The 57671-nt window shown below is 59.7% G+C and carries 47 protein-coding genes and 2 pseudogenes (2 of these 49 running past the window's edge); 42 read left to right on the forward strand and 7 right to left on the reverse strand.

Annotated features, from left to right (window positions below):
- From rpsT to IE061_RS13850, 12 genes are all read left to right on the forward strand, one after another.
- Positions 1 to 120 carry the end of a 30S ribosomal protein S20 gene (gene rpsT, locus IE061_RS13795; RefSeq protein WP_016916025.1) on the forward strand. It extends 147 nt beyond the left edge of the window, so the window shows 120 of its 267 coding nt (coding positions 148-267); its start codon lies off the left edge, out of view; the stop codon is at positions 118 to 120.
- A 99-nt stretch (positions 121 to 219) separates the two neighbouring features.
- Positions 220 to 1797 carry a murein biosynthesis integral membrane protein MurJ gene (gene murJ / locus IE061_RS13800; RefSeq protein ID WP_193461851.1) on the forward strand — a complete coding sequence of 526 codons (1578 nt, stop codon included), beginning with the start codon at positions 220 to 222 and terminating at the stop codon, positions 1795 to 1797.
- Positions 1798 to 1899: 102 nt separating this feature from the next.
- Complete coding sequence (ribF, locus tag IE061_RS13805) at positions 1900 to 2937, forward strand: bifunctional riboflavin kinase/FAD synthetase (RefSeq protein ID WP_026001968.1); 1038 nt, start codon at positions 1900 to 1902, stop codon at positions 2935 to 2937.
- Positions 2938 to 2945: 8 nt separating this feature from the next.
- On the forward strand, positions 2946 to 5777 hold the full coding sequence (gene ileS, locus IE061_RS13810; protein WP_193461852.1) for an isoleucine--tRNA ligase: 2832 nt from the start codon (positions 2946 to 2948) through the stop codon (positions 5775 to 5777).
- Complete coding sequence (gene lspA, locus IE061_RS13815; RefSeq protein WP_016916030.1) at positions 5770 to 6306, forward strand: signal peptidase II; 537 nt, start codon at positions 5770 to 5772, stop codon at positions 6304 to 6306. Before ileS ends, lspA begins: the two co-directional genes overlap by 8 nt.
- A 28-nt stretch (positions 6307 to 6334) precedes the next feature.
- Positions 6335 to 6778 (forward strand): FKBP-type peptidyl-prolyl cis-trans isomerase, encoded by a 444-nt coding sequence (gene fkpB / locus IE061_RS13820; protein ID WP_081138848.1) that lies wholly within the window; start codon positions 6335 to 6337, stop codon positions 6776 to 6778.
- A gap of 36 nt (positions 6779 to 6814) precedes the next feature.
- The gene (gene ispH / locus IE061_RS13825; RefSeq protein ID WP_016916032.1) at positions 6815 to 7795 is read left to right on the forward strand and encodes a 4-hydroxy-3-methylbut-2-enyl diphosphate reductase; all 981 of its coding nucleotides are present in this window, start codon (positions 6815 to 6817) and stop codon (positions 7793 to 7795) included.
- Between the two features lie 105 nt (positions 7796 to 7900).
- Positions 7901 to 8299 carry a type IV pilin protein gene (locus IE061_RS13830; protein WP_308429551.1) on the forward strand — a complete coding sequence of 133 codons (399 nt, stop codon included), beginning with the start codon at positions 7901 to 7903 and terminating at the stop codon, positions 8297 to 8299.
- Positions 8268 to 8705, forward strand: coding sequence for a type IV pilus modification PilV family protein (locus IE061_RS13835; RefSeq protein ID WP_268992389.1), 438 nt, complete (start codon positions 8268 to 8270; stop codon positions 8703 to 8705). Before IE061_RS13830 ends, IE061_RS13835 begins: the two co-directional genes overlap by 32 nt.
- 17 nt (positions 8706 to 8722) lie before the next feature.
- Positions 8723 to 9190, forward strand: coding sequence for a PilW family protein (locus IE061_RS13840; protein ID WP_193461854.1), 468 nt, complete (start codon positions 8723 to 8725; stop codon positions 9188 to 9190).
- Between the two features lie 18 nt (positions 9191 to 9208).
- Positions 9209 to 9664 (forward strand): pilus assembly PilX family protein, encoded by a 456-nt coding sequence (locus IE061_RS13845; RefSeq protein ID WP_193461855.1) that lies wholly within the window; start codon positions 9209 to 9211, stop codon positions 9662 to 9664.
- A 49-nt stretch (positions 9665 to 9713) separates the two neighbouring features.
- The gene (locus IE061_RS13850) at positions 9714 to 10736 is read left to right on the forward strand and encodes a tryptophan--tRNA ligase (protein WP_039182344.1); all 1023 of its coding nucleotides are present in this window, start codon (positions 9714 to 9716) and stop codon (positions 10734 to 10736) included.
- A 76-nt stretch (positions 10737 to 10812) separates the two neighbouring features.
- Here the strand turns inward: IE061_RS13850 and IE061_RS13855 are convergent, their stop codons facing one another.
- The gene (locus IE061_RS13855) at positions 10813 to 11331 is read right to left on the reverse strand and encodes an Hcp family type VI secretion system effector (RefSeq protein ID WP_039182347.1); all 519 of its coding nucleotides are present in this window, start codon (positions 11329 to 11331) and stop codon (positions 10813 to 10815) included.
- A 605-nt stretch (positions 11332 to 11936) separates the two neighbouring features.
- Between IE061_RS13855 and tssB the strand changes: the two genes are divergently transcribed.
- The 26 genes and pseudogenes from tssB to IE061_RS13980 all read left to right on the forward strand — a co-directional run bounded on the left by tssB (position 11937) and on the right by IE061_RS13980 (position 44214).
- Complete coding sequence (tssB, locus tag IE061_RS13860) at positions 11937 to 12443, forward strand: type VI secretion system contractile sheath small subunit (protein ID WP_039182350.1); 507 nt, start codon at positions 11937 to 11939, stop codon at positions 12441 to 12443.
- 54 nt (positions 12444 to 12497) lie between these two features.
- Entirely contained in the window at positions 12498 to 13982 is a 1485-nt protein-coding gene (gene tssC, locus IE061_RS13865; protein ID WP_039182353.1) for a type VI secretion system contractile sheath large subunit, read from the forward strand.
- Positions 13983 to 14003: 21 nt separating this feature from the next.
- A complete protein-coding gene (gene tssE / locus IE061_RS13870) occupies positions 14004 to 14429 on the forward strand; it encodes a type VI secretion system baseplate subunit TssE (protein ID WP_230478473.1) in 426 nt (141 codons plus the stop codon).
- Between the two features lie 18 nt (positions 14430 to 14447).
- Positions 14448 to 16212 (forward strand): annotated as a pseudogene (gene tssF / locus IE061_RS13875) (type VI secretion system baseplate subunit TssF).
- Positions 16176 to 17198, forward strand: coding sequence for a type VI secretion system baseplate subunit TssG (gene tssG / locus IE061_RS13880; protein WP_039182449.1), 1023 nt, complete (start codon positions 16176 to 16178; stop codon positions 17196 to 17198). Before tssF ends, tssG begins: the two are co-directional and overlap by 37 nt.
- Positions 17199 to 17201: 3 nt before the next feature.
- Positions 17202 to 18572: a type VI secretion system-associated FHA domain protein TagH gene (gene tagH / locus IE061_RS13885; RefSeq protein ID WP_193461856.1), complete on the forward strand. Its 1371-nt coding sequence runs from the start codon at positions 17202 to 17204 to the stop codon at positions 18570 to 18572.
- Complete coding sequence (gene tssJ / locus IE061_RS13890; protein WP_039182362.1) at positions 18569 to 19108, forward strand: type VI secretion system lipoprotein TssJ; 540 nt, start codon at positions 18569 to 18571, stop codon at positions 19106 to 19108. The genes tagH and tssJ overlap by 4 nt, the downstream gene beginning before the upstream one ends.
- Positions 19108 to 20442, forward strand: a complete 1335-nt coding sequence (tssK, locus tag IE061_RS13895) for a type VI secretion system baseplate subunit TssK (RefSeq protein ID WP_039182365.1) — start codon at positions 19108 to 19110, stop codon at positions 20440 to 20442. The genes tssJ and tssK overlap by 1 nt, the downstream gene beginning before the upstream one ends.
- Positions 20443 to 20445: 3 nt before the next feature.
- Positions 20446 to 21288, forward strand: a complete 843-nt coding sequence (gene icmH / locus IE061_RS13900; protein WP_084123817.1) for a type IVB secretion system protein IcmH/DotU — start codon at positions 20446 to 20448, stop codon at positions 21286 to 21288.
- Positions 21289 to 21296: 8 nt separating this feature from the next.
- On the forward strand, positions 21297 to 23909 hold the full coding sequence (gene tssH, locus IE061_RS13905) for a type VI secretion system ATPase TssH (protein WP_193461857.1): 2613 nt from the start codon (positions 21297 to 21299) through the stop codon (positions 23907 to 23909).
- 4 nt (positions 23910 to 23913) lie between these two features.
- Positions 23914 to 25500 (forward strand): sigma-54 interaction domain-containing protein, encoded by a 1587-nt coding sequence (locus tag IE061_RS13910; protein WP_052196474.1) that lies wholly within the window; start codon positions 23914 to 23916, stop codon positions 25498 to 25500.
- Complete coding sequence (gene vasI, locus IE061_RS13915) at positions 25497 to 26150, forward strand: type VI secretion system-associated protein VasI (RefSeq protein WP_084123818.1); 654 nt, start codon at positions 25497 to 25499, stop codon at positions 26148 to 26150. Before IE061_RS13910 ends, vasI begins: the two co-directional genes overlap by 4 nt.
- Before the next feature lie 12 nt (positions 26151 to 26162).
- Positions 26163 to 27632, forward strand: coding sequence for a type VI secretion system protein TssA (gene tssA, locus IE061_RS13920; RefSeq protein WP_193461858.1), 1470 nt, complete (start codon positions 26163 to 26165; stop codon positions 27630 to 27632).
- Between the two features lie 38 nt (positions 27633 to 27670).
- Entirely contained in the window at positions 27671 to 31321 is a 3651-nt protein-coding gene (tssM, locus tag IE061_RS13925) for a type VI secretion system membrane subunit TssM (protein ID WP_193461859.1), read from the forward strand.
- Positions 31305 to 31892: a GNAT family N-acetyltransferase gene (locus IE061_RS13930; protein WP_193461860.1), complete on the forward strand. Its 588-nt coding sequence runs from the start codon at positions 31305 to 31307 to the stop codon at positions 31890 to 31892. Before tssM ends, IE061_RS13930 begins: the two co-directional genes overlap by 17 nt.
- Positions 31893 to 31937: 45 nt before the next feature.
- Positions 31938 to 32225: a type VI secretion system PAAR protein gene (locus IE061_RS13935; protein WP_039182381.1), complete on the forward strand. Its 288-nt coding sequence runs from the start codon at positions 31938 to 31940 to the stop codon at positions 32223 to 32225.
- A gap of 1 nt (position 32226) precedes the next feature.
- Positions 32227 to 34154 (forward strand): annotated as a pseudogene (locus tag IE061_RS13940) (type VI secretion system Vgr family protein).
- Positions 34155 to 35081 (forward strand): DUF4123 domain-containing protein, encoded by a 927-nt coding sequence (locus IE061_RS13945; RefSeq protein WP_193461861.1) that lies wholly within the window; start codon positions 34155 to 34157, stop codon positions 35079 to 35081.
- Positions 35074 to 38442, forward strand: a complete 3369-nt coding sequence (locus IE061_RS13950; protein WP_193461862.1) for a T6SS effector BTH_I2691 family protein — start codon at positions 35074 to 35076, stop codon at positions 38440 to 38442. The genes IE061_RS13945 and IE061_RS13950 overlap by 8 nt, the downstream gene beginning before the upstream one ends.
- Positions 38443 to 38452: 10 nt before the next feature.
- Positions 38453 to 39190 carry a hypothetical protein gene (locus tag IE061_RS13955; RefSeq protein ID WP_193461863.1) on the forward strand — a complete coding sequence of 246 codons (738 nt, stop codon included), beginning with the start codon at positions 38453 to 38455 and terminating at the stop codon, positions 39188 to 39190.
- Between the two features lie 267 nt (positions 39191 to 39457).
- On the forward strand, positions 39458 to 39733 hold the full coding sequence (locus IE061_RS13960; RefSeq protein ID WP_193461864.1) for a hypothetical protein: 276 nt from the start codon (positions 39458 to 39460) through the stop codon (positions 39731 to 39733).
- Positions 39734 to 39743: 10 nt separating this feature from the next.
- The gene (locus IE061_RS18120; RefSeq protein ID WP_230478474.1) at positions 39744 to 39956 is read left to right on the forward strand and encodes a hypothetical protein; all 213 of its coding nucleotides are present in this window, start codon (positions 39744 to 39746) and stop codon (positions 39954 to 39956) included.
- A 35-nt stretch (positions 39957 to 39991) separates the two neighbouring features.
- Positions 39992 to 40477: a hypothetical protein gene (locus tag IE061_RS13965; protein ID WP_230478475.1), complete on the forward strand. Its 486-nt coding sequence runs from the start codon at positions 39992 to 39994 to the stop codon at positions 40475 to 40477.
- Between the two features lie 312 nt (positions 40478 to 40789).
- The gene (locus IE061_RS13970; RefSeq protein ID WP_193461865.1) at positions 40790 to 41029 is read left to right on the forward strand and encodes a hypothetical protein; all 240 of its coding nucleotides are present in this window, start codon (positions 40790 to 40792) and stop codon (positions 41027 to 41029) included.
- A 117-nt stretch (positions 41030 to 41146) separates the two neighbouring features.
- Positions 41147 to 42358 (forward strand): YeeE/YedE family protein, encoded by a 1212-nt coding sequence (locus tag IE061_RS13975; protein WP_193461866.1) that lies wholly within the window; start codon positions 41147 to 41149, stop codon positions 42356 to 42358.
- Between the two features lie 176 nt (positions 42359 to 42534).
- Positions 42535 to 44214 (forward strand): NAD-dependent malic enzyme, encoded by a 1680-nt coding sequence (locus IE061_RS13980; RefSeq protein WP_308429553.1) that lies wholly within the window; start codon positions 42535 to 42537, stop codon positions 44212 to 44214.
- Positions 44215 to 44278: 64 nt separating this feature from the next.
- On the opposite strand, the gene acnA is transcribed toward IE061_RS13980, so the two are convergent.
- A complete protein-coding gene (acnA, locus tag IE061_RS13985; RefSeq protein ID WP_193461868.1) occupies positions 44279 to 47026 on the reverse strand; it encodes an aconitate hydratase AcnA in 2748 nt (915 codons plus the stop codon).
- Positions 47027 to 47276: 250 nt separating this feature from the next.
- Between acnA and trxB the strand changes: the two genes are divergently transcribed.
- Positions 47277 to 48227, forward strand: a complete 951-nt coding sequence (gene trxB / locus IE061_RS13990; protein ID WP_193461869.1) for a thioredoxin-disulfide reductase — start codon at positions 47277 to 47279, stop codon at positions 48225 to 48227.
- Positions 48228 to 48238: 11 nt separating this feature from the next.
- Here the strand turns inward: trxB and IE061_RS13995 are convergent, their stop codons facing one another.
- Complete coding sequence (locus tag IE061_RS13995; RefSeq protein ID WP_193461870.1) at positions 48239 to 48772, reverse strand: GspH/FimT family pseudopilin; 534 nt, start codon at positions 48770 to 48772, stop codon at positions 48239 to 48241.
- A gap of 80 nt (positions 48773 to 48852) precedes the next feature.
- Between IE061_RS13995 and thiO the strand changes: the two genes are divergently transcribed.
- Positions 48853 to 49950 (forward strand): glycine oxidase ThiO, encoded by a 1098-nt coding sequence (thiO, locus tag IE061_RS14000; protein WP_039182409.1) that lies wholly within the window; start codon positions 48853 to 48855, stop codon positions 49948 to 49950.
- A gap of 4 nt (positions 49951 to 49954) precedes the next feature.
- Here thiO and IE061_RS14005 read toward each other — a convergent pair whose 3' ends face one another.
- Positions 49955 to 50224 carry a PP0621 family protein gene (locus IE061_RS14005; RefSeq protein ID WP_081138865.1) on the reverse strand — a complete coding sequence of 90 codons (270 nt, stop codon included), beginning with the start codon at positions 50222 to 50224 and terminating at the stop codon, positions 49955 to 49957.
- Positions 50225 to 50359: 135 nt separating this feature from the next.
- Here IE061_RS14005 and IE061_RS14010 point away from each other — a divergent pair, with 135 nt between their 5' ends.
- Positions 50360 to 51994 carry an NAD+ synthase gene (locus IE061_RS14010; RefSeq protein ID WP_189463755.1) on the forward strand — a complete coding sequence of 545 codons (1635 nt, stop codon included), beginning with the start codon at positions 50360 to 50362 and terminating at the stop codon, positions 51992 to 51994.
- A gap of 25 nt (positions 51995 to 52019) precedes the next feature.
- Here IE061_RS14010 and IE061_RS14015 read toward each other — a convergent pair whose 3' ends face one another.
- The 3 genes from IE061_RS14015 to IE061_RS14025 form a co-directional block, all read right to left on the reverse strand.
- Entirely contained in the window at positions 52020 to 54176 is a 2157-nt protein-coding gene (locus tag IE061_RS14015; protein WP_193461871.1) for a putative bifunctional diguanylate cyclase/phosphodiesterase, read from the reverse strand.
- Between the two features lie 83 nt (positions 54177 to 54259).
- Positions 54260 to 55966, reverse strand: a complete 1707-nt coding sequence (locus IE061_RS14020; protein ID WP_193461872.1) for a methyl-accepting chemotaxis protein — start codon at positions 55964 to 55966, stop codon at positions 54260 to 54262.
- A gap of 235 nt (positions 55967 to 56201) precedes the next feature.
- Complete coding sequence (locus tag IE061_RS14025) at positions 56202 to 57017, reverse strand: outer membrane protein assembly factor BamD (protein WP_039182422.1); 816 nt, start codon at positions 57015 to 57017, stop codon at positions 56202 to 56204.
- A gap of 197 nt (positions 57018 to 57214) precedes the next feature.
- Between IE061_RS14025 and rluD the strand changes: the two genes are divergently transcribed.
- Positions 57215 to 57671, forward strand: the beginning of a protein-coding gene (gene rluD, locus IE061_RS14030; RefSeq protein WP_039182424.1) for a 23S rRNA pseudouridine(1911/1915/1917) synthase RluD. Its footprint extends 503 nt past the window's final position; 457 of the gene's 960 nt are visible here — the first part of the coding sequence; its start codon is at positions 57215 to 57217; its stop codon lies off the right edge, out of view.

Here is a 57671-nt window from a genome sequence, read left to right on the forward strand (position 1 = left end):
GAGTTCAAGGTCATGCAGCCGGTCGTTGACCGCATTGCTGACAAGGACGTGCTTTCCAAGAAGAAAGCAGCGCGCCTGAAAAGCCGCTTGAACAAGCGCATCAAGGCTCTGGCGGCGTAAGCCGGCAGTCGCCCTAAAAAACCGGCTGCGGCCGGTTTTTTTGTGTCCAAACGTTGCCCGTGCTGCTTGAGCCCCCCTTTTCTCAGTATGGAACCAGTGATGAGTGCGAAGACACCGCCGCAAGCCAATATGTCGCCGCCGCGCCGAGGGCTGATGCGCTCTGGACTGGTGGTGAGCGCCATGACCATGATCTCGCGGGTCATGGGGCTGGTGCGGGATGTGGTGGTTGCCACCTTCCTGGGGGCGGGCAACGGGTCCGATGCCTTCTTCGTGGCGTTCAAGATTCCCAATTTCATGCGCCGACTGTTCGCCGAAGGGGCCTTCAATCAGGCCTTTGTGCCGGTGTTGTCGGAGTACTCGACCCAGCGCAGCAAGCAGGAAATTCGTGAGCTGCTCAATGCGGTGGCGGGCAGCCTGACCACCATCCTGGCGCTGATCACGGCGTTTGCCATGCTCGGTGCGCCCTGGCTGGTATGGCTGTTTGCGCCAGGCTTTGGGCGTGACCCCGACAAGCTGGCCATGACCGCCGACATGCTGCGCTTGACCTTCCCCTACCTGCTGCTGATTTCCTTGACGGCCTTTTCCGGCAGTGTTCTGAATACCTGGAACCGCTTTGCCGTTCCTGCGTTTACGCCAGTGTTGCTCAATCTTTCGTTGATCGGGGCGGCGCTGTTTTTAATGCCTCTGATGGAAGAGCCTGCCATGGCGCTGGCCTGGGGGGTGCTGATTGCCGGTGCTGCCCAGCTCGCCTTTCAGGTGCCGTTTTTGCTGCGCTTGGGGCTATTGCCAACGCCATGGCCCAACTTCGCCCATGATGGCGTCAAGCGTATTCTCAAGCTGATGGCTCCGGCGCTGTTTGGCGTATCGGTGTCGCAGATCAACCTGTTGCTGGATACGGTGTTGGCGTCGCTGCTGGTGGCCGGTAGCGTCTCCTGGCTCTACTACTCGGACCGTTTGGTGGAGCTGCCGCTGGGCGTGTTTGGGGTAGCCATTGGTACCATCATCCTGCCCGCGCTTTCCAAGCGCCACGCAGAGCAGTCCAGCGAACATTTCGCTGCCATGCTGGACTGGGCCATTCGCGTGGTGCTGTTGCTGGGCGTGCCTGCGGCGCTGGCGCTGGCGGTGCTGGCCGAGCCTTTCCTGATCACGCTGTTCCACTATGGGGCGATGACCGAGGTAGACATTCAGATGGCGGCCATGAGTCTGCGCGCCTATGCGTTCGGTCTGGTAGCCTTCATGCTGATCAAGGTGCTGGCCCCGGGGTTCTTTGCCCGCCAGGACACCAAAACCCCCGTGAAGGTCGGGATCGTCGCCATGGTCGCCAACATGCTGCTCAATTTGCTGCTGATCTGGCCGCTGGCGCACGCAGGGCTGGCGCTGGCCACGGCGCTGTCGGCGTTCCTGAACGCGGGGTTGCTGGGCTACCTGTTGTATCGTCAGGGCGTGCTGGTGTTTCAGCCTGGCTGGGGGCGGTACGCGGTGCAGCTGGGTGGGGGCAGCCTGCTGATGGGGGTGGCACTCTATCTCGTGTCGCCCCACTGGCAGGCGTGGCTGGAGTTCGGCATGTGGCAGCGGATTCGCTGGGTGTCCGGACTGGTCGTACTTGGCGGTGGACTCTATTTTCTGTGGCTGACGGCGCTGGGGCTGCGCCCACGGCATTTCAGGATGAATAGCTAGGCTGAGGCGGGGCGTTGGTCAAGATGGCCCGATGGCAATCTTGACCTGCACCAGGCCAGCACGTTCGTTATAATCAAACGCTTTCAAGACGGCAGAGGTGCCATGCACGTCATTCGAGGTCTGCACAATCTGACACCCTCTCAGCGTGGCTGCGTGGCGACCATCGGTAATTTTGATGGCGTGCATCGCGGCCATCAGGCGATCCTGCAGCAGTGCCGAGAGCACGCGGCCCGCCTGGGAGTGCCCTTGACCGTGGTGGTCTTCGAGCCGCAGCCACGGGAGTTCTTTGCGGGTGACCAGGCGCCGCCTCGTCTGACGCGGCTGCGGGAAAAAGTGCGCTTGCTGCACGACCACGGTGCGGAACAGGTGCTTTGCCTGCCGTTCAACGACGCCTTGCGCAGCCTGACCGGCCGCCAGTTCATCGACCAGGTGTTGATCCAGGGGTTGAACGTCCGCCATCTGGTGGTAGGGGATGACTTCCGTTTTGGCTGTGATCGCCAGGGCGATTTCGAGCTGCTGGAAGCCGTGGGCAGTCACCATGGGTTTGGCGTCGAAAATACCCACACCTTCACGGTGGCAGGGGAGCGTGTATCGAGCACCCGGGTGCGTACCTTGCTGGCCAGCGGCAATTTCGAGGTGGCGGCGCGCCTGCTGGGCAGGGCCTATTCGCTGCATGGCCGCGTGGTGCGCGATCAGCAGTTGGGGCGCACCATCGGTGTGCCCACGGCCAATTTGCCGCTACTGCCCCAGCCGCTGACGCTGCGCGGCGTGTTTGCCGTGGTGGCCGAGCTGCCGAACGGTGCTCGCCTGCCCGCCGTGGCCAACGTCGGTTTTCGGCCCACCGTGGGGGCCAAACGGCCCACCCTCGAAGTGCATCTGCTGGACTTTTCCGGCGACCTGTATGGTCAGCGGCTGACGGTTTACCCTTGCGCACGGTTGCGCGGGGAAGTGAAGTTCGACGATTTCGACGCGCTGAAGGCGCAGATTCAACACGACCAGGCCAGGGCGCGCCGCTATTTTGCGGCGGCTGAGGCTGGCGTAGCACGTACTCTTCCGCTGGCCTCGGCCCCGCTTGGGCGTGAGACCGCTTCTTCTGATTTCACTTCGGCGGATAACGACGCCGATGCTAACGACGGCTGACCGGAACTATGGATTACAAGCACACGCTAAACCTGCCAGAAACCGACTTTCCCATGCGCGGCATGCTGCCGAAGCAGGAGCCAGGGCGCGTTTCCCAGTGGCAGGACATGAACCTGTACCAGCGCCTGCGCGAAGCCCGTGCGGGGGCACCGCTGTTCGTCCTGCACGATGGCCCTCCCTATGCCAACGGCAGCATCCATATCGGTCACGCCGTCAACAAGATTCTCAAGGACATCATCGTCAAGTCCAAGAACCTGGCGGGCTTCGATGCACCCTACGTGCCGGGTTGGGACTGCCACGGCCTGCCTATCGAGCACAAGGTCGAGACCACCCATGGCAAGCACCTTCCGGCCGATAAAGCCCGTGAGCTGTGCCGTGAGTACGCCGGTGCCCAGATCGAAACCCAGCTGGTGGATTTCGTGCGCCTGGGGATCATCGGTGATTGGGATCACCCCTACCGCTCCATGGATTACGCCAACGAGGCGGGCGAGATCCGCGCCCTGGCCGATATGGTCGAAGCGGGCTACGTCTTCAAAGGGCTTAAACCGGTCAACTGGTGCTTCGACTGTGGCTCGGCGCTGGCCGAGGCGGAAGTCGAGTACGCTGATAAAAAATCTGACGCCATCGACGTGGCCTTCCCCGTGGAAGATGCCGACAAGCTGGCAGCGGCGTTCGGTCTGAGCGAGCTGGCCAAGCCTGCGGCGGTGGTCATCTGGACCACCACGCCCTGGACCATTCCCGCCAACCAGGCGCTGAACGTTCACCCCGACTTCACCTACGCGCTGGTGGATACCGGCGAGCGGTTGCTGCTGCTGGCCGAAGAGCTGGTCGAGAGCTGCCTGGAGCGTTTTGGCTTGCAAGGTGACGTGGTGGCAACGACTCAGGGTAAACACCTGGATCTGATCAATTTCCGCCATCCGTTCTACGACCGCCTCTCGCCGGTCTATCTGGCGGACTATGTGGAGTCCGAGGTCGGCAGCACCGGTATCGTTCACTCGGCCCCCTCCTACGGGGTAGACGACTTCAACACCTGCCGCGCTTACGGCATGAGCTTTGACGACATGCTTAACCCGGTGCAGGGTAACGGTGTCTATATCGACGACCTGCCTTTCTTTGGCGGTCAGATGATCTGGAAAGCCAACCCGAACATCATCGACAAGCTGCGTGACGTGAACGCGCTGATGGCCCATACGCCGATCACGCACAGCTATATGCACTGCTGGCGCCACAAGACGCCGGTCATCTATCGTGCCACGGCCCAGTGGTTCGTCGGCATGGATATCAAAGGCAAGGATGGCAAGACCCTGCGCGAACGGGCGCTGGCCGGTATCGAAGCCACCGAGTTCACCCCTGCCTGGGGGCAGGCGCGCCTGCACAGCATGATTGCCAACCGCCCGGATTGGTGTATCTCCCGTCAGCGTAACTGGGGCGTGCCGGTCCCCTTCTTCCTGCACAGGCAAACCGGTGAGCTGCACCCGAACACCGTGTCGCTGATGGAAGAAGCCGCCAAGCGCGTGGAGCAAGAGGGCATTGAGGCGTGGTTCAAGCTGGAACCCTCCGAGCTGCTGGGCGCGGAAGCCGCCGACTACGAAAAAGTCACCGACACGCTGGACGTGTGGTTCGACTCGGGCACCACCCACCGCCACGTGCTGCGCGGCTCGCACCCCCATGGCCATGAGAGTGGCCCCCGGGCAGACCTTTACCTGGAAGGCTCGGACCAGCACCGGGGCTGGTTCCACTCCTCGCTGCTGACCGGCGCGGCCATCGATGGGCATGCGCCTTACCGGCAGCTGCTGACCCACGGCTTCACCGTCGATGCCCAGGGGCGCAAGATGTCCAAGTCCATCGGTAACGTGGTGGCCCCGCAAAGCGTGATGGACAAGCTGGGGGCGGACATTCTGCGCTTGTGGGTCGCCTCGACGGACTACTCCGGCGAGATGGCCGTCTCCGACGAAATTCTCAAGCGTACGGCCGACGTCTATCGCCGTATTCGCAACACGGCCCGCTTCCTGTTGTCCAACCTGAGCGGTTTTGACCCTGCTCGGGATCAGGTGGCGTTCGGCGATATGCTGGCGCTGGACCAGTGGGTAGTGGACCGTGCGGCTCAGCTGCAGGGCCGTATCGAAAAAGCGTATGAAGAGTACCGCTTCCTGGATGTCTACCAGCAGGTGCACGGTTTCTGCGCACGGGAGCTGGGTGGTTTCTACCTGGATGTCATCAAGGACCGCCAGTACACCACGCAAACCGACTCGCTGGCCCGTCGCAGTGCGCAAACTGCGCTGTATCACGTGGTGGAAGCGTTGAGCCGCTGGGTGGCCCCGATTCTGTCGTTCACCGCCGAAGAGATTTTCGAGCATATCCCCGGCCAGCGTGGCGACAGCGTGCTGCTGGAGACCTACTACACAGGCCTCTCCATGCTGGATGAGGGTGCCGAGATGGGCCGGGCGTTCTGGGAGCAGGTGCTGGAAGTGAAGCACTCGGTGAACAAGTGCCTGGAAGATGCCCGTAACGCCAAAGTGATCAAGGGCAGCCTGGCGGCGGAAGTCACGCTTTACGTGAACGACGAACTGCACACGGCGCTGGCCAAGCTGGGCGACGAGCTGCGTTTTGTGATGCTCACCAGTGAAGTGCATCTGGCACCGCTGGCCGATGCGGCCGGTGCCGAAAGTACCGAGCTTGAGGGGTTGAAGGTAGCCGTCAACGCCAGTGAGCATGCCAAGTGCGAGCGCTGCTGGCACCACCGCGCCGATGTGGGCAGTTTTGCCGCCCATCCGGACCTGTGTGGCCGCTGTGTGAGCAACTTGCCCGAAGGCAGTGGAGAGATTCGTTACTATGCCTAACACCGTGAGCGGCACGGAAGCGTCGACCCACCAGCGTCCGCCCATGCGGCGGCCGCTGCGCTGGCTATGGCTGGCGGTGGCGGTGATCGTGCTGGATTTGCTGACCAAATACGCCGCCAGCCATTTTTTGAGTTATGCACAGCCGGTTGAAGTGCTGCCGTTTTTCAACCTGACCCTGCTGCACAATACCGGCGCGGCCTTCAGCTTCCTGGCTGACCATCCTGGCTGGCAGCGCTGGTTCTTTGCCACGGTGGCCATTGGCGCCAGCATCGGGCTGACCGTGTGGCTCTCCAGGGTACGGGCAGACGAAAAGCTGCTGGCCATCGCGCTGCCGTTGATCATCGGTGGTGCGCTGGGCAACCTGTATGATCGGCTGATTCACGGCTATGTCGTGGACTTTCTCTCATTCCACGTGGCGGGCTGGTACTACCCGGCTTTCAACGTGGCCGATATTGGTATTACGCTGGGTGCCGTGGGGCTTATCTGGGAGTCGTTCATGGGCGATCGACGCCGTAAAAAAATGGCCTGAACGCCCCCGCGCCTACCTGTGAGGAACTATGGACTACCTAATTGACGATGGCATGGAAATCACCCTCCACTTCACGTTGAAGCTGGAGGACGGCACGGTGGTGGATTCCACCAAAGAGAAAGCGGCTGCCACGTTTCAATATGGCGATGGCAACTTGCCGCCGGGGTTCGAGCACCCCATCAAGGGCATGGCCGCCGGCCAGAGCGGGTCATTCCAGATTACCCCGGAGCATGCCTTCGGTCAGCATAATCCGCAGAATATCCAGACCTTGAAGCGAGCAGATTTTGGTGACGACGAGCCCGAGGTGGGTATGGTCATGTCGTTTGCCGACAAGGCGGGAACGGAACTGCCGGGCGTGGTCAAAACAGTAGAAGGTGACCGCGTGGAGGTCGATTTCAACCACCCGCTGGCAGGGCGCACGCTGACGTTCGAGGTCGAAGTTCTCAACGTCACGCCGATCACCAAACACTAATTTCCCGAGCGATGCAGGTTGCATCAAGGCGCATTTATGCAGTCATCAGAGTCATCTCAGCCCATTCAGATCAAGTTGGCTAACCCGCGCGGATTCTGCGCCGGGGTCGACCGTGCGATCGATATCGTCAATCGCGCGCTGGATGTCTTCGGCCCGCCGATTTATGTGCGCCATGAAGTTGTGCACAACCGCTTCGTGGTGGAAACGCTGCGCGAGCGCGGGGCCGTCTTCGTCGAAGAACTCCATGAAGTGCCCGACGATGTGATCGTCATCTTCTCGGCCCACGGCGTTTCCCGAGCGGTTCAGCAGGATGCCGAACAGCGTGGTCTGAAAGTCTTCGATGCCACTTGTCCGCTGGTCACCAAGGTGCACATGGAAGTGCTGCGCTATGCCAAACGCGGCCAGGAGTGCATTCTCATCGGGCATGAAGGCCACCCCGAAGTCGAAGGCACCATGGGGCGCTACGACACTTCCCATGGGGGCAAGATCTATCTGGTGGAAGACGAACAGGACGTTGCCAATCTGGTCGTCAACGACCCTGCGGCGCTGGCGTTCGTCACCCAGACCACGCTCTCCATGGACGACACGGCCAAAGTGATCGACGCGCTGCGTGAGAAGTTTCCCGAGATCCAGGGGCCGCGCAAGGACGATATCTGCTACGCCACCCAGAACCGCCAGGATGCCGTGCGCGAGCTGGCAGCGGACAGCGACCTGGTGCTGGTCGTGGGCAGCCCCAACAGCTCGAACTCCAACCGCCTGCGGGAGCTTTCCGAGCGCATGGGGACCCCCGCCTATCTGATCGACAATGCCGAGCAGATCGAGGCTGCCTGGCTCGAAGGCGTCAAGCGCATTGGTGTCACTGCTGGTGCCAGCGCCCCGGAAGTGCTGGTGAAAGGCGTCATCGACCAGTTACAGACACTAGGCGCAGAAGCCCCCGTGGAGCTGCAGGGGCGTGAGGAGAACATCACCTTCTCCATGCCCAAAGAGCTACGCGAGCGTGTGATCGTTAGTGAATAGTCAACAGTGAGACAGCGTTAACACCTGAGCTGTTCATGGAGGTGCAAAGCGTATCGGTTTGGGACATACTCGAAGTATGGTTCAGTTGATACGGGAGCACCGCGCGTGCCAGATCGCTCTATCCCCCCTGTGGGTGGCAAGTTTCCTCCCCAGGGGTTCACCCTCATCGAACTGCTGATTGCCGTCGCGATCATCGGTATCGTCGTCGGTATCGCCTACCCCAGCTACAACCGTTATGTCGAGCGTTCCCTGCGCACCGATGCGCATGCGGGCCTGCTTCAGGCCGCCTCCGAGATGGAGCGCTGCTATTCACGTCAATACTCCTACAATGGCTGTACCGTCACGGCCACCTCGCCCGATGGTAGCTACGCCATTACGGTCGCCAATGGTGGTGACGAAGACGGTGGTTTCCTGCTAACGGCTTCCAGTGAGCGAGACGATGGCTGCGAACAAGACTTGCAGTACAACGCCCGTGGCGAAAGACTGCCAGCTGCCTGCTGGTAAGCACCGGCAGCAAGGCGGCTTCTCCTTGGTCGAGGCACTCGTGGCGCTGGTGGTGCTGTCACTTGGCCTGATCAGTATTGCTGCCATGCAGCTGAAAGCCTTGCAGGCCGTGCAGCGCGGCTATCAGCAAACGCTGGTGAGCGTAGCGGCGCTGGATGCCCAGGAGCGAGTCTGGGCGGCAACGCGTCATGCCGAGGGCTGTCAGGATATCCCGCTTGCTGAAATCGAGCGTGCCTGGCACACGGCCTGGTTCGCTGCTTCAGGTGGGCCGCTTATCCGCCATGCCAGGGCGACTGATAGCACCATTACTCGGCAAGATTGCCTGTTCGAGGTGACGGTCGGGCTGGACAGCGCGTTGGACGCAAGCGCCCAGTCGCTTGTTTATCCTTTTCAACTCCCTCTTTAAAGAGTGTGGCGGCGCCTATGGAGAGGCAAAACGGCTTCACCCTGACCGAGATGATGGTGGCCATGGTGGTGGGCGTCATCATCGTGATAGGGGCAGGGCAGCTCTTCTTGAGTACTCTGCACACATTTCGGCAGACTGAAAGTCTCGGGCGCCAGCAGGAGGCGCTGATTTTCTCCGTTGCCCACATTACGGCCACGTTACAGCGCCACGGGGCATACGACGCTACGGGAGAGCCGTACTACCGGTTACAGTGCGTCCCGTCAGCCAGTGAGTGTCGCTGCACACTACAGGATATGTCGCGAGCGCAGCCGCTGGTGACCTTCCAGGCTGCAGAGGGGGCCTCCTGTGCACGCGATGAACCCGTCGGCACCGTCGTTGGACAGGCGCCTGACGTGTATCAAGTAGTGTTGCCGTTAGGACCCAGTGGTCAAGCAGTCACTTTTCATGTGACCCATCGTGAAGCGTTATTCCATCCGGATGAATAGCCTGGAGGGCTCGAGCAGATGAACACTCAGCGAGGCGCTGCGCTGGTCATTGTCATGGTGCTGCTGGCCAGTGCACTGGTTACGGCGATGATGGGCATGCAGTCCGCCCTGGTGGACGAGCGGCTCGCGGGCAATTTCCGTGCTTCCCTGCAGGCTCAAATGAATTCAGGGAGTGCGGCGGCACACGCGGTATGGCGATTCGACGAACTGTCGTGGGAGGGCGCGCCGCAGATAGAAGTTCCCGCCACGGTGCGCTTCGAAGACTATCTTGGTCATCCCCATGCCCAGCGCGTGTCCCAGGATTGCCCATCCCAGGGCTGCCTGTTCGTGCCGGTGGTGTTTCAAGGCGAATCATGGGTCATGGCGTTGGGGGCCGTGCTGTCTGAACGTGATGGCATCGTGGCCCAGAGTGAGCCCGTCTTCGTGAGGCTGGACACTCGAGCGGATGGACAGGCAGTCGTCGTTTGGAAATAGGCGTACAATAGCGTATCGTTTTTCACCTTTATTCAGTTGGATCCAGATCATGAGTCAGATAGCCAAAACCCGCGTGCTGACCGGGATTACCACGACGGGGACGCCTCACCTCGGCAATTACGTCGGGGCCATCAAGCCTGCCATCGAGGCAAGCCAGGACCCTAACGTGCAGTCGTTCTACTTCCTGGCCGACTTTCACGCCCTGATCAAGTGTCAGGACCCCAAGCGTGTTCAGGCGTCACGCATGGAGATCGCCGCTACCTGGCTGGCGTTGGGTCTGGATACCGATAACGCCATCTTCTATCGCCAGTCGGATATCAGCGAAATTCCCGAGCTGATGTGGATGCTGTCGTGCGTCTGTGCCAAGGGCCTGATGAACCGAGCCCATGCCTACAAGGCCGCCGTGGCCGAGAACGAAGAGGCAGGCGACCAGGATCCGGACAAGGGCATTACCATGGGGCTGTTTAGCTACCCGGTACTGATGGCCGCCGATATCCTGATGTTCAATGCCCATAAAGTGCCGGTCGGGCGCGACCAGATCCAGCATATCGAGATGGCACGTGATATCGCAGGGCGCTTCAACCATCTGTTCAAAGGGCAATACTTTGCTCAGCCGGAAGCCGTGGTCAACGAAAAGGCAGAGGTGCTGAAAGGCCTGGACGGTCGCAAGATGTCCAAAAGCTACAACAATACCATTCCGCTTTTTGTCAGCGAGAAAAAGCTGCAAAAGCTGGTGCGCAAGATCAAGACCAACTCTCTGGAACCTGGTGAGCCCAAAGACCCCGACACGTGTACGCTGTTCCAGATCTATGCCGCGTTTGCCAGCGATGCCGAAACCGCCACCATGCGTCAACAGTATGCAGAAGGTATTGGCTGGGGAGAGGCCAAGGATCAGGTCTTCGAATACCTCAATGCCCATCTCAGCGCGCCGCGTGAACGCTATAACGCCTTGATGGAAGACCCTGCCCATATCGAAGCCATATTGCAGAAAGGTGCTGAGCGTGCCCGTGCCGAGGCATCCATCACCATGGACAAGCTGCGTTCGGTGGTAGGGCTAGGGCGTTTTGTCTGAATGAAAAGATGAAAGGCGTCATGCCGAACATAAAAAGGCCCTCCATCGGAGGGCCTTTTGCGTATCGAAAGACAGCTTAGCTTTCGATAGGAGCACGCCAGTCGTCAGAGCCAGAAGTGCCTGCAACGGTGTGTTCCCAATCGATCTTGCGGTAAGCCAGTGACACGTCCATCAGCTGAGTGAACTCAGACTTGGTGATGTCCTGAGCGTGAGGCATGCGCAGATTGATGTCCACGATGGTGGCGTCGGTCAGTGTCGTGGTGAAGAAGTGCTCTTGCTTACCTTCGACTGACGTGCGGTACCACTTCAGCTCGACGTTAGGCAGCATTTCACCCGAAGCCAGCGCGTTGTACATCAGCGGAACGGCTTTGTTGAGCGCTACGGTGAAGACGAACGGCTTGTGGGCACGCTGACCGGAAGGCTGACCAGACTGCGGGTCAGTCGGTACGGTGACGACATGCTTGAATTCCTGCACCAGCATTTGGTCTTCATGGCCTTCCACGTAGATGTTGCCTACGGAATCGGGAGTGAAGGCGCCTGCCGTGATGTTGCCCTGAGTTTGACCTTCGATGCTGATATAACATGGAGTTGGCATAAGTCTGCTCCTTGACGAGGTTGAAAAAATTGCCCGTTGGCCCTGGTTATAGAGCAATACCCGGGCCATTTTTTTTAATTTGTTTAAAAACAATAGCTTAAATTTATTTTATTCCCTGTTTTAATTAAAATTAGGCGACGTTTTGCTTGAGTTCAGGCAAGCCATTGCCTTCGGGGCAATCGCTTGCTCGATATCCTTTCCTTATTTCTCAATGGAATTTATTAATTACCAGGTTTGTTAATTAATGTTCGTTTGTGTTTATTTTAATTATGAGTGCGCCTCTTTTTGGTCGTTTCGAAAGCTTGATGAGTGCGCTGAATTCACATGCCCATGTAAGCGATTTCTGTCTTTTTGGTTAAGACATTGCCGATAGTTTTTGTAAGAAATATCTTACAAATTAAAATTAGAAATGCTTTGTTGTCTTTTTATGCTTACAAAATACGTCAATGTCGCTGAAAAGGTGGGTGCAGGGCCATATGGGCCGAGAGTGGTTTCTGTAGCGCGCTATTTGGCACGTTGGCATTGCACAGCCAAATTAGTTACCGTCCAGAGATTGAGAACCGTTCGCGGTTACATTCGGTCACTTCTCTTTAGGGCATACTCGCATGGCTAAACAAGGAACTGTCGCGCCAAAAGAGCGCATCAATATCAAGTACGTGCCAGCCACTGGCGACCAGCAGGCAGAAACCGAGCTGCCCCTCAAGCTGTTGGTGGTGGGTGACTTCAAGGGTGGCGAGGAAGAGACCCCCATTGAAGAGCGTCAAGCGGTCTCCGTTGATAAGAACAACTTTCAGTCTGTCATGCGTGAAGCGGGCCTGACACTTCAGGCAGCTGTGCCTAATCGGTTGGAAGAGAGCGAAGAGCCAAGCGATATGGCGGTCAATCTTTCGTTCAAATCACTTGAAGATTTCTCGCCTGATGCCGTGGCCAAACAGGTGCCGGAATTGCGCAAGCTGGTTGAGCTGCGTGAGGCATTGGTGGCGCTCAAGGGGCCGCTGGGCAACGTTCCTGCATTTCGTGACCGTCTGCAGAAACTGCTCGAGAACGAAGATGCCCGCCAACAGTTGTTGAGCGAGTTGGAGCTTTTGGGCACGGATCGTAAAGACGATTAGTGCCAAGTTAAGCGACGCATCCATTCAACAGTCAACGGTTTCGAGGCATAGGCGATGAGCAAGACGGCAAAGCAGCAATCGGCAGCAGTAACGGAAACAGAATCGGAGCTTTCACTTCTGGATCAGGTGATGGCTCAAACGCGCATGGCTCCGGCCGATGAGGGGTATGACGTCGCCAAGCAGGGCGTCGCCGCGTTCATTGCCGAGCTGCTCAACAGCAAGGATGCGGTACAAAGCGTCAACAAGTCGCTGGTAGACGGCATGATCGTCGAGCTGGACCGCAAGATCAGTCATCAAGTGGATGAAATTCTGCATGATCAGGGTTTCCAGCAAATGGAATCTGCTTGGCGAGGGCTGAAACTGCTGGTGGATCGCACGGACTTCCGTGAAAACATCAAGCTGGACGTGCTGCATGCCACCAAGCAAGAGCTGCTCGAGGATTTCGAGTTTGCCCCTGAAATCAGCCAGAGTGGCCTCTATCATCACGTTTACAACGCCGGATACGGCCAGTTCGGTGGTGAGCCCGTTGCCGGTATCATCGGTCATTATGATTTCTCGCCCTCTACGCCGGACATGAAGCTGTTGCAGTACGCTTCTGCCGTGGGTGCCATGTCACACGCGCCTTTCATGTCTTCCGTGGCGCCCTCTTTCTTCGGTATCGACAGTTTTGAAGAGCTACCCAACATCAAGGATTTCAAGGCCATTTTCGAAGGCCCGAAATACGCGCGCTGGCGTAGTCTGCGTGAATCCGAAGACGCCCGTTACCTGGGTCTGACAGCGCCGCGCTTTTTGCTGCGTACGCCCTATGACCCCATCGAAAATCCGGTCAAATCGTTCAACTATCGTGAAAACGTGAGCGAAAACCACGAGCATTACCTGTGGGGCAACACGGCTTACCTGTTGGCCGAGCGTTTGACCGACAGCTTTGCCAAATACCGTTGGTGTCCGAATATCATCGGCCCCCAGAGCGGCGGTGCCGTGGAAAACTTGCCCGTCCATACCTACGAGGCGTTTGGTCAACTGCAGGCCAAAATTCCAACGGAAGTGCTGATCACTGACCGTCGCGAGTTCGAAATGGCCGAAGAAGGCTTCATTTCGCTCACGATGCGCAAGGGCAGTGACAACGCAGCCTTCTTCTCTGCCAACTCGGTGCAAAAGCCCAAGGTGTTCCCGAACACGGCGGAAGGTAAAGCCGCGGAAACCAACTTCAAGTTGGGCACCCAGCTTCCCTACATGTTCATCATCAATCGCCTGGCGCACTACGTGAAAGTGCTGCAGCGCGAGCAGATTGGTTCATGGAAAGAGCGCCAGGATCTGGAGCGCGAACTCAACGTCTGGATTCGCCAATACGTTGCCGACCAGGAAAACCCCCCGGCAGACGTGCGTAGCCGCCGCCCGCTGCGTGCTGCTTCCATTCAGGTATCCGACGTGGAAGGAGATCCGGGCTGGTATCAGGTCTCCATGGCGGTTCGTCCACACTTCAAGTACATGGGGGCCAACTTCGAGCTCTCGCTGGTAGGCCGTCTCGATAAGGAATAAGGGGTTGAAGGCGCTATGGCCATGGAAAGCCGTGTTCGGCTAGGAAGTCGACTGTTCGAGCGCCTTGCTGCTCCTCGGCAGCTTGAGAGCCGTAGTGACGAGGGCACCCTCGAGGATGTGGTCGAGTCCATCAAGCGGCATTTGGTGGACTTGCTCAATAGCCACCCAGGAAATAGTGCGAGCGTGCCTGAGCTGGGCCTGTTGGACTTCAACGATGCCACCATTGGTGTGCTCGATCTTGAACTCAACATAAAACAGGCCATCAGGCACTGCATCGAGCGCTATGAGCCTAGGGTCAAGCGTGTCGATGTGGAGTCGTTGCCCAATTCCGGTGACCCTCTGCAGCTGCGTTTTCAAGTACATGCCACGGTGCTGTTGGGTAAGGGAAGTACCCACACCACCATTGACCTATTGCTCAACAACAAGCGTTATCAGTGTCTCAACTGATAGGCCTAAGAGGCATGAATGCTTAACCGCTACTACCGTGATGAGCTCAACTTCTTGAAAAAGCAGGGGCGGGAATTTGCAGATGCAAATCCCGGCCTCAGCCGTTTTCTGTCCGAGCGTAGCACCGACCCTGATGTGGAACGGCTGCTGGAAGGCTTCGCCTTTCTGACCGGTCGCATGCGTGAGAAAGTGGAAGATGAGTTCCCCGAACTCACCCATTCACTGATCAGTATGCTCTGGCCCAATTACCTGCGGCCAGTGCCCAGCATGACGGTAGTGCAGTTTGCTCCCAAGCTGCACGCGCTTAGTCAGAAGCAGGGAGTGCCGCGCGGTACCGAGCTCTCCAGCGTGCCTGTTCAGGAAACGGCTTGCCTCTTCCGGACGTGTCATGACGTGGTTCTGTATCCCTTGGCACACGATGGCGTCAACGCACGGCATACGCGAGAAAACTCGATCGTCGAGTTAAGCATGGCGGTACACAGCGAGCAGCCCCTGAATACCTTGGGTATCGACCATCTGCGGTTGTACCTGGGGGGGGGATGGCTATACGGCCAGGACGCTCTACCTGTGGTTGAGCCACTATCTGGACAAGCTCGAAGTCGAGGTAGAGGGCAAGCGTTACAGCTTGCCGAAAGCGGCGCTTCAAGCGGTTGGCTTCGATAGCGAGCAGGCACTGCTGCCATATCCCCGCAATGTGCATCAAGGGTACCGGATTCTTCAGGAGTACCTCTGCTTCCCCGAGGCCTTCCACTTCTTCGATGTGATGAAGCTTGGAGACGTCCTGCCGGAGGTCCCCTCCGCTGCCATGACGTTGCGCTTCGTCTTCAGCCGGCCCTTGCCCACGGATGCTCGTGTACAAGACGAGCATCTGGCGCTGTATTGCACGCCTGCGATCAACCTGTTCAGTCATGATGCCGAGCCCATCGACCTGACGGGGGAGCGTAGCGAATACCGCATTCGCCCCAGCAGCAAAGTGCCTTCTCACTACGAAATTTTCAGTGTCGATGAAGTGCTGGGACGCTTGGATGGCGAGCAGAGTCGCACCCAGGCTGCCATGCGGCGCTACGTGCCTTTCGAGAGCTTTCAGCATCAAATCGAACGCGACCGTGGGCGCGATGCGCTGCACTTCCGTGTCAGGGTGTGCGATAGCCTGCGTGGCGATGGCTTTGACCATGACATCGCCTTCATTCGCGGTGACGAACAGGCCTGCCTGGGGCGCCGAGAAACCATCTCGTTAGGGCTGACATGCAGTAACCGCGAGCTGCCAGAGCAGCTCACGGTGGGGGATGTGTGCGTCGATACCCAGCATAGCCCTACCTTTGCGACGTTCCACAACATTACTCGTCCTACGCCCGTGCTGCGCCCTGCGCTGGATGACGGCCTGTTGTGGGTGCTGATCTCGAATCTGTCGTTGAACTACCTGTCGCTGCTGAATCGTGATGCGCTGTGCGCCGTGTTGAGAGCGTACGATTTTCGCGCTCTGGTGGACAGGCAGGCCGAGCGGGTAGCGCAGAAGCGATTGAACGGCATCGTCGATATCGAGACACAGCCGATCGACCGCTTGAGAAAAGGACTTCCAGTGCGTGGGCTGCGTTCTGTCATGACCCTCGACCAAGACGCGTTTGGCGACGAGGGAAGCCTGTATCTCTTTGGCAGCGTGCTTGCCCGGTTCTTGTCGTTGTACGCCAGCATCAACTCATTTCATGAGTTGCAGGTCATCAATCGTCACAATCAAGAGCGCTACGTATGGAACCTACAAGTGGGCCAGCAACCCCTGATGTAGCGCTGGCGCCCTTGTTGAACCGGGCGCGACGCTACGAGTTTTTTCAATTGGTCGAGCTGTTGCACCGTCACCATGGTGACGATCTGGAGCAACGGTCTGGCGGTAGCGTGCCTGCGTTTCAGCGTGTGCGTTACACCGCTTCTGCATCACTGGGGTTTCCCGGCAGCGACGTGTTGGGATTGGAGGTAGATGCGTCTGGCCAATATGCCATGCAGGTCAGCTTTCTGGGACTGCAAGGCGCGCAATCGCCGTTGCCCAGTTACTACCTGGAAGCATTGGCGCATGAGTCTGCCCATCAGGAAGGGGCTGCTGGCGACTTCCTGGACTTCTTCAACCACCGCCTGCTGACACTGATGCACAGAAGCTGGCGCAAGTATCGCCACTATGTGCGTTATCAGAATGATGCCGAAGATGGGTTTTCCGCCACCGTGTTTGCCCTGGTGGGCCTAGCAGACGGCAATCTGCGCGGTGAAACACCGATCAACTGGAGCAAGATGCTGGCGTATGCCGGTCTGCTTGCCGGGCGTTCCCGTTCGCCCGATGTGGTGAGCGGCATCGTGAGCCACTGTTTCGATCTTGCCCAGGTCGATATTGCGCAATGGGTGCATCGCTGGGTCGATATTCCGGTGGATCAGCGCAGTCGTGCGGGGCTGTCGGGCATGCAACTGGGCGAGGACTTCGTGGCCGGTGAGCGTGTAGCCGACGTGAACAGCAAGTTCGCGCTGTGCCTGAGAGGTCTCAGCCTTGCGCGGTTTCGCGACTTTCTGCCAGACGGCGTCGAGCATCAGCCGCTGAAAACGCTGGTCAGCTTCGTGTTACGCGAGCCCTTGGCTTACGACCTGGAGCTGGAGCTGCTGGCAAGCGAAGTGAAGCCGATGCGCCTGGGCGACGCTGGCTCATGCCAGTTGGGTTGGACGACCTTTGTGAACCCCGATGGTGACGATAGCTCCACACGTCGCCGCGTACGTATTCAAATGACGAGTTAAATCATGCATGCCGATCCATTCGATGCCATCACGCTGGTGGTTTTGAACAGCGAGCAACTTGAGGGGCGTTCATCCAGTAGCCATGTATTTCATGGCCAGGGTGGCTCGTTGGGAAGCAGCGACTACGACGACTGGCTGTTGCAAGACCACGGCGGCCGGATACGTCCCCAGCACGCTGAAGTGACCAAAATCGACGGCAAGTTCTGTCTGGTCGATCGCAGCGGGCACACTTACATCAACAGGGCGACCTTGCCCGTGGGTCGAGACAGAAAAGTCGCATTACGTGATGGCGACGAGCTCATCGTCGGTGAGTATCGGCTCAAGGTTCATTTAGGCGACAGGCATGCCTGGCAGCCGGGCATCACCTCGGTCACCACGTTGATCGACGAAGAGCATGAAGACATGACGGCGCTTGGCGATGCCGAACTGCTGGTCAGTGAATACTCACTCAATGCCTCTCGGCAAGAAGATCCCATGGAGGCGTTGGGAGGGGCAATGCCCGGCTCTCTTCAGCACGACCCGATGGTGGCACTGGATAAAGGAGCGACGTCTTCTTCTATCGATCCCCTGGATGCCATGCCGGTGGGTCAGCCTTCACAGCGAGGCGAGTGGCAGCGCCAAGAGCGTTACGTCGAGGCCGTCAGGCTTCCCGATATCAAACCCTTAAACGGCACGACAAGGCAGAGGAGCAGTGACATGGATGAGCGGCAACTTAACGACCTGGAGCGCTCGGTGGGTGAGCAGTTAGAGGACCGCTGGCAAAAGCCGACATCGAAGGCGCTGGGTCATGTAGGTGCCGATCCTCTCTTGCGCGGTATGGGGCTGGACCTGCCTTTTCGTGACAGTGAAGAGCAGCAAGCCTTCCTGGAGGAAGCCGGGCAAACCCTGCGTGCAGCCGTCGATGGCTTGCGCCAGCTGCAAGAGCAGCAAAACGATAGCAAGTACCCGCTGCGCGATCGTCGCTTGCAGCCCATCGAAGACAATCCGCTGCGCCTGGGGCTGACGTTCGAAGAGACGGCCCAGACCATGTTCTCTGCCCAGCGCAGCCCGGTACATCTCTCGGCCCCCGAGGCAGTCGCGGAGAGCCTGCGCCATCAGGGGCAGCATCAGGCTGCGGTCGAGGAGGCCATTGGCCAAGCGCTGGGCGCCATCCTGGAAGCCTTCTCTCCCGATGCGCTGCTGAAGCGTTTCCATGCCTATCGCGGCGCGGGTAACCGAATTGAAGACGAAAGCGGCTGGGCGTGGGAAATGTATCAGCACTACTACCGTGAGCTGAACTCGGGTCGCCAGCAGGGATTCCACAAACTGTTCTGGGAAGTGTTCGAGCAGGGCTATGACCAGTCTGTTCGTCGCCAGCAGCGGGAGGAGGCATGAGCGCGCCACGTTTTGCCCGTGGAGTTGGGCTGTTCTGCTTGCTGCTTGTGCTGACGGGGTGTGCCTCTACACGTGAGGCGACCAGCAAGGCATGGCAGGTCATTCGCGACCCCTCCATTCCTGTGGGCTATCCAGAAGAGCAGCCAACGCGCATCGATCTGAGCATGGTGGCGGAGCCCAACGTCAATCCCAATATCGATGGCGAAGGAACGCCGCTGCGTTTCCAGATCCTCCAGTTGAAAGACGACTCCATGCTGATGGCTGCTGATCTTGGCCAGCTCCAGCGCGACTTGGAAGAGGCTTTGGGAACGAACTACCTGACCCACGACGATTTCACGCTACTGCCTGGGCAGTGGAAGTTCTACGAGCCCTTCGAGGTCGATGCCGAGACCCGTTACATCGGCATCATCGCCTTTTACGCCACGCCCGATGAGGCCGAGTGGAAGAAAGTCGTCAGAGTCACCAGCCAGGGCCAGCACTACCACCTGCTGGTGCACCTCCGTGACAGTGAAGTCGAGCTAAGGAAGGAGGAATAATGGCGACTCGAAATCGTGTGGTATGGAGCGAAGGACTGTTCATCAAGCCGCAGCATTTTCAGCAGCAGCAACGCAGTCTGGAAGGTCTCCTGGATACACGCCTCAAAGGCGTCAGCCATTACCTTTATGGATTTCTCTCTCTGGAGCTGAACAACGAGTTCCTGAGCTTTGGGCGTGTGGCCATCAGCAAGGCAAGCGGCGTGATGCCTGATGGGGTGGCCTTCCATCTGCCTGCCGATGATGTCGAACCGACCCCGCTGGAAATCAGTGATGCGTCCATTACCAATCAGGTGGTCTACCTGGGACTACCCTTGGCCACGGATGGCGTGGGCGAAGTCCGCTGGCCGGAAGATGACTTGCCGGCTCGTTATCGGCTGACCAGCAGAAGCGTGCGTGACCTGCACTCTCAGGATGGATCGACCGCCGAGCTGGACCTTGCGCGTGTTTCACCACGGCTACTGCTCGAACGAGACGACCGCAGTGGCTATGCATGTCTGGCCGTGGCACGCATCGTCGAACGCCGCCCGGACGGCAGCCTGGTGCTGGACGAGCAGTTCCTGCCTACCTTGATGAACGTTCAGGCGGCGCCAGGGCTACAGCGTTTCGTTGGCGAGATGGCGGGGCTGATGCGCGAGCGTGCCCGCAACATTGCTCAGCGCCTCTCCACCCCCCATCAGGCCGGTGTAGCCGACGTGTCGGATTTCATGCTGCTGCAACTGCTCAATCGCGCTCAGCCGCGCTTTCAGCACCTGGCTCGCCTGGGGCAACTGCACCCCGAGCGGCTCTACGACACGATGCATGAAATCGCCTGCGAGCTGGTGACCTTTACCGACGAGTCGAGGCTGCCCCCCGAATGTCCAGCCTATGACCACGACCACCCTGAGCGTGCGTTTCGTCCGCTGATGAAAATGCTGCGCCAGGCGCTCTCTACCGTACTGGAGCCCCGTGCCGTGGCCATTCAGCTGCAGGCGCGTCGTTTTGGCCTGCTGGTGGCACCGCTGTCGGACCTGAGTTTGATCGAGTCTGCGGAGTTCATTCTTGCGGTGCGCGCCGATATGCCCAACGAGCGGTTGCGCAAGCTGTTCTTGCAGCAGACCAAAGTGGCCAGCGTGGAGCGCATTCGGGATCTGATCAGCTTGCAACTTCCCGGCGTACCGCTGGAGCCGCTGCCCGTGGCCCCCCGCGAGCTGCCTTACCACGCAGGCTACACCTACTTCCAACTGGACCGGCAGAGCGAAGCGTGGGGAATGCTGAACGGGGCAAGCGGCTTTGCCTTCCACGTGGCGGGTGAATTCCCGGGTCTGGAAATGCAGTTCTGGGCGATCAGGAGTTAAACCATGCAACCATTAGTCAGTAACGATCATTACACGGCTCGGCAGCGTGATGCACACCCCAAGGGGCGCCACGAAGACCTCATCAACGAGCGTGGCCTGGAACACCTGATTCATAGTCACGCCGAACAGCTGGATGCCGACGAAGATTACTGGTTCCGGCTGCGTGGTCACAACCTGAACCCGCTGGTGGATGCTGCCAGCAGCCTGCTGGGCATGGTGGTCAGAGTTCGTCAGTTGGACAGCGTGGGTGATGTGGAGCGCCTCTATCGTCAGGTGGTGGATGAAATCGCCGCCATCGAGATCGAGCTGACCGAACAAGGCTATGACCGCGCGACGCTGCTGGCCTACCGCTATGTGCTGTGCTCCTTCATTGACGAAGCCGTCATGGGCATGCCCTGGGGGCGGCAGAGCAAGTGGGCAGAACACTCGCTGCTGACTCGCTTCCACAACGAAACCTGGGGCGGAGAAAAAGTCTTCTCCATCCTGGCGCGTTTGCAGCAGGAGCCCCAGCGGTATCGAGACATGCTGGAGTTTATCTATCTGTGTCTCTGCCTGGGGTTCGAGGGTCGCTACCGCGTGATGTCTCACGGTCGCGAAGAGTACGAGCAAATCGTACGTGCCCTGGGCGACCAGTTGGCTGGTCTGCAGCCACCCGCCGAAGACAGCCTGACCCAGCCGCTCAAAAACGTGGTGCAGGGCCGTCAGCGCAGTATGTCCCGGTTCCCGGTCTGGGGCATTTTTGCGCTGTTTGGCATCTCCATGGTGGCGGTCTTCCTGGCGTTCTCATGGTCGCTGGATCAGCAGGCTGAACAGATTACCTCTCTTCTCAATCAACTTTATCGCTAGGAGTTACCATGCTCAGGGTAGAGCTACCCGCGCTGATCGGCCGTCTCAATAGTGTTGCTCGTCAAGGTCTGGAGCAGGCGGCGGTACTGTGCGCACAGCAGCAAGCACCTGAAGTGACCGTTGGGCATGTGCTGCAAGCGATGCTGGATCAACCGTTGTGCGACGTGCGCTGCATCTGTGAAAGCGTCGATCTCGACACGGCCGCCTTGCGTGCCCAGCTAGCGGAAGATACTCGTCCGCCACGGGACCTCGACGTGACGACGCCTAGCTTCTCGCCACTTCTGGTGGAGCTGTTGCAGGACGCGTGGCTACTGGCCTCTACCGAGTACCAGCACCAGAGCCTGCGCAGCGGAGCCATCTTTACCGCGCTGCTGCATAACCCCGAGCGCTACCTGGGGGCCGGCTCGGTTCGCCTGCTGGCCGACATCAATCGCGAGAACCTGCGTCGCCACCTCGACCGCATCACGGCGGATTCCGCCGAAGCGCCACAGGAAACGACGGCAGGCGCTGCGCGGCCCGCTTCGTCCAAACAAGGCGATGACAGCGCGCTGGCACGCTTTGCCACGTCGCTTACCGAGCAGGCGCGTCAAGGGCAGTTGGACCCGGTGCTGGGGCGTGACCCGGAAATCGACCAGATGCTCGATATCCTGGGCCGCAGACGCAAGAACAACCCCATCGTGATTGGTGATGCCGGGGTGGGCAAAAGCGCCGTGGTAGAAGGCCTGGCTGCTCGTATCGTCGCCGGTCAGGTGCCCAGCGCCTTGGCGGATGTGGAGCTGTTGACGCTGGACCTGGGGGCCTTGCAGGCCGGGGCCGCAGTCAAGGGTGAGTTTGAAAAGCGCCTCAAGGCGGTCATCGATGAAGTGAAGAATGCGGCCAAGCCCACGCTGCTGTTCATCGATGAAGCCCACACGCTGATCGGGGCCGGTAATCAGGAAGGGGGGGGTGATGCCGCCAACTTGCTCAAGCCCGCCCTGGCGCGTGGCGAGCTTCGCACCATCGCCGCCACCACCTGGCGAGAGTACAAGAAGTATTTCGAGAAGGATCCCGCGCTGTCGCGTCGTTTCCAGCCGGTGGCCTTGTCCGAACCGAGTGTCGACCAAGCGCTGGTCATCCTGCGCGGCCTGCGAGATGTCTACGAGCGTGCCCATGGTGTACTGATTGGCGACAGCGGCCTGCGTGCCGCCGCCGCTCTCTCGGCACGCTATCTGGCCGGACGCCAACTGCCGGATAAAGCCATTGACGTGCTGGACACAGCCTGCACGCGCTTGGCGCAGGCTCTGGATACGCCACCGCGCAAGCTGAGCCACCTGCAAAGCGAACACACGGCCGCACTGCGTGAACGTGACCAGTTGGCCCGTGAAATGCTGCTGGGTCGCCAGCCTGATGCGGCACTCAGTCAGGCGCTGGATGAACGGTTGGCTGGTCTGGAGTCGGAGCTGGCCACGCTGGAATCGGCCTGGAAAGAGCAGCGTGAGTGTGTCGATGCAATCGTTGCCCTGCATCGTCAGCTGTTGGAAAGCGAAGCGCAAGAAGATGTACCCGGCGCGCTGCAAGAAGAGCTGGCCGAGCGTGAACAGCAGTTGGCTCATCTGCAAAGCAGCTTTGCGCTAGTGAATCCCAGCGTGGAGGAGGCGCAGATTGCCCAGGTGATTGGCGACTGGACGGGCGTGCCCGTCGAACGCATGACCAGCGACGAGCTGACGCGGCTTACCGAGCTGCCCGAACATCTGGGCGGGCTGATCAAAGGGCAAGATGTTGCTATCGAGCGCATTCACCGCCACTTGCTGACCGCCCGAGCCGACCTGCGTCGCCCCGGCAGACCCCTGGGCGCGTTCCTGCTGGTAGGGCCTAGCGGCGTCGGTAAAACCGAAACCGTGGTGCAAATCGCCGAACAGCTGTACGGGGGGCGCCAGTTCCTCACCACGATCAACATGTCCGAATATCAGGAAAAGCATACCGTTTCCAGGCTGATCGGCTCCCCCCCGGGTTACGTGGGGTTTGGTGAAGGCGGTCTGCTCACGGAAGCGATTCGTCAGCGTCCCTATTCGGTGGTGCTTTTGGACGAAGTGGAAAAAGCGCACCCGGATGTGCTGAACCTCTTCTATCAAGCCTTTGACAAAGGCGAGCTGGCGGACGGCGAAGGTCGCTTGATCGACTGCAAGAACGTGCTGTTCTTCCTCACCTCCAACCTGGGCTACGAGGCGATCGTCAACCACGGCCATGACGCCCAGGCGCTGGATGCCGCCCTGTACCCCGTGCTGGCAGGCTTCTTCAAACCAGCCCTGCTGGCAAGGATGGAAACGGTGCCCTACCTGCCGCTGGATGGCGACACCCTGCGCAATATCGTGCACGCCAAGCTGGCAACCCTGGAGAAGCGCATCCGCGAGCGGCATCGTCAGGCCGACGTGCAGCTGGAAGATGCGCTGGTCGAGGCCATCTGTGGGCGCGCGACGCGCAGCGAAAACGGCGCGCGGATGCTGGAGTCGGTGATTGACGGCGAGCTGTTGCCACCGCTCTCACGTGCCCTGCTCGAACGGATGGCGCGACGTGAAACCGTTGCCCGGGTGGTGCTCGGGGTCGACGCCGAGCATGGCACCTTCACCGCCGAGGTTGCCTGACACCATGACGCTGCCTGCCGCTTCTACCACCTCCGTGCAACTGCCCGCCGAACTGGCGGGCATGCCGCTGGCACTGAGCCTGGTCGAAAGTGCTTCCACCGCAGCGCTAAGGCGCCAGGCCGCCTCGCTGCTGCAGCGGCACCTGGGGCTGGCAGTGGCGGAGTGCCTGTTCGTAGAGGGCAGTGGCCGCTGGTTGGGTCGTGACCATGATGACGTGCAGTTTGATTGCACGGATTTCAGCCACCCCTACGCGCATGTGATTCGCAGTGCAAAGCCCTTGACCCTGAGTGTCGCAGACGCACGTAGCCGCCTGGACCATCCGGGATTCCAGGCCCAGCTTCTGGCGCTGAAGGCATCTCAGCAACTGCATGTTCGGCCGCTGCGAGCTGACGATGGCGCTCGTGAGTGGCTGGGGGTGCTGCTGATGGTAGGGCCTGCGCCGGTGTTGGAGGCTTTGCTCCAGCATCCGGGCATGGCCGCCTTCGAAGCGCTGTTGTGTCGCTTATGGTCGCGGCTTGCCCGGGAGCAGGGCGAGCGCCAGCGCTCTCGAGTGCTGCGTGAATCCTTGGCCAAGCTCAATGATGGTGCCCGTCGCCGAGCCTTGGCCGACCAGTTGGCCAACGACCTGCTGGGCCAGTCACCGGTCATGAACGAGTTGCGACAACAGGTCATTCGGGCGGCCGAGACCAACCTGGCCGTGCTGCTGCAAGGGGAAACCGGCACCGGCAAGGACCGTGTCGCCCGGGCCATACACCAGTTTTCGGGCCGCGCCGATGCCCCGTTCATGGCCATCAACTGTGCGGCGATACCGGAATCGCTGCTGGAGTCCGAGCTGTTTGGCCATACCAAAGGGGCCTTTTCAGGGGCCGACCAGGCGCGTGAGGGGCTGATTAGCCAGGCAGATGGCGGCACGCTGTTTCTGGATGAAATCGGTGACATGCCCCTGGCGCTGCAGGCCAAGCTGCTGCGCGTACTGGAGAGCGGCAGATATCGGCCGCTGGGCTCCAGCGAAGAGCGCTGTGCCGACTTGCGGCTAGTGGCAGCGACCCACCAGCCGCTGCGAGAGCAGATCAAAGAGCAGCATTTTCGCGCCGATCTCTACTACCGGCTGGGGCAGTTCCCCATCACGCTGCCACCGCTATCCGAGCGGCGTGATGACATTGCCCTCCTGGTGCAGTCGTTCATCACCGACTTCTGCTCTCGGGAGGGGCGCGAGGAAATGGGCATTACCCCGGCAGCGCTGCGCCTGTTGGGTCGCCGTGACTACCCGGGCAACGTCCGTGAGCTGAAAAACATCGTAGATTACGCCTGTGCCATGACCCCGGCCCATGTGGACATCGAAGCCCATGCGTTGCCAGGGGAGACGCACGACAAGGCCGAGGCCTCCTTGCGTCCGGAAGCTCCTCCCGGGCTACCGGTGGGAGAGGAGGTGGATGACCTTCGCCAGGCGCTTCGGGAAGTGGAGTCCGCGATCATTCTGCAGCGATTACGTCGTTTTGGCGGCAATCGAGCGCAGGCCGCCGAAAGTTTGGGATTGCCTAAGCGAACGCTGGCACACAAGTGCCAGCAACTGGAATTGGATACTAAATGAACGTCAAGCCGCTAATGCCACACTGGCTCATCCTGAGCGTACTGATTGCAGGCCCGTGGTCGAGCGCTTTCGCGCAGGCAGACGCGAATGCCGTGCTGTTGGAACAGGCCCGTGCCTGCGCGGAACAAACGTCCAGGCTGGAACGCTTGAACTGCTTCGACGCTATTTTCCAAGCGGATGACGAGCCAGTTTCTACAGATGCCTTGCCAGCCCTATGGCATGCCATCGAGCGTCAGGAGTCCGCGCGGGATCAGGACGATGTCGGGCTTCTGGTGCACACCCAAGGCGAAGATGTGTTGATGAGCGTGCCCGCACTGGGAACGACACCGCCACGCCCGATCCTGGTCATGGCCTGTGAAAAACTCATCACGCGGTTCCAGCTGCATCTGCCGACCCCGCTCAACGAGGCCCGGGTAGACCTGCAGCTCACGGGGAATGGCATGGCCGTTCAGCAGCAGTGGCGGGCACGGGATGGCGGGCAGGTGCTGAGCGGAGGACGCGGGTTGCCTGCCATCGATACCCTGCGCCAACTGCTCAATGCCAATGAAGTCACGATGCGCAGTGACGTCGCCATGCTGGATGGCTTGCGTTTCGATGTTTCCGGGTTGCGTGAAGAGATCCAGCCACTACGCAACGCCTGTCGATGGTAAGGGAGTCTTGAGATGCGCATTACCGCAGAGTCTCAGTTAGCGCCGCTACTGGCCCCCTTGTCGCTCAACGACGATGGCGCTCCGGTCGGCCAGCCAGTCGAAGACAGCCAGGACTATCTGACCCTGGATGCCGAAATGATGAAAGTGGGGTCCTTGCAGCACGCCAACGTCGCCTGGGAAACCGCTGAGGAACTGGCGGTACGCATGCTGAGCGAACGCAGCAAAGACCTGAAAGTGCTGGGCCACTTGCTGCACTGCATGCAGCAAGGCAGTAACCCCGTACGCTTTGCGCTGTCGTTGCGGCTGTTGGCCCGCAGCGTGGCACAACCCTGGTGGGAGCACGCCTATCCCTTCGCCGGCAAGCGTGGTGCAAAGCTCAGACCCAGGCTATTCCAGCAGTTCCTGCAGCGCAGTATCAAGCTGGCGGAAGGGCTCGATTTTCAAAATGCCGACGATGAATTCGACGCGTGCCAAACCTCACTGAGCGAGTTGCAGCATCAGGTCGCCGAACATTCACTGCCCACCCAAGGGGTGGATGAGCTGGCGCGACAGCTACAGGCCAAGCAGCCCGTGAAGCAGGCTGCCCCAGCCCAGGCTACGGCCTCGGCACAGGCCACGACGACCCAAGCCGCTCCCGCCTCGGCGGGGTCGAGTGCTTCCCGGACGGAGAGTGGTGGCGGTAGCGCCAAAGCGCCAGAACTGCGCCTGGAAGCAGGCAACGAACGGGCCAACCGCCAGGCGCTGCTGAAAATGGCCGAGTTTCTCGCGGAGCAGTCGGTAGGTGAACCATTGGCCTATCGCCTGAGGCGTTACGCCGTATGGAGCACGATCCAGGCGCTGCCCGCCGCCAAGGACAGCGGCAAGACCGAGCTGGCGCCTGTTTCTGCCGACCGGGTTGCCGAATACCGCGAAGCGCTGGCCAAGGGCGGTGACACGGCCCTGTGGCAGCGTATCGAAAACAGCCTGGCGCTGAGCCCTTACTGGCTGGAAGGCCATCGGTTGAGCGCGAATCTGGCCAAGCAGCTGGGGCACCTGCGCTGTGCCGAGGCCATTCGCGATGAGACGCAGCGGTTCGTGGATCGCCTGCCGGGCATCGACACCCTCACCTTCAACAGCGGTGCCGCTTTTCTGGATGGCGAGACAGCCCGCTGGCTGCAAAGCAGTGGCGGCAGCAGTGACAGTGCAGGCGGCGCCAACGATGCCTGGCAAAGCGGGCTGCAAGAAGCACGTGAGGCGATGGAAAGCGGCGATATGGGCGCGGCACTGAAAGTGCTGGATCAGGGGTTGAGCCGCGCTCGCTCACCGCGTGAAAGCGCGTACTGGCGGCTTGCCAGTGCCGAGCTGATGGAAGAGTCGGGGCTGGAGAGCCTGGCGCAGCACTACTACCGGACGTTGCACCAGACGGTGAGCGAGTTGGCGTTGGAGCAGTGGGAGCCAGCGTTGGTATCACGCCTGAAAACAGCCGTTCAAGAAACACAGTGACAACGGTCATCATCATAAGGGACGAGGGATAAAGACTCATGTGGTCAACGTTAATGTCGAAGCTAAGCCGCTGGGTGCCAGGCCTATCTCGTGCACAAACCGCGCAGAATCGAGCCAATGCCCATGGTAACAAGGCCAAGGGCCTGTTCAGGCTTTCCACCCTGCTGTGGACACTGCTGCTGGTCGTGCTGGTGATTGCCATCTGGTGGCTGGGGCCAAACTGGGAAGTCCGCGGTGTGATGCCCCTGGCCGCGTTGAGCAACCGGTTGTTGGCAACCCTGGCCGTCGTGACGGTGGCGGCCATCGTCTGGGGTGTGCGGCTGGCACGCCGACTGCGCGAACTGGATGACCAGCGGCAGTTGGAGGAAGCACGCCTGCAAGACCCCATCATGGGCCAGGTCGAGCGCCAGGAGGCCTCGCTCAACATGGTGCTGAGCGAAATCGAAGGCAGCCTGGGCGGCGGAGCCAATAGCCGCTACCGTTTGCCCTGGTACCTGGTGATGGGCGTCGAGAATGCCGGCAAGACCAGCCTCATCAACCGCTCCGGGCAAAACTTCGCGCTGACGCACGTCATGAAAGCCTCAGGCCAAAGCAGCAAGCAGGGCCAGCTGGGCTTCGATTGGTGGATTGGCGATAAAGCAGTCCTCATCGATCCAGACGGCGAACTGTTGACCCAGGGCGCCATGGAGCAGGGCGAGCCTCAAGCGCTGCAAAGCCGCTTGTGGGACCACTTCGTGGACTGGCTCGAACGCCACCGTGCCCAGCGCCCGCTGGATGGGGTGGTGCTGGTGCTCGATCTGGCACGGTTGAGCCATGCTCAGGTGGCGGTACGCAAGGCGTATGCAGCCCTGTTGCGTGGCCGGCTGCGTGAGCTGATGGAGCGTCACGGCACACGGCTTCCGGTCTATGTGACGTTCAGCAAGATGGACCTGCTGCATGGCTTCGATGACTTCTTTCGCCACTACTCCCGCTCGGCGCGCAAGGCCCCGTTAGGCTTTACCTTTACCCCGGATTCCATGCACACCCAAGGCGCCTGGGAAGAGGAGTTTGCCGCCCAGTACGACGCCATGCTGACGCGGCTGAATCAGCAGTTGCCCACCATGCTCTCGGAGTGCCGCGACCGTGACGAGCGAGAGTCGGTCTTCCGCTTCGTTCGCCAACTGGCCGGGCTGCGTGATGTACTGCTGGGCTTCCTGACCGAAGCGCTCTCCAGTGACCGTTTCTCAACGGCGGCCATGGTGCGCGGTACGTACTTCACTTCCGTGTACCAGCAGGGGGTGCCTGAAGACCCCTTCGTGGATGCCGCTGCCCGCCGCTATGGCATGGAAGACAGCGTTCAGCCTGCGCACCGAGCCACGCGCAGCGCGCTCTACTTCACCGAAGAGCTGTTCGAAAAAGTGATCTACCCCGAAGCCGGGTTGGCCAGTGACAATGCGCGTGTCACGCAGCAGCGCAAACGCGTGCGCACGCTGAGCCTGGCGGCCTGCTGTTTGATGGGGGTTGGCCTGGTAGGGGGATGGGCACACTTCTATCAGAAGAACAGCGTCTCGCTGGCGGCGGTGGAAGAGCGGGCCGAAACCTTTCTGGCCACGCAGCCGGAGGCGTTCCAGAGTGACGACCCCAGCGGCTATGAGCTATTGGAGCCGCTTGATCGCCTGCGCCATGCCCTGGCGACCTTCGAAGGCTACCAGACGCATACCCCGTACCTGGCCGACATGGGCCTGTATCAAGGCCATATCATTGGCGCCCAGGTAGAGCGGGCCTATTTGGCCATGCTGGAGCATCAGTTCCTGCCTGCCCTGATGATCGGCATCATGGACGACATGAACCGCGCCGAATCCGGCAGCAACGCCAAGCTGGCACTGCTGCGCATACTGCGCATGATGTCCGATGCCAGTGGTCGCCAGCCCGAACGGGTAGAGCGCTTCATGGCGCAGCGCTGGCAGGGCATGTTCCCCCAACAGGGGGACATTCAAGGCCGCTTGATGACGCACCTGGAGTACGCGCTGGCCCATAGCGATCTGGAAGGCCGTATCGCCACTGGCAGCCAGCGGGCCGAATACGCCATGGCGCCACTGCAAGGCAGCATCGCGGCAGCCCAGGAAGAGCTTGCCCGTCAGCCCATCGACGAGCGCGTCTACTCGGCGCTCAAGGCTGCTGGCAGCCGTCAAGGCGAGCCGCTGGATCTGCGCCGCAGCGTAGGCACCCTGTTCGATACGGTGTTCATGGCGCGTAACGACGACCCAGAACACGTGCGCTTGCCCCATCTGGTCACGCGCAATGGCTTCGAAAACTATTTCCTGCAAGAGCTGGAGCGGGCCACCGACCTGGCGCTCATCGATGCGTGGGTATTGGGGCAGCGCGACAACATCAACTTCAGCGATGCCGACCGTCAGCAGCTGCAAGCTTCGCTGCGCGAGCACTATGTCGCGGATTACCACGCCAGTTGGCGCGATGCCCTGCGCAACACCCAACTGGTGCCGCTGCCGGATATTCGTCAGGCCATCGTCGTGTCGGATGCGCTGGTGGGTTCACAGCGCCCGCTGGATCGCCTGCTGGCTGCCGTGGAGCGCAATACCAGCCTCTATCCCGAGCTGCCCAGCGACGACGATCAGGCCCGCGAGGCCCTGCGCCAGTCGCAGCGCTATCAGTTGGCCCTGGCCATCGAGCAGCCCTTTACGCCAATCAACCAGCTAAGTCAGGAGCGCAACGATAACCCGTCGTCGCTGGACGAGATCAAGACCGCCGTCACGGCCCTGCGTGACTACCTGATGGATATCGAAGAATCCAGCGATTCCGGTCGTGCCGCGTTCGTCACGGTACGCGACCGTCTCTCGCTGCGTGGCAACGACCCCATCCACAACCTGCAGCGCATTGCCGACAACACGCCCGAGCCCGTAGGCCGCATGCTGCATGATCTGGCTGACCAGAGCTGGCAGTTGATGATGGTCAGCGCCACGCGGCATCTCGAAAACCAGTGGCTGGATGAAGTCGTGGCGCCTTACCAGGAACGCCTGGCGGGACGTTATCCGCTTTCGCCCGGTGCAAGCCGTGAGGTATCTCTGAGTGATTTCGAGGACTTCTTTGCGCCCGGCGGCACCCTGGATGCGTTCTATCAGGACAGCCTGAAGCCCTTCATCGAAGGCGCGCCCGAGTATCTGGTGGATGCCGAAGGCAACTCCCTGCTGCGCGACAGCCTGTATACCGCCGTGCAACAGGCCGAGCAGATTCGTCGCGCCTACTTCAGCCGAGACGGCGCGCTGGACGTCGAGTTTGCCCTGGAGCCCGTCAGCCTCAGCCCGGACAAGCGGCGCAGCGTGATCAGTGTCGATGGTCAGCTGATCGAGTACGCCCACAGCGCCAGCCAGCGCGTGTCGATGATTTGGCCCAATGCGCTGCGTGGCAGTACCGAAAGCCGCATCACCATGGTGCCTAGCGAGGTCAATCGTTCGCCGCGCAGCATCAGCCAGGATGGTGCCTGGGCGTGGTTCCGTCTGCTGGAGCAGGCCGATATCACCAGCGTCAGCGAACGCGAACTGGAACTGCGCTTCAACGTAGACGGCGGCACCATGCGCTACCGCCTGTTTGCCGATAGTGCACCCAACCCGTTCACTCGCCCGTTGGCGGCCGGCTTCCAGCTGCCTTCGGCACTCTATGCCGAGCGAAGAGACGATGCTGACCAAACTTAAGCAGCTGTTTCGCAGCAGCCAACCTCAAACCACCAAGCGTAAGCAGCGCAAGGGCAAGACCGCATCACGGCCCTTGGCAGATGCACGCCATGCCGATATCGACAGCTTCATCGAAGCGGTCTACCAGGCCGATGCAAAAGGCAACTCACCCTGGGTGCTGCGCGATGAAAGCGTACTGCAAACCCTGCGGCGGGCGCTGGAATTCACCGTGCACAAAGGTGTCTGGCTCCAGCAGCAAGATGGCGAAGTCGCCCACTGGCAAGGGCGCTTGCTCTCTTTACGCCATGGGGAAGTGCCACCACTGGGCATGGTGCTGGCCTGCCGTCCAGACGACGAAGCTGCCTGGCAACTGCGGTTTTTTTACATCAGCCAGGAGTGGAAGGGCAGCGGCCATGGTACGCGCCTGCTGATGGCCATTCGACGCAGCCTGAGCGGCGTCCCGCTGCAAACGCGGCTGCCGCTCTCCTGCCACTCGGCCATCGACAGCCTCGAAGCCGCCGGATTCACGCGGCAATACGTCGATGCCTTCGAGGTGGCGACTTACGAAGCCCCCGCCAAGTGGGATGAGTAACCGATCAACGGCGCGGTGGAGCCGTTTTGGAAAGGAGTACCAACGATGGGTCAAAAATTTGTTCTTGTAGGCGATGTCGGCACCGACCATGACGGCTTTCCGCCCACACCGGTAACGGCGGGTAGCGGTACGGTGATCATGGATGGCAAGCCCGTGGCCCGTGTAGGCGACCCGCTGGAGCCCCATGACAAACCCAAGCATCCGCCTCATCCCCGCGCCATTGCGGAAGGCTCCGGCTCCATCTTCATCGATGGCAAACCCGCTGCGCTGTCGGGCCATGCGGTGGACTGTGGTGGCGTAGTGATTGGCTCTGGTTCAGGAGAAGGAAGCTGACATGACTAGCACCGGACTGCATTTCACGCTAACACTCCCCGGCGTTGACGACGTGGCCGTGATCGACTTCACCCACCGTGAAGCTCTCTCCCAGCCCTTCGAACTGGCCCTCAACCTGGCCAGCCGCGACGGCAGCCTCGATGCCGCCGACCTGCTGGATCGCGAAGCGAGCCTCACCATTTGGCAAGATGGCCAGCCGCTACGCACTCTTCACGGCATCGTCAGTGAGTTTGGCCGGGGTGACCGGGGCCACCGCCGCACCTTCTATACCCTGGTGCTGCGCCCCGCCCTGTGGCGCCTCTCCCTGCGCCAGAACTCGCGTATCTTCCAGCAGGTCGACCCGCTCACCATCATTAATACCCTGTGCGACGAGCGGGGTATTACCGATGTGCGCTTTGCCGTGACCCGCGAGCCGGAAAACCGCGAATACTGCGTGCAGTACCGCGAGACCGATCTGGCCTTCATCGAGCGCCNTCCCCCCAGCGCCATGTGCGCAAGCTGCGCCATACCGCTCGGGTAGCCACCGCCTCGGCCACCCTCAAGGACTACAGCTTCAAGACCCCCGCCTATGCCCAGCTCCACGAGCACCAGGGCCGCGACGTGGAAGCTCACGGCCAGCGGGACGACTACGAACACTACGACTACCCCGGCCGCTACAAGCAGGACGCCTCCGGCAAGCCCTTCAGCCGCATCCGCCTGGAACAGCTGCGCCGCGAAGCGCTCACCGCCCACGCCGACAGCGACCTGCCCGAACTCGCCCCCGGGGTTCGCTTCACCCTCACCGACCACGACACGGACACCTTGAACCGCGACTGGCAAGCCATCGACGTGGTGCACTACGGTGAGCAACCTCAGGCCCTGGAAGAGGATGGCGTGCTTCTCGGTGGAGAGTCTCAGGGCGATGCCAACGGCATGACCCGCTACTACAACCAGGTCACCCTCATCCCCGGCGACGCCCCCTGGCGCGCCACCGCCAACCCCAAACCGCGGGTAGACGGCCCCCAGGTGGCCTTCGTGGTGGGCCCGGAAGGCGAAGAGATCCACTGCGACGAACACGGCCGGGTCAAAGTGCAGTTCCCCTGGGACCGCTACGCGGAGCCAGACGACACCGCCAGCTGCTGGGTCCGCGTCGCCCAGGGCTGGGCAGGCGGCGGCTACGGCAGCATCGCCATTCCCCGCATTGGCCACGAAGTGATCGTCTCGTTTCTGGAAGGCGACCCGGACCAACCGCTGGTCACCGGGCGCACCTACCACGCGGTGAACACCGCCCCGTACCCGCTGCCGGAGCACAAGACCCGCACGGTACTGCGCACCCAGAGCCACAAGGCCGAGGGCTTCAACGAACTGCGCTTCGAAGACGAAGCGGGCGAAGAGCAGATATGGCTCCACGCCCAGAAAGACCTGGAGCTGCTCACCCTTAACGACCGCACCGAAGAGATCCGCCACGACAGCCACCTCAAGGTGCACAACGACCGCATCAGCGAGATCGACAACGACGACCACCACACGGTGCATCACAACCGCCACACCCAGGTAGACGGCGACGACCACCTGATCATCGACGGCACCCGCCATGAAAAAATCGGCCAGGCGCAGTTGTTAGAAGCAGGGCAGGAGATTCATCACAAGGCCGGCATGAAAGTCATCATCGAAGCCGGTGCGGAAATCACCCTGCAAGCCGGGGGCAGTTTCCTCAAGATCGACCCCAGCGGCGTCACTATGGTCGGCCCCCAGGTCAAGATCAACTCCGGCGGCAGCCCCGGCTCGGGCAGTGGGCAGGCGGCACAGGGGCCGCAGTTGCCGGTGGAGGCAGTGGCAGAGAGCCATCAATCGATCGCGCCTATTAACCGCTCGGCTCAGCTTAAAACGCTGCTCAAGGCACCGGCCCGCTGCGAGATTTGTGAAGATTTGAGCCAGGGAAATAGCTAGATGGAACGCCCCCAGAGAGTGACGCATGCATTGGTAGACGGCGTACGCTTCCCCAATGCGCTTCAGCGCTTATATCGCCGTGATGACCTTCAGGATATCGAACCACTCTACCTGATGACCCGCTGGTCATCGCTGGCCGAGCAGGGGCCTATTCTGGTGCATCTCCAGGGGGATGGCTTGTTAGGTGACGTGTGCGACAACGACGATGCCGAGCTATATCGAGCGCTATCTTTTTTGAGTAGTCACGCCAGCATGAGGGAGTTGAGCCACCACCTGGCACAGTTCGTGACGTTCAGTGTGGAAGGGCACGAGCAGTTGCTTCGCTTTGCAGACCCCCTGGTCACCCGTCACTGGCTGAGCAGTTATGGCGATACCTTGCCAGCTGAGCTGATGGGCCCCCTCGACACCTGGTGGGTGGCGGATTGGGCGCCTCTCTGGGCCGATCCTCGTACCGTGAGCTGGCAGACGTTCTGTGCTGGCCAGGCCTCCTCGGAAAATGGGTGGCAGCGCACTTTTCCTCCCATGGGAAGCGCGCAGCTCGCCGCGCTGGATGCCGTCGATCGATGGCAGCTCAAAGAGCGTCTGGCGGATCATTTCAACCAGCACGCGGTGGCATCGTGGCGTCAGTTGCCGTCGGCGGAGCGCGGGCAATGGCTCGATGATCGCCTGGACGATGCCATTGCGTGGGGGGCTCATACAGAACGGCAGTTGGCGATTTGGCTGAGCTTGAGCCTGGAATGGGGTGAGCACTTCATGACCGAGCCGTATGGGCTCTATGCCCGCTGGTGGGCGCAACTGCCCGAGCCGAAGCCGCGCTCAAGGCAAGAGCAACTGTATGCATTGGATGCCTGGAGCCGAAGTCCGGAAGCCACGCCACATGGCCGTGCCCCGGCATCACTCTTAAACGACGAGGACACTCATGGATAACACGGATGCTCAGGCACGCAATGCCGCCTTCGATGAAACGCCGATTGGCGGCGGTGTGTGTCCTTTACTGCTGGATGTCACCCTGTTTCCCGTGCGCTATGCCATCGATGAAGCGCCTGAACAGGCGGGTGCACCCCACCCTCACTCCTTGTCTGAACAGTGGCAAGGCCCGGGTTACCCGGCTATCGACACCCGTGGTTACACACTGAGGCAGCTGCGCGACGGGTGGCTGTACGTATGGGTCGAGGAAGATGGCGAGCAGCGGATCGACGAGTATGTCGTGGAAGGGGCCACGTTCAATGGTGAGCCGCACCTGACCTATTCGACGTGCAACGCCATCGCTCTGGCCTACTCCCCGGTGCAGTGGACCGAGCGTATTCGCGAGCACATGCTGGAAAACGCCGAGGCGCGCCAACGAACCATGCGCTCCGTGAACCTGATGTCGGCGATCAGCGACACCGCCGATGGCACCTCTCTCTCGGCCCACGTGGGCCCCTTGACCCAGTTGGCAGAGCACGTGGCGGATATCACGCCCAATGGTGCGGTGGAGGGTTTTACCAGCACCACCGTCTCGACCATTGAGAGAGCCGAGACGGCGGATGCCAGTGATGGTGACGGTGATGAGGAGAGTGTTGTCTATCCGCTCTTGGCCGTAAAACCCGAGATCACCCAAGACAGCGTGCTGGCCGCCGTGGACAACCATGACGAAGCCTTGTTCGTCGCCCTGGATGACGATTTGGGTATCGTCAATGACCTGACGATGGCCTTGGTGGGCCGTGAAATGGAGCTGGAAGCTTTTCTGGAAGAGCACGGCCATCAACTTGAAATCGCTCAAGTCGTCAAAGCGCTGTGTCTGATCGATATTGACGACCTGATTAGTGACGACGTTCGCCAGGATCCTGAGCGTTATCGAGACATCATGCTCAAGACCGGTGAATTGCTCGATGCCATGAAAAATGTCACCAATGGGTCAGATCATACCCTGCTTCGTAGAGAGCAGCGCATCATGCAACTGCGTGAAGAGTTGATCGATCTGGGCATGCCGACGCCACCGGGCCGCCATAGCCCGCTCTATGAAGAGTGGCATGGAAAAGAACTGCCACGTTTGGATGCCAGGTCGGAGGAGGCCATTGCGTTTCTGGCCGAAAAAGCGCCACAGCTCGAACGCTTGCAAGCCCATATCGACAACAGCCTGGCCGATTTTACGGTGTGGCTCGAACGGCTTCCCCTCTCAGCCCAATCGCTTTGTTTCGATACCGTCGATGCCGAGCAAAACCGAGCGATGCACGAATGGGGATGTATGGCCGTCGAAGTGCTAGGTGCCACGCAGGGTGGCCGTGCATGGCTGGATGATACGTTTCACAACCGTGATTCATTGATCAGCGTGGCGATGAGCAACTTCGACCCGGCCCTTGCCGAAGCTCTCGACACCATTGCGCGTCACTTCATTGCGCAAGGCACCGAGGATGGTCAGCCCGCCGATAGTGGTGTCACGGCGACAGGGGTGGTCAGCCAAGCCAATGCCGCGCTGGGCGTGCTCTCGCTGGAAGAAGTACAACGCCACCCGGCCTATCAAGCGCTTGCCCCGCATGTTCAGGAGGCGTTCGATACCCTTCGCAGCGAGGTCAGCAGCGCCTCCAAAAAGCTTTGGGAATCGGTTAGTTACCAGTTTCTGCCCTCATTGAGCGCCAAGGGGCAAGTGTCCATGGAGAAAGCCGCCAGAGCCTTGGTGCACTCCATGATGGTAGTCATGGTCCACCCGGACGTAGCCGCTACTGACATTACGATCGATCTCGATTACGAAGCCAGGCATCGCGAATGGCGGGAGCAGGCATGGCGACTCACTGGCGAAATTCGCACGGAAGAGTTACGCAGCCGCCGCGAAGGCCAAAGTGCCCAACAGCGCACCGCCAGTAGTCAACGACTGGAGGCATTAGAGCAACAGCGCTACGAACACGCTTTCAACGAACCCAAGCGTATTACGGCTAACGAGGGAGCCGGTGGAGGTATCGATCAAAGCGCAGCAGGCAACCAGGCCCGAGCCAGCAACCTCTCCAGTGCGGGCTATTACGAACTGCGTGAACAACACCGTGTGAAATTGACCAGTGGTGCCAGTGCCGCACGCCGCCACATGGCAAACCGCGTAGAGCAGTTAGGCGGTGGTCTGGCGCTATTGATCGCAGGGTTGAACCTCTACAACTTCATTGATGCCGCTCGCACCGCCCAAAAAGAAGGCGTAGATGATGAAGGCATGCGCCAACTGGCCGCGACCACGGGGGCCGCGACGGCGGCTGTCATGAGTTTGTGGGTCATGCCGTTTTGGAACAAGTATGCGAAGCAGACATTTCAACTATCTGGAAAGATGACGGCTGTAGCGGGCGCAGGAGTTACAGAATGGTCAAGCCAAGGGAAACACCAAACAGCAAAACTCGCTACTAAGTTAGCGACGCGTATGGCAGGGCTATCAGCCATAGGTGCAATTTCTGCTGGTTTGGAGGCGTATCAAAGCTACCGTGATTTAGGTAAAGCGACAAGTGGTCAAGAGCAGTTGGCGCTGACCATAAAAACTTTTTCTGGGGTTGCTATGACAGGTATAGCGGTCGCTCAATTCGGTGGAGCTGTGTTGGGTCGCTGGTTTGCCTTTTCTTGGATATTAGGGCCTAAAGTTGCAATCGCCCTGTTTGTCGCTGGTGTCATTCATCTAATCTCATCTCACTTTGCCGCACGCTATAACCGCGAAGGGGTACGTGGGTGGTTATATAGCAGCACTTGGGGCCAAGGCGACCTGGCATGGGAGGACAGCGAAGAAGGTAATAAAAACGAGTGGCGAGCCCTGATGGAAATTCTGCTTCAGCCCACTGTGAAGCTCACCAGCGTCACTGATCTGGAGTTTGACACATCCAACATGAGCTATTTCGGGACGGGCAAAATGAGCCGTACGTATCAGGGCTACTGGGTGCAAATCGCCTTTCCCGCTATGCTGGCGGGTGAAACCGTCAAGCTATCCGAAAATGCCCGAGGCGGGTTCTGGGCACCTGCCAGCAGCTATGAACAAAGCCCCACCCTACAAGGTGAACGGGGTGCCGTGCTACCCGCCGACGCTGGCTATGGCACTGGCGATGTACGCGTATGGCAAGCCTGGATTCCCGCCAGTGAGCAGGCTGAGCGCGAGCCGTTTGTAATGACAGTGAATTATGCAGAGACGCTGCTTGCATCATCAGAAAGCAGCTTGGGCTTTACCTTTTACAAGCCGAATGCCACCCGAGGCAAAAAAGAGATCGAGCCCAATAGCGAAGAAGGCCAAGGCATCAGCCTGCCCGCCCGCTTTGACATCACGGTACCCATGAATTTAGAAGAGTAAGGATATTGATATGTGGTTTGTACAACCCAAACAGGATTATGTCTCTCAGATACCATGGAAGCATGCGGATGAGCCTGCCGTCATGAGTTGGCAAATTCGTGCGCGCAATTATAACACATTTGTGGCAAATATATTATTGTCGGTGCTGATGATTTTTTATATAGGGTTGGCCTATTTCACATCCCTTTTAGCAGAAACTTTATTTTTTTCCCTTTTGCTAGGGCTTGGGATGTATTTTTTACTTGTTTTGATTGCTATGAGCATGACTCATCAGACCTCTATCCTTGTTTACCGGTTTACAGATCAGCATGCAGAGGAATGTTGCTGGAAACCCCAGATGGAGTCTGTAAAACCATTTTTGAAATGGTCGGCTATTATCTCGATGCCAATTGTTCTAGTGCTTATTATTATGGATCCATCGCTGCTCATTACCAGCCTGGGGCCGCTGGCGATGGGCTTCGCGGCTTGGATGATGGGGACATCAAAAGGGTATCAAGCGCTGCATGGTACTCAGCACCATGAATATGACTGGACGAAGGCTGAAGAAATTGTGGCATGGCGTAAGCGTAATTTAATTGGTTTGCGCTTTACTTATCGTAATGATGAAGGTGGGGAATACTCTACGTATAGTACTGTTTACTGCCATCCAGAAGATTTCGATAAAAATGTTGAGTATTTTCGAAGTTCGTTACCCAATGTTTCTTATCAGGAGCGAGAGCTCAAGGTTTTTAGTAACTTTGCTTTGTAATGCAGTTTGGGGCATTGAAACAAATTGGCGTGTCTGTAACCGTTTAGTATATGCCAAGTTCGGTAGATATAAGCGCAAGGGGAAGGTAGGAAGAGGTAAACGGAACAGCTATTATGACACGCACGAAAGGAGAGTTGCGCGCAAATCACCTTTCCCGCTGTGCTGGCGGGTGAAACCGTCAAGCTATCCGAAAATGCTCGAGGCGGGTTCTGGGCACCTGCCAGCAGTTATGAACAAAGCCCCACTCGACAAAGTGAACGGGGGGCCGTGCTACCCGCTGACGCTGGCTATGACACCGGCGATGTACGAGTATGGCAAGCCTGGATTCCCGCCAGTGAACAGGCTGAGCGCGAGCCGTTTGTACTGACAGTGAATTATGCAGAGACGCTGCTTGCATCATCAGAAAGCAGCTTGGGCTTTACCTTTTACAAGCCGAATGCCGCCCGAGGCAAAAAAGAGATCGAGCCCAATAGCGAAGAAGGCCAAGGCATCAGCCTGCCCGCCCGCTTTGACATCACGGTACCCATGAGTTCAGAAGAGTAAGGATGTTAATATGTGGTTTGTACAACCCCAGCAGGACTATATTCCAGAGATGCCGTGGAAGCATACCGATGAACCTGCCATCATGAGCTGGCAAATCAGGGCGCGCAACTATGATACACGTGCAGCTAATATTTTGTTCCTAGTTCTAATGGTCGTTTATTTTTTCGGTGCCTATTTTTTTCTTCTCTATTTGGAGAGTCGTTACTTTTTACTTTTTTGGTAGGAGGGGGGCTTTTTTTGTTAGCTGGTCTGATTGCCATGAGCATGACGCACCAGACCTCTATCCTTGTTTACAGGTTTACAAAGAAAAATGCTGAAGTGTGCTCCTGGAAACCACAAATGGATTCAGTAAAACCATTTTTAAAATGGTCCGCTATTATTTTAATGCCGATTGTTCTGGTGCTGATTCTCATGGACCCCTCGCTACTCATTACTAGCCTAGGGCCGCTGGCAATGGGCTTTGCGGCCTGGATGATGGGATCATCAAAAGGCTACCAGGAAATAGCCCGAGGAAGTCGACATGAAGAGATTGACTGGACAAAAACGGAGCATATCAAGGTCTGGCGAAAACGAAGCATGATTGCGTTGACGTATCAGTGGAAGCCTTTCAAGCGTAATTCTAGCTATCGACCGAGAACACACCTTCTCTACTGCCTTCCCGAAGAACTGGATGACCGCATTCAGTTCTTCAAGGAGCACCTACCTGATGCTAAATATGAAGAAGGAAAAATTGACATACCATAAAACTCGGCTTTTCGCGAGCCGGTGGTGTTACATTTTGAAGCGAAGGGGCTGATATAAAAAGATAGTAAAAAGGCCCCGTTCAAACGCGTGATGACCCTGCTGTCAATCCTGCATCAGTCCTCGGTTAATCTCATGAGAGCATTGCGGAGGGAGAAAATATCACGAGCGTATCAGGGCTGCTGGGTACAAGTCGCCTTTCCCGCTGTGCTGGCGGGTGAAACCGTCAAGCTATCCTAAAATGCCCGAGGCGGGTTTTGGGCACCTGCCAGCAGTTATGAACAAAGCCCTACCCAACAAGGTGAACGGGGGGCCGTGCTACCCGCTGACGCTGGCTATGGCACTGACGATGTACGAGTATGGCAAGCCTCACTTCCCGCCAGTGAGCAGGCTGAGCGCGGGCCGTTTGTACTGACCGTGAATTATGCAGAGACGCTGCTCGCATCATCAGAAAGCAGCTTGGGCTTTACCTTTTACAAGCCGAACGGAATGCTGGTCATTGCCATCAAGCGAATAGCCCCCGTTTTTGCTGAATATTCTTTTTGGGTATATTAACCTTTCAATAAAGAATTTCCAGCGTTTACGCCTCGCCGTTAGGCTTATAACTATTGTCCAACTTAGCCAAGCGCCTTGCTGTTGCAGGCGCTTTTGGCGTTGCTAAACAGGTGAATTATGGCGACTACCTCAATGGTGGCTCCGGTCTCGTACCGCGTGCCCCTTCTGGCCATGGCAGCGATTGTGCTGGGGGCGCTCGTGATTGGCGTCATTTTTGGCGCCAATATCGGGCTGCTGATGATCGTGGGCGGCCTGCTGGGTATGGTGCTCTATCACGCAGCGTTTGGCTTTACGGCGGCCTGGCGTGTGTTCATTACCGAGCGTCGTGGGCGTGGCTTGCGGGCGCAAATGATCATGCTGGCGATTGCCGTAGTGCTGTTTTTTCCGGCGCTGGGGGCGGGGTCGCTGTTTGGTACGCCGGTGAGTGGCTTCGTCTCGCCGATCGGCATTTCGGTGTTGTTCGGTGCGTTCATCTTCGGTATCGGCATGCAGTTGGGCGGCGGCTGTGCCTCGGGCACGCTGTTTACCGCTGGCGGTGGTAATGCCCGTATGCTGATTACCCTGGTGTTCTTTATCGTGGGCTCGGTCATCGGGTCTGCGCATTTCACCTGGTGGCAAAGTTTGCCCGCCTTCCAGCCGGTGTCGTTGGTCAACGTGGCTGGCGTTGGGGGCGGTATCGGCATCAGCCTGGTGCTGTTTGCTGCCATCGCCGCCTTTACGGTGATCATGGAGAAGCGCCGTCATGGCCAGCTGGAACAGGTGCCCACGGTCGATAAGCCCGGTGTGGAGCGCTGGCTCACGGGCCCTTGGCCGCTGGTGGCGGGGGCCGTTGCCCTGGCGCTGCTTAACTTTGCCACTTTGGCATTGGCGGGTCGCCCCTGGGGCATTACCTCGGCCTTTGCGCTGTGGGGCGCCAAGGCGTATGAGCTGGTGGGCGGCGATGTGAGCCAGTGGGGTTATTGGCAAGCACCGGGTAACGCGGCCGCGCTGGAAGCCAGCGTGTGGAGCGATATCACGACGGTCATGAACGTGGGCATCATGCTGGGGGCACTGGCTGCCGCCCATCTGGCCGGGCGTTTCGCACCGAATTTCCGGATTCCGCTGCGCTCGGTGCTGGCCGCTGTGATCGGTGGCCTGCTGCTGGGGTATGGTGCGCGCTTGGCGTTTGGTTGCAATATCGGTGCTTACTTCAGCGGCATTGCGTCGGGTAGCCTGCATGGCTGGGTCTGGATGGCGGCGGCGTTTGCGGGCAACATGATCGGCGTGAAACTGCGGCCGTTTTTCTTTGCTGGCGAAGAGGGGCGTCGCCCCACGGCCAAGAGCTGCTGATCGCTAGCGTTTTGGTTTCTTCGATGAACACCTCGGCCATGGCCGGGGTGTTTTTTATGGCCATTCTCGGCCCTGTTTCTACCTTTGTCGCACGACCATGTTACATTACGCACAAACGTCGCCAACGCCCAGCGTTGCTGCATTGCAACAGCAATTGACATAAAAAGTGAGTGCCTATGTCTACGAAGAGTAAACGCCCCCTGTACATTCCTTACGCCGGTCCTTCGCTGCTTGAAATGCCGCTATTGAACAAAGGCAGCGCGTTTACTCAAGAGGAGCGATTGGCGTTCAACCTGATCGGCCTGCTCCCGCAAAAAGTCGAAACCATCGACGACCAGCTCGAACGTGTCTATCGCCAGTACCAGCAGTGCCATAGTGACCTGGAGCGCCATATTCATCTGCGCGCCATTCAGGACGATAACGAGACGCTCTATTTCCGTCTGGTGTCCGAGCATCTGGAAGAGATGCTGCCGATCATCTACACCCCTACCGTGGGTCAGGCGTGCCAGGAGTTTTCCAATATCTATCGTAACCACCGGGGCTTGTTCATCAGCTACCCGGACCGCGAGCATATGGATGACATCCTGCGCAGTGCCACCAAGGACAACGTGAAAGTCATCGTGGTAACCGATGGCGAGCGTATTCTTGGCCTGGGTGACCAGGGTATCGGCGGCATGGGCATTCCTATCGGTAAGCTGGCGCTGTACACCGCCTGTGGCGGCATCAGTCCTGCCTACACGCTGCCGATCATGATCGACGTGGGCACCAATAACCAGGCGCTGCTGGATGACCCGATGTACATGGGATGGCGTCACGAGCGGGTCAGCCAGGAAGAGTACGATGCCTTTATGGCGGAGTTTATTGCTGCCGTGAAGCGCCGCTGGCCGAATGTGCTGCTGCAGTTCGAGGATTTTGCCCAGGCCAACGCCGTGCCGCTGTTGGAGCGCTACCGTAACGAACTGTGCTGCTTCAACGATGACGTGCAGGGAACGGCCTCTGTGGTGGTGGGTACGCTGATGGCTGCCTGCCAGGCGCGGGGCGAAACCATTGCGCAGCAGCGGGTGGTGTTCGTGGGCGGTGGCTCTGCCGGTTGCGGTATCGCCGAGCAGGTCGTGGTCGCCATGGAGGCGGAAGGCCTGACCGAAGCGGAAGCGCGAGCACGCATCTTCATCGTCGACCGGGATGGTTTGATGACCACGGATCAAACGTGGCAGCGGGATTTCCAGCGCCGTCTGGCCCATGATCCTGCGCTGGTAGCCAACTGGAACGGTCAGGGGCTGGAAGAGACCATTGCCCAGATCAAACCCACCATCCTGATTGGGGTCTGTGGTCAGCGGGGCATCTTTACCGAACAGGTCGTGCGTACCATGCATGCAGGCTGTGAACACCCGGTCATCATGCCGCTCTCCAACCCCACCTCCCAGGCAGAAGCCGTGCCTGAGGACGTGATTCGCTGGACCGACGGCCAGGCGTTGGTAGCCACGGGTAGCCCCTTTGCGCCGGTGGTCTACAACGGGCGGACCTACCCCATTGCCCAGTGCAACAACGCCTATATTTTCCCCGGCATTGGCCTGGGGGTGATTGCCGCCGACGCCCACCGCGTGACCGACGAGATGCTGATGAGCGCCTCGCGTGCCCTGGCCCGTGAAGCGCCGCTGGTCAAGGAAGGGCAGGGTGCGCTGCTGCCACCGCTGTCGCGCATTCGTGAAATCAGTAAGTCGATTGCTTTCGAAGTGGCTGCTCAGGCGCAGCAAAACGGCGTGGCGCTGAAAACCAGCGGCTCGGAACTGCGTGAGCGCATCGAAAAGTCCTGCTGGTCGCCGGAGTATCGCTTCTACCGCCGCCGCGCTTTCTAAGGCGCGTTGCAAAAAAAAGCCCCCACCAAGGTGGGGGCGATGCAAGCATTGGAAGTTTTTACCGTTAGGCTGCGCCGATCATTTTGCGCAGCACGTAGTGAAGGATACCACCGTGGCGGTAGTAAGCCAGCTCATTGGCGGTATCAATTCTGCATTTGGCATCAATGGTACGCTCCTGGTCGCCCTGTTTGATGACCACTTTGACCGTGCCGCCTGGGCTCAAGTCGTTTAATCCTGCAATCGAAATCTCTTCGTCACCGGTGAGCCCAAGGCTCGTGCGGCTCTCGCCTTCGGGGAACTGCAGCGGTACGACGCCCATGCCAATCAGGTTGGAACGGTGGATCCGCTCGTAGGATTCGGCAATCACCGCCCGTACGCCCAGCAGTCGGGTTCCCTTGGCTGCCCAGTCCCTGGAAGAACCGGTGCCGTACTCCTTGCCTGCCACCACCACCAGCGGCGTGCCTTCTTCCTTGTACTTCATGGCGGCGTCATAGATCGACATCTGCTCACCACTGGGCACATGGCGCGTTTCACCCCCGACCACGCCGTCCAGCATTTCGTTCTTGATCCGCACGTTGGCAAAAGTGCCGCGCATCATGACTTCATGGTTGCCTCGGCGTGAGCCGTAGGAGTTGAAGTCCACGGGTTTGACGCCGTGCTCCTGCAGGTAGCGGCCAGCAGGGCTGTCGGGCTTGATGGAGCCTGCGGGGGAAATATGGTCGGTGGTGACGGAGTCGCCCAGTATCGCCAGTACCCGAGCACTCTGGATATCTTCGATGGCATCGGGCTCGCGCTGCATGCCTTTGAAGAAGGGTGGGTGCTGAATGTAGGTGGAGGAGGGCCACTCGTAGACGTTGCTTTCCGGCACCTTGATCGACTGCCATGTTTCGTCGCCTTCGAAAACGGCACTGTACTCCTTGCGGAACATCTCGGTGTTGACCTTCTGTACGGCATTGGCGATATCCGCCTGCGAGGGCCAGATGTCTTTCAGGTACACCGGGTTGCCATCGCTGTCTTCCCCAAGCGGGTCGGTGGACAGGTTGCATTGAACGTTGCCTGCCAGTGCATAGGCCACCACCAGCGGCGGTGAAGCCAGCCAGTTGGTTTTGACCAGCGGATGCACGCGGCCTTCGAAGTTGCGGTTACCCGATAGCACGGAGGCGACGGCAAGGTCCCCCTGCTGAATGGCTTTTTCGATGGCGTCGGGCAGTGGGCCGGAGTTGCCGATACAGGTGGTGCAGCCGTAGCCCACGAGGTTGAAGCCCAGCGCATCCAGGTCATCGTTCAGTTCGGCAGCGGCCAGGTAGTCGGTGACCACCTTGGAACCAGGCGCCAGGGACGTCTTGACCCAGGGTTTGGTGGTCAGCCCCTTCTGACGCGCGTTACGTGCCAACAGGCCCGCTGCCATCATGACACTGGGGTTGGAGGTATTGGTGCAAGAAGTGATGGCCGCGATGACCACGGCACCGGGGTCCAGGTTGAAATCCTGCTCACCCATCTTGACCGCTTGGCTATCGTTATGCTGAAACGAGCGCTCGAAGCTCCGGTCGATGCCGACGGCGGTCTGGCCGCCTTCCGAGGAAAGCTTGCCCATTTCCGTAGCAGGGTAGGGCTTGCCATCTTCCTCCATGACGCTGGCGAACGCCTTGGGCATGTTCTTGAGAGAGACGCGATCCTGCGGGCGTTTGGGGCCTGCCAGGCTGGCTTCCACGCTGCTCATGTCGAGGCTGAGGGTATCGGTGAAGATGGGCTCGTCACCGGGCTCACGCCAGAGCCCTTGGGCCTTACTGTACGCTTCGACCAGCGCGACCAGCTCGTCTTCACGGCCGGTCAGGCGCAGGTAATTGAGGGTTTCATCGTCCACCGGGAAGAAGCCGCAGGTGGCGCCATACTCGGGGGCCATGTTGGCAATGGTGGCGCGGTCGGCCAGCGGCAGGTCTTTCAGGCCATCTCCGTAGAACTCGACGAACTTGCCGACCACGCCCTTCTTGCGCAGCATCTCGGTGACCGTGAGAACCAGGTCGGTGGCCGTAATGCCTTCCTGCAGCTTGCCGGTCAGCTTGAAGCCGATAACCTCGGGAATCAGCATCGATACCGGCTGGCCCAGCATGGCCGCCTCGGCCTCGATGCCGCCTACCCCCCAGCCCAGTACGCCCAGGCCGTTGATCATGGTGGTGTGGGAGTCGGTGCCTACCAGCGTGTCCGGGTAGGCGAAGGTTTTGCCGTCTTCTTGTTTGGTCCAGACGGTGCGGCCCAGGTACTCCAGGTTAACCTGGTGGCAAATGCCGGTGCCGGGCGGCACGACACTGAAGTTGTCGAATGCTTTCTGGCCCCAGCGCAGGAACTCGTAACGCTCGCCGTTACGCTGCATTTCGATATCCACGTTCTCCTGAAAGGCCGTGGGGGTGCCAAACTTGTCGACCATGACCGAGTGGTCGATGACCAGATCGACCGGAGTGAGCGGGTTGATGCGGGCGGGGTCTTCGCCCAGGGACTCGACCGCTGCGCGCATGGAGGCGAGATCCACGACCCCCGGTACGCCGGTGAAGTCCTGCATCAGAACGCGGGCAGGGCGGTAACCGATTTCGCGGCTGGACCGCCCCTCTTTTTGCCAGTCGACCAGGGCTTGCATGTCGGCCTGTTCGACGCTCTCGTCGTCAGCGAAGCGCAGCTGGTTTTCGAGCAGAATCTTGAGTGTCTTGGGCAGCCGTTCGATGTTGCCCAGCGTTTCGGCTGCTTTGGGCAAGCTGTAGTAGTGATACTCCTGGCTTCCTGCCGTCAGGGTATGAAGCGTGCTGGGTATCTTGCTCATTCCATTCTCCTCTCGATCGCTTATGGGTATCGCAACGGCCACTGTCTGGATAGCGCTAATCAATAGTATGGCCCATATAGTGCACATGGGTGTGGCTGGCTCGCCTTTCAAGCTATCCTGGCCTAATAGCGTAGACCAACCCTTGTAATTGCTTGTACTCGACGCCATTTCAGGCAGACTCTTCTGCGAATGTCGGCCCTGCAACGAATGTCGACGACGAACTCTGCTCAATTGTCACAAAGGTGGTGTCATGGAAACGCGTCATGAACGTTTGATCATTCTAGGCTCTGGCCCGGCGGGGTACACGGCAGCGGTTTATGCCGCTCGGGCAAATCTGAAGCCACTGCTGATTACCGGCATGCAGGCGGGTGGCCAATTGACCACGACGACCGACGTGGACAACTGGCCTGGCGATGCCGAGGGCGTACAAGGGCCTGAGTTGATGGAACGCATGAAGCAGCATGCCGAACGTTTCAACACCGAAGTGCTGTTCGATCATATCCACGAGGTGAGCCTGGGCGAGAAGCCCTTCACCCTGAAGGGCGATAGCGGCGTCTATACCTGCGACGCCCTGATCGTGGCTACCGGCGCCAGCGCTCGCTATCTGGGGTTGCCGTCAGAGCAGCAGTTCATGGGCCAGGGGGTCTCGGCCTGTGCTACCTGCGACGGTTTCTTCTACCGCAATCAGGAAGTGATCGTGGTCGGCGGTGGCAACACGGCGGTCGAAGAAGCGCTCTACCTGTCGAACATTGCCTCCAAGGTCACGCTGGTCCATCGCCGCGACACGCTTCGTGCCGAAAAGATCCTGCAAGACAAGCTGTTCGAGAAGGCAGAGGCAGGCAAGATCGCCTTGGAATGGTTTTACGAGGTGGAAGAAGTGCTGGGCGACAACACCGGCGTCACCGGCGTGCGGGTGAAGTCGACGCAGGACGGCAGCACCAAGGAGATCCACGCGCCTGGGCTGTTCATCGCCATCGGCCACAGCCCCAATACGGGCATCTTCGAAGGCCAGCTGGAAATGAACGGTGGCTACATCAAGGTACAGTCCGGCAGCGAGGGTAACGCCACGGCCACCAGCGTGCCAGGCGTGTTTGCCTGTGGCGACGTCATGGACCATATCTATCGCCAGGCCATCACCTCGGCGGGCAGTGGCTGCATGGCAGCGCTGGATTCAGAGCGTTACCTGGACGGTATTGCCTGAGGCTGACCCGACTAGCAGGCGATAGGCGACGTATCGATACGCAGTCTGCCTAACTGGCTCAGCACCAGCCGCTTGCCCGTTTCGCCCGTCGCGCACACGTCGAAGCTGCCGTTATAGCCGCTGGCATGGCCGAGTGGCGTGTACGTCACTCGATGCCAGCCACGGCTATAGGTGGTGTAGGTGGCCAACTGGCCGGGAAAGGTGCGCAGCACCTGCGCTGGCTCGATGGTATCCGTGGCGCGTCCTTTCACCACCATCAAGGTGTCGTGCCAGCTCGCAGTGCAGGCAGTGTGTTGTGGGTTGGCAGGGCAGACGGTGACCGCCGTGCGCTGGGTAATGGCCGTATTGCGCGCCAAGGCAAACGCAGCCTGCAGCCGCGTCGTTTCACTGTTGAGCATGCTGTGGTGCCCCAAGGCTTGAAAACTTGGGGCCAGCCAGGCAGTCATGGCGGCCATCAGCACCAGGGCCACCATCAGTTCGAGGAGCGTAAAGCCTCGCTGAACCGAGCCAGGCCGTGGGTGTGCAGCGGTATCGCATGTCATCATGAGACCCTCTGTGTACGGTCATGGGACTTATCCTAAAGGGCCTTGTGCTCTTTTTATGTAAGCCAAAACGGACAAAGCTTGTGAGCCATATCTTAATTATTGGTGGCGGTGTCATCGGCATGATGACCGCGCTCCAGCTGGCTGATGCAGGGCAGCAGGTCACGTTGGTGGAGCGCGGGCAGTGTGGCCAGGAGGCTTCCTGGGCGGGTGGGGGTATCGTCTCGCCGCTCTACCCCTGGCGTTACGGTGAGCCGGTGTCGCGGCTCTCGCGCTGGTCGGAAGGGGTGTACCCCACGCTGGCGCTGCGGCTGCTGGAAGAAACGGGCATCGACCCCGAGTATCGCCAGAAAGGCCTGCTCTATCTGAACGTGGAAGATGACGAGCAGGCGCTGGCGTGGGCTCGGCAAATGGGCAAGCCGCTCGAACGGGTCGAGGCAGAGGTCGTGCAGCAGAAAGAGCCCGCCGCGCTGGCCTCTGGCGGAAGCGCTCTGTGGATGCCGACGCTGGGCAGCATTCGTAACCCCCGCCTTGGCCAGGCGCTGCGGGCCCGGCTGGCGGCGATGCCGAGCGTCACGCTGGTCGAGCAGTGCCAGGTCACCGGCTTCCTCCAGCGTCAGGGCAAGGTCTTGGGGGTGGCCACGGCGTCGGGCGAGCTGCATGCCGAGCGAGTAGTGGTATGTGGTGGAGCCTGGGCAGCCCATCTACTGGAAGGCCTGGGTGTCCAGTTGCCCGTTCGGCCCGTGAAAGGGCAGATGATCGCTTATCAGACCCCGCCAGGGCTGGTGCAGCGGGTGGTGCTGAAAGATGGTCGCTATGTGATTCCGCGCAACGATGGTCTGCTGCTGGTGGGCTCGACGCTGGAAGAGGCCGGGTTCGATAAAACCACCGACCAGGACGCCTTGGCGTCGCTGCGCCAGAGTGCTGAAAACATCATTCCTGCGCTGGCCAGGTACCCCGTGGCGTATCACTGGGCGGGGCTGCGTCCGGGCTCCCCGGACGGCATTCCGTTCATCGGGGCGCTGCCGGAATTTCCCAACGTGTTCGTCAATGCAGGGCACTACCGCAATGGGCTGGTACTGGCTCCCGCCTCGACGCATCTGCTGGTCGACCAGCTATTGGATCGTGAGCCGCTGATCGACCCAGCGCCTTACTTGCCGGTGGCGCTACGTCGGGGGTAGCGCATCAAGCGTTACCGTCGTCGCGATCACGCTGTTCCTGCAGGAAACGGTCGCGGTGGGCGCTGCAGCAAAACCACTGCTCATGGTCACGCAGTGCCTCGCTTTCCGGCACGTGAACGTCGCACCAGCGGCAGCGCACCATCTGCCCGCCTTCATGGCGAGGAGCGGGGGGCTGCTGCTGGGAAAGGCGGTGCTGGCGATACATGCCGTAGAGTTTCAGGCCTGCATAAAACAGCACCGCAAAAATAATCAGCCGAATGATCAACAGGTTCATCCTCGATAACTCCCATACCGGGAAAAAGCGGGCAGCACGCCTGTAGCCGTATGGCCTTTGCCAGCAGGCGCACCTTGCGGGACAATGCCCCAAGTGCCATCGTATTCTGAAGATTCTCAAGAGATTTTGACGCCCATGCAAGACTTAACGCTGGTAATGGCCCAACTCGACCCGCTAGTGGGAGATATTCCCGGCAATGCCGCGCGCGCCATCGAGGCCGTGCGTGAGGCGAGGATCGAGCATGGGGCGGACATTGTGGTCTTTCCCGAGCTGTTTCTTTCCGGCTACCCGCCGGAAGATCTGCTGCTGAGGCCTTCCATGGAGGCGCGCCTGCGTGAAGCCCGCGCCAAGATGGCCGAGAAGGTGGCCCGAGACGTGCTGGTCATCATTGGTTATCCCGGCGTGCGTGAAGGCAAGTGCTACAACATGGCGGGCGTGCTGTACAACGGCCAGTGGGAAGCAGAGTACGCCAAGCAGGCGCTGCCCAACTACCAGGTGTTCGATGAGCAGCGCTACTTCACCCCCGGCACCCAGCCACTGGTTTACGAGCACAAGGGTGCCAAGCTGGGGCTGTTGATCTGTGAAGACTTGTGGGAAGGCTCGCCGGTCAAGGCGGCGCAGGCGGCCGGGGCGGAAGTATTGATCAGCCTGAATGCCTCGCCCTACCACCAGGACAAGCCCACCGAGCGGCTGCGCCTGCTGGAGCAGCGGGCTCAGGACGTTCAGCGCCCCATTCTCTACGTCAACACCATTGGCGGCCAGGATGAGCTGGTGTTCGACGGCGGTTCTTGCTGTGTGGATGAGCAGGGCCAGCTCAAGGTGCTGGCCCCTTACTGGCAAGCCGGGCTGATGCCCGTTCAACTGCTGCAAACCAGCGCCGAGCGTTGGGAGCCCCAGGCCGGAGAGATCGAGCCGGAAGTCATGCCGGAAGAGAGCCTTTATTGCGCGCTGGTCACCGGGCTGCGTGACTACGTCAATAAAAGCGGCTTCAAAGGCGTGGTGCTGGGGCTTTCCGGCGGCATCGACTCCGCCTTGTCGCTGGCGATTGCGGTGGATGCGCTAGGGCCGCAGCGCGTTCAGGCGGTCATGATGCCTTACCACTACACCGCCGATATCTCCAAGCAGGATGCCGCCGAGCAGGCCAAACTGCTGGGGGTGCATTATGACGTGATGCCCATCGAGCCCATGGTAGAGGCCTTCATGGCGACCCTGGCGGATAGCTTTGCGGGCACCGAGCGTGACACCACCGAGGAGAACCTGCAGTCGCGCTGCCGAGGCGTGCTGCTGATGGCCATTTCCAACAAGAAGGGCCTGATGGTGCTGACCACCGGCAACAAGAGCGAAATGGCCGTGGGCTATGCCACGCTCTATGGCGACATGGTGGGCGGCTACAACGCCATCAAGGATGTCTACAAGACCTGGGTCTACCGCCTGGCACGTTGGCGTAACACCCAGTCGCCGGCCATTCCGGAGCGGGTCATCGAGCGTCCGCCCAGCGCAGAGCTGGCGCCCGACCAGCAGGATAGCGATTCCCTGCCGGATTACGATGTGCTGGACGCGATTCTGGTGCGCTACATCGAAGGGGACATGAGCGCCGAAGCCATCATTGCGGCGGGTTACGACGAGGACGATGTCTACAAGGTGGTGAAGCTGGTGGACCGCTGCGAGTACAAGCGTCGCCAGGCTCCGGTAGGTGTACGGGTCACGCCGCGTGGTTTCGGGCGTGACCGTCGTTACCCCATCGTCAATGGCTGGCAGCCGGGCGAGTAGCGCCTGCTGCCAGCCGCGACCAGCCCTAGGCCAGTACGGGAGGAGGTGCCAGGCAATGCTTGGCCATCTCCTCCGGTGCCACCGGCTTGCAGAAGTAGTAACCCTGATAGGCATGGCACTGGTGCGCGTTGAGATAGCGCCAGTGCTCGATGGTTTCCACACCTTCTGCAATCACATCAAGCCCCAGTGAACGCCCCATGGCAATGATGGTTTCGACGATGGCCATGTCGTCGGCGTCCTGATGAACATCGCGCACGAACGACTGGTCGATCTTGATCTGGTCCAGCGGCAGGCGCTTCAAGTACTGCAGCGAGGAGTATCCGGTGCCGAAGTCATCCATGGCAAAGCTGATGCCCAGCGCCTTGAGCTGGTGCATGCGCTCGATGGTGTCATCCACTTTGCCGATCACCGTGCTTTCGGTCAGTTCCAGCTTCAACCGATGGGCAGGGGCGCCGCTGAGCTCCAGCGCGGTGGCGACTTCCTCCACGAAACCGGGTTGCTGGAACTGCTTGGCACTGACGTTCACCGCCAGCACCAGATGCCGGGTGTGCTCCGTGGCCTGCCAGGCCGCCAACTGCTCACAGGCTGCGTGCAGTACCCAGCTGCCAATCGGCACGATCAGCCCGGTTTCCTCCGCCAGGGGGATGAACATGCCGGGGGAGACAAACCCTCGTTCCGGGTGCTGCCAGCGAATCAGCGCTTCGGCACCAATCGCCCGCCCTTGGTTATCTACCTGCATCTGATACACCAGCACGAACTCTTCCTGCTCGATGGCCAGGCGCAGGTCGCGCTCCAGCTCCGTGCGGCTTTCCAGCTGGGCTTGTACTTCAGGGTCATAAAAACGCAGGCCGTTCTGTCCGCCGCGCTTGGCCAGGTGTACCGCTGAGTTTGCATACTGGAACAGGCTGTCGATGCTCTCTTCCAGCCCTTTGAACAATACCAGGCCCTGGCTGACGTTGAGGAACTGCTGACGGCCTTCCAGGCAGTAAGGCTGGGTCAGAGTGTGACTCACCTGCTGGGCAAAGAACTCGGCTTTTTCGGCCGCTTTCAGCTGGTCTTCATCCAGGCCGTCCACGATGATGGCAAATTCGTCTCCGCTGAGTCGGCCAATCGTGCAGCCTTGGGGCTGCAGCGTTTCCAGCCGCTTGGCCATCTGCTTGATCAACTCATCCCCGGCGCGGTGGCCAATGCCATCGTTGATGCGCTTGAACTCGTCCACGTCCACATAGATCAGGCTGCCGTAGGTGCCCGTGTGCGCATTGGTTTCGAGCGAGTGCTGAAGGTGTTCACGCATCAAGCGCCAGTTGGGCAGCTCGGTAAGCGAATCGTAGTAGGCCAGTTGATGCACTTGCTGCTCGGCATGACGCCGCTGGTGCTCGGAGTCACGCAAGCTCAATAGCGAAGCGGCGATGCGCTGCAGGGTTCCGCTATGCTGCTGGCTGAGCCGCTCCACTGCCTGCATGTCCGGTAACTGATCCGAGCGCTTGGAAAGGGCGAGAATGGCATCGCCCACGATGACCAAGCGTTGATTGATCCGCCATGCCGCGATCATCGCCGCGCCCAGCAGTAGCGAGAACAGCCCAATGCCGGTCCAGAGAATGGAGTTGCGCTCGTGGGTCAGTGCCTGGTACGACTCGCGATGTCGATCACTGGCTCGCTGGGTCAGGGCTTCGAAAATCTGCTGAGAAAACAGGTTGAACGTCGTGAAGTACTGCTGGGCTTCACGTAGATAATAGCCAGCGTCTCCCTGATTCAAGGTGGCGGCTTCGTTCGCCATGTCCACAAAACGACGGTAATCGAAGAAGGCGCGCTGCAGAGTGTCCGCACTCTCGTGGCTGAGATCGTAGATCAGGGGTGAGGCCGCCAACTGGTCGATGCTCTGACCAATCCGGGAAAGCTCCAGATTGATGATGCCATACTCGGAATAACGCTGCATGGCACTCAGGTTGGTGTCGGTTGCCTGGCTGAGGACTTCGGTGACCCGCTGATGCAGGTCGCTCAACTGGCGGTCAAAGGTGGCCATTTGCACCAGCGTGTCCAAATCATTGGACTGCAGCTGATGGTTTTGCAGCGACTGCTCTTTCAACACCTGGGTGGCAAGCGCCAGCAGCAGCATGGCGGGTAACACCACCATCAGTACCGGTAGCAAGAACACCATAAACAGGCTTTGGGAAGGTTTCATGATAACCTCGAAGGGAAGGCAGTGGCCGTGATGCAGTGCATCACGGCCTGTCTAAATAGTTAACGGCAAAGCGCGCGTTTTATTTAGAAACTTTCCCACTCGGGCTCGGCCGAGGTCGTTTTCGAAGCGGGTAACGCCGGTGCCGTGGCGGCAGGGCGCTTCAGTTCTTGAGCCGGAGAGTGTTGCTGGCGGGAAGGCGTCGCGCCAGTGGCAGGCAGTTTGAACGCCCCCATGGCGTGGAGCAGCTGATGCGCGTTTTGGCGTAAGTTGTTGGCCGCCGTGGCGCTCTCATGAACCAGCGATGCGTTCTGTTGGGTCACCTGATCCATTTCGGTCACGGCTTGCCCGACTTCCTGCACGCCAGCACTCTGTTCAGCGCTGGCATGGCTGATTTCCTGCATGATGCTGGTCACCCGCTCAATGGCGTGGACGATGTCTTCGGTCGACTTGCTGGCCTCTTCTGCACGCTCGTTACCATGGTTGACGCGTTCGAGGTTGCTGCTGATCAAATCATTGATTTCCCGGGCAGCATCGGCGCTGCGCTGGGCGAGTTTGCGCACCTCTTCGGCAACCACGGCAAAGCCTCGGCCATGTTCACCGGCCCGTGCGGCTTCCACCGACGCATTCAAGGCCAGGATGTTGGTCTGGAAAGCAATCGAGTCGATGGTGGAGATGATGCCGGCAATTTCCTGAGAGCTCTTGTTCAGGTCGTTCATGATGGCCACGACATGGTGCACCGCTTCACCGCCCTGGGTCGCCGTCTTCGAGGCGCTGGCAGCCTCATGACTGGCTTGCTCAGAGTTGTCGGCGTTCTGCCTCACGGTGCTGTTGAGCTGCTCCATGGCAGACGCCGTTTCTGCCAGTGCACTGGCCTGCTCTTCGGTGCGGGACGCCAGGTCATTATTGCCTTCCGCGATCTGCTCGCTGTTGGAAGCGACCGCCTCGGCCGATGCGCGCACCTGCGTCACGATATCCTGGAGCTGCTTGGCCATGGCGACCTGGGAAGCCATGATGCTGCGTGTATCATTCTTCTTCACACGGCCTTTGGTCGCCAGCTCACCGCGCCCAATCGCTTCTGCAAATGCCTTGACTTCATAGGGTTCGGCGCCCAGCTCTCTGAGCAGCTGGCGTGACAGGAACACCGCAATCATGCTGCCAATCAACAGGGCAAACAGGGTCAGGCCCAGCATCTGCAATTGAAAACCTGAAGCCGTCGCGCGGGCATCCTCGGTGGTGACATTGTTGATCTGCTCTTGCAGGTCGATGAATTGATTGATGCGGCTCAACCACTCGCGGTAAGACGGCCCCGCTTGTTCGAGCATCAACGCCTGCGCCTGCTCGAACTGGTCAGCGTTCCTGGCATCGATCACTTGCTCCGACAGGGCCATGGTGGCAGTGGCCTGATCATTGATGCTGCTCAGCAGCGCCTGCTCTTGTGACGTGGCGGGGTACTGCTGGTTCAGGTCACGCATCTTGCTGATGGCAGTGTCGTAGAGGCCACGCAAACGGGTCAGCTCGTCTTGCAATGTGCCCAGGTTGCCGTTGCCTGCCGTGATGACCACGTCGCGCAACACGATCGCGCGATCATGCACACTGCCTCGCATGTCCACGGCGAATCGCTGCTTGGCTCCGTTGATATCGTTGATCTCGCTCAGGCTGCGGTCGATCTGGTTGACCTGATAGATACCGGCTGCTGTCAGCAGTACCAGCAATAGCAGGATCGTCGAGAAACCGGCGGTCAGTCGGGTGCTGATTTTCGTGCCGGCTAGGCGTTTATACAGGGATGGCATAAGGAAGCTCCTCAGGCGCCGTGCAGGCGCTTTATTATGTTCGGCGGGGCAATAATAGCGCCGCGTGAATATTTTGTACAATAATTGTATCGATATTGGTTTTTGAAAATCTAATCAAGTGCCTGTTAATTAAGCTTTTGTGACAAAAACAAAAAAACCACGCCAAAGCGTGGTTAGATAAGGTGCATCGATTGTATAGCTTTTAAAAAGGGGTGGCTAGCACCCCGCTTCAACGTTAGTTACGGCCGCCGTTGTATTTGGGCACGAAGCGGCTGCCTTGCAGTTGCTCGTGATCGGGCGCATTTTCACGCAGCACGGCCAGGACTTCGCTGGCGCGATCTTGCATGCCCATGCCTTGGTAACCTTCTACCATGGTGGCCAGAGCATCCCGCGTGGCGTTGGATTCCGGATAGTTTTCAACGACCCAGCGACCGCGCTCAATGGCCGCGAGGAAGGCGCCACGACGCAGGTAGTAGTCGGCGACATGCAGCTCATGGCGAGCCAGCAGCTCACGCAGGTAGACGATGCGTTGCTGGGCATCCGGGGCGTATTGGCTTTGCGGATAGCGTTGAATCAGCTCGCGGAAGTCGTTATAGGCATCCCGTGAGGCGCCCAGGTCGCGCTTGGAAATATCGATCAGGCGCAGGCGTTCCAGGCTGAAGCGCCCTGCTTGCCAAGCGGACAGCCCGCGCAGGTAGTAGGCGTAATCCACTTGCGGGTGGTCAGGGTGCAGGCGAATGAACCGGCTGGCTGCCGCGCGGGCCTCTTCCCAGTTACTGTTCTCGTAGTAGGCGTAGATCAGTTCGAGCTGGGCCTGTTCGGCATGAGGGCCAAACGGGTAGCGGGTGTCCAGGGCTTCCAGGCGCTCGATGGCGATAGGATAGCGATTGCTGTCGAGGGCCGTACGAGCCAGCTCATACAGCTCGCGCTCTTGAACACCGGCAAACTCGTCTTCGTCTTCCGGAGTGGTGTCATTGCTGGCACAGCCTGCTAACAGGGCAAGACTCAGGGCCAGGGCGCCAAAGCGGTTGGCAGCGGAAAAAACGCGCATCATCATCCTCGTTGCAAACAAGCCTCAATCACCGAAAAGCGACGATGGCCATAAGTAGAAATGGTAGAATAGGTCGCAGTCAGCCCACTATAAAACACCTGAGCGCAAAACGCAGGCTTGGCGACACTTTGCTGTAAGGGTTCAGCGGTGTCGTGTCATCCAGAAGTGGGCGTGTTTGTGTCATAAAGAGGTCATTCATGTCTCGAATTGTGGAAGCCACGCAGCGCGTCCCCGCCACCCTGGCGGGCGCACGCTTGGACCAAGCCGCCGCGGAGTTGTTCAGCGATTATTCCCGCGAGCGCTTGAAAGCGTGGATCAATGCGGGGGAACTCACGGTCGATGGGGCCCAGGCCAAGCCCAAGGCCAAGCTGCACGGTCACGAAGTGTTGGCGCTCCACGCCACCATCGAAGAAGACACTCGCTTTGCGCCCCAGGACATCGCTCTGGACATCGTTTATGAAGACGACGACGTCATGGTGGTCAACAAGCCTGCTGGGATGGTGGTACATCCTGCTGCAGGCAATCCCGACGGCACGCTGCTCAATGCGCTGCTGTTCCATCACCCTTCGCTGGCAGAAGTGCCCCGAGCGGGCATCGTCCATCGGCTGGACAAGGACACCACTGGCCTGATGATGGTGGCCAAGACCCTGCCCG

The sequence above is a fragment of the Vreelandella hamiltonii genome, from assembly GCF_014651795.1.
GTDB lineage: Bacteria > Pseudomonadota > Gammaproteobacteria > Pseudomonadales > Halomonadaceae > Vreelandella > Vreelandella hamiltonii.

Excerpts from the sequence above, each read along its gene's own strand:
- murJ (WP_193461851.1), top strand. The coding sequence starts at position 220 with ATGAGTGCGAAGACACCGCCGCAAGCCAATATGTCGCCGCCGCGCCGA.
- ribF (WP_026001968.1), top strand. The coding sequence starts at position 1,900 with ATGCACGTCATTCGAGGTCTGCACAATCTGACACCCTCTCAGCGTGGC.
- ileS (WP_193461852.1), top strand. The coding sequence starts at position 2,946 with ATGGATTACAAGCACACGCTAAACCTGCCAGAAACCGACTTTCCCATG.
- lspA (WP_016916030.1), top strand. The coding sequence starts at position 5,770 with ATGCCTAACACCGTGAGCGGCACGGAAGCGTCGACCCACCAGCGTCCG.
- fkpB (WP_081138848.1), top strand. The coding sequence starts at position 6,335 with ATGGACTACCTAATTGACGATGGCATGGAAATCACCCTCCACTTCACG.
- ispH (WP_016916032.1), top strand. The coding sequence starts at position 6,815 with ATGCAGTCATCAGAGTCATCTCAGCCCATTCAGATCAAGTTGGCTAAC.
- IE061_RS13840 (WP_193461854.1), top strand. The coding sequence starts at position 8,723 with ATGGAGAGGCAAAACGGCTTCACCCTGACCGAGATGATGGTGGCCATG.
- IE061_RS13845 (WP_193461855.1), top strand. The coding sequence starts at position 9,209 with ATGAACACTCAGCGAGGCGCTGCGCTGGTCATTGTCATGGTGCTGCTG.
- IE061_RS13850 (WP_039182344.1), top strand. The coding sequence starts at position 9,714 with ATGAGTCAGATAGCCAAAACCCGCGTGCTGACCGGGATTACCACGACG.
- IE061_RS13855 (WP_039182347.1), bottom strand. The coding sequence starts at position 11,331 with ATGCCAACTCCATGTTATATCAGCATCGAAGGTCAAACTCAGGGCAAC.
- tssB (WP_039182350.1), top strand. The coding sequence starts at position 11,937 with ATGGCTAAACAAGGAACTGTCGCGCCAAAAGAGCGCATCAATATCAAG.
- tssC (WP_039182353.1), top strand. The coding sequence starts at position 12,498 with ATGAGCAAGACGGCAAAGCAGCAATCGGCAGCAGTAACGGAAACAGAA.
- tssE (WP_230478473.1), top strand. The coding sequence starts at position 14,004 with ATGGAAAGCCGTGTTCGGCTAGGAAGTCGACTGTTCGAGCGCCTTGCT.
- tssG (WP_039182449.1), top strand. The coding sequence starts at position 16,176 with ATGGAACCTACAAGTGGGCCAGCAACCCCTGATGTAGCGCTGGCGCCC.
- tagH (WP_193461856.1), top strand. The coding sequence starts at position 17,202 with ATGCATGCCGATCCATTCGATGCCATCACGCTGGTGGTTTTGAACAGC.
- tssJ (WP_039182362.1), top strand. The coding sequence starts at position 18,569 with ATGAGCGCGCCACGTTTTGCCCGTGGAGTTGGGCTGTTCTGCTTGCTG.
- tssK (WP_039182365.1), top strand. The coding sequence starts at position 19,108 with ATGGCGACTCGAAATCGTGTGGTATGGAGCGAAGGACTGTTCATCAAG.
- icmH (WP_084123817.1), top strand. The coding sequence starts at position 20,446 with ATGCAACCATTAGTCAGTAACGATCATTACACGGCTCGGCAGCGTGAT.
- tssH (WP_193461857.1), top strand. The coding sequence starts at position 21,297 with ATGCTCAGGGTAGAGCTACCCGCGCTGATCGGCCGTCTCAATAGTGTT.
- IE061_RS13910 (WP_052196474.1), top strand. The coding sequence starts at position 23,914 with ATGACGCTGCCTGCCGCTTCTACCACCTCCGTGCAACTGCCCGCCGAA.
- vasI (WP_084123818.1), top strand. The coding sequence starts at position 25,497 with ATGAACGTCAAGCCGCTAATGCCACACTGGCTCATCCTGAGCGTACTG.
- tssA (WP_193461858.1), top strand. The coding sequence starts at position 26,163 with ATGCGCATTACCGCAGAGTCTCAGTTAGCGCCGCTACTGGCCCCCTTG.
- tssM (WP_193461859.1), top strand. The coding sequence starts at position 27,671 with ATGTGGTCAACGTTAATGTCGAAGCTAAGCCGCTGGGTGCCAGGCCTA.
- IE061_RS13930 (WP_193461860.1), top strand. The coding sequence starts at position 31,305 with ATGCTGACCAAACTTAAGCAGCTGTTTCGCAGCAGCCAACCTCAAACC.
- IE061_RS13935 (WP_039182381.1), top strand. The coding sequence starts at position 31,938 with ATGGGTCAAAAATTTGTTCTTGTAGGCGATGTCGGCACCGACCATGAC.
- IE061_RS13945 (WP_193461861.1), top strand. The coding sequence starts at position 34,155 with ATGGAACGCCCCCAGAGAGTGACGCATGCATTGGTAGACGGCGTACGC.
- IE061_RS13950 (WP_193461862.1), top strand. The coding sequence starts at position 35,074 with ATGGATAACACGGATGCTCAGGCACGCAATGCCGCCTTCGATGAAACG.
- IE061_RS13955 (WP_193461863.1), top strand. The coding sequence starts at position 38,453 with ATGTGGTTTGTACAACCCAAACAGGATTATGTCTCTCAGATACCATGG.
- IE061_RS18120 (WP_230478474.1), top strand. The coding sequence starts at position 39,744 with ATGTGGTTTGTACAACCCCAGCAGGACTATATTCCAGAGATGCCGTGG.
- IE061_RS13965 (WP_230478475.1), top strand. The coding sequence starts at position 39,992 with ATGAGCATGACGCACCAGACCTCTATCCTTGTTTACAGGTTTACAAAG.
- IE061_RS13975 (WP_193461866.1), top strand. The coding sequence starts at position 41,147 with ATGGCGACTACCTCAATGGTGGCTCCGGTCTCGTACCGCGTGCCCCTT.
- IE061_RS13980 (WP_308429553.1), top strand. The coding sequence starts at position 42,535 with ATGTCTACGAAGAGTAAACGCCCCCTGTACATTCCTTACGCCGGTCCT.
- acnA (WP_193461868.1), bottom strand. The coding sequence starts at position 47,026 with ATGAGCAAGATACCCAGCACGCTTCATACCCTGACGGCAGGAAGCCAG.
- trxB (WP_193461869.1), top strand. The coding sequence starts at position 47,277 with ATGGAAACGCGTCATGAACGTTTGATCATTCTAGGCTCTGGCCCGGCG.
- IE061_RS13995 (WP_193461870.1), bottom strand. The coding sequence starts at position 48,772 with ATGATGACATGCGATACCGCTGCACACCCACGGCCTGGCTCGGTTCAG.
- IE061_RS14005 (WP_081138865.1), bottom strand. The coding sequence starts at position 50,224 with ATGAACCTGTTGATCATTCGGCTGATTATTTTTGCGGTGCTGTTTTAT.
- IE061_RS14010 (WP_189463755.1), top strand. The coding sequence starts at position 50,360 with ATGCAAGACTTAACGCTGGTAATGGCCCAACTCGACCCGCTAGTGGGA.
- IE061_RS14015 (WP_193461871.1), bottom strand. The coding sequence starts at position 54,176 with ATGAAACCTTCCCAAAGCCTGTTTATGGTGTTCTTGCTACCGGTACTG.
- IE061_RS14020 (WP_193461872.1), bottom strand. The coding sequence starts at position 55,966 with ATGCCATCCCTGTATAAACGCCTAGCCGGCACGAAAATCAGCACCCGA.
- IE061_RS14025 (WP_039182422.1), bottom strand. The coding sequence starts at position 57,017 with ATGCGCGTTTTTTCCGCTGCCAACCGCTTTGGCGCCCTGGCCCTGAGT.